The organism is Herbaspirillum sp. 3R11, assembly GCF_004563925.1.
In the GTDB taxonomy this organism is placed as follows: domain Bacteria; phylum Pseudomonadota; class Gammaproteobacteria; order Burkholderiales; family Burkholderiaceae_D; genus Herbaspirillum.
On sequence record NZ_SPNJ01000001.1, the window covers coordinates 56,025 to 113,559 of the forward strand.

Genomic DNA, 57,535 nt, shown 5'->3' on the forward strand with positions numbered 1-57,535 from the left:
TTGCAACCGGCTTGCCGCTTCATACAGCGGCGCCGGATGGGGTTTGGTGTGCGGTGTGGTGTCACCGGAGACCACGCATCCCGCATGGCCCAGGCCGATTTGCGGCACCAGCGGGTCGGTAAAGCGCGACGCCTTGTTGGTGACGATGCCCCAGGCGAGTCCGCGCGCTTCCAACTGCGTGAGCAGAGCGGCGACGCCGTCGAAGAGTTTGCTTTTGACGACCAGCTTTGCTTCGTAATTGTTGAGGAAGCGTACGCGCAGGTCCTCATATTCAGCGTCGTCCGGCTTGACGCCGAAGGCTGCGCCGATCAGGCCGCGCGCGCCGGCGGATGCCACCGGACGTAATTGTTCATACGGTGTCGGTTCCAGGCCGCGTTCGGCGCGCAACTGGTTGACGGCTTCGGCCAGGTCGGGTGCCGTGTCGGCGAGCGTGCCGTCGAGGTCGAACAGGATGGCGCGGGGTGTTTTCAATGGCATGGTCGTGACGGTGAAGACGGTTGGGGCAACAGCGGAAGCTGCTGCGATTTGCCGGCGATATCCGCTGCGGGACGTCGCCGGCTATTGCGTATTGAGTATGTGGTCTCAGGCCAGCGGCTTGCGGCACGCCACCATGTAATTGACGCTGGTGTCCTGGTTGATCGAGTACAGCTTGGTCAGCGGATTGTAGGACAGTCCCTTGAATCCATCGAGTTCCAGGCCGGCTTCGCGGATGAAGCGCGCCAGTTCGGCCGGCGTGATGAATTTCGCGTAATCGTGCGTGCCTCGGGGCAGCATACGCAATAAATACTCGGCGCCGATGATGGCGAACAGGTAAGCCTTGGGATTGCGATTCAGTGTGGAAAAGAACACGTGGCCGCCCGGTTTCACCATTGCCGTGCAGGCGCGCACGATGGAGGCGGGGTCAGGGACGTGCTCCAGCATTTCCATGCAGGTGACGACGTCGAATTGGCCTGGTTCACGCGCGGCCAGGTCTTCTGCGGCGATCTTTTCGTAGCGGACCTGGACACCGGACTCCATGCCGTGCAGGTCGGCGACCTTGAGCGCTTTTTCGGACAGATCGATGCCGGTTACTTTGGCGCCTTTGCGCGCCATCGATTCGGCCAGGATGCCGCCGCCGCAGCCGACATCGACCACGCTCTTGCCGGATAGCGCGGCGCGGGCGTTGATCCATTCCAGCCGGAGCGGATTGATTTCGTGCAAAGGACGAAATTCGGAAGTGGGGTCCCACCAACGATGGGCGAGATCGCTAAATTTTTGCAGTTCTTGAGGATCGGCATTCATAGGCTGAATGATAGCCGAAGCCACCTGATGCTGTCCGTCACAAAGCAAATTTCCATAAAAAAACCCCGCCGAAGCGGGGTTTTTCCTCGATTGAAAATCGCGTGTCGGTATTACTTGTTACGTGTACCAACGACTTCGATTTCAACGCGGCGGTTCTTGGCGCGGCCAGCTGCGGACTTGTTGTCAGCGACTGGTTGCGATTTGCCCTTGCCTTCAGTGTAGACGCGGTTAGCTTCGACACCCTTGGAAACCAAGTATGCCTTGACCGATTCAGCGCGGCGGACGGACAGTTTTTGGTTGTAGGCGACGGAGCCGACGGAGTCAGTATGGCCGACAGCGATGATGACTTCCAGGTTCAGACCGTTCAGGTTTGCAACCAGTTCGTCCAGTTTGGACTTGCCGGCTGGCTTCAGAACTGCCTTGTCAAAGTCAAAGAATGCGTCAGCAGCGTAAGTAACTTTTTCCGATGTCGGAGCGGCTGCTGCAGCGGCAGCTGGAGCAGCTGGGGCAGCGGCTGGAGCAGCAGCTTGAGCAGGAGCTTCTTCGCATGGGCCGTTGACAAACGCTGTTTGCCAGCACAGACCGAAGCCGCTGCGAGTAACGACGTCACGGCTGTCTTGCAGGTACAGGCTGTTTGGACGAACCTTAATGTCCTTGATTTCCTGTGCGGTCGCAGACAGAGCGATGGCTGCGGACGCAGCAGCGAAGACGAGTTTTGCTAATTTGTTCATGTTTCTCCTCTCGGGTGAGATATCCGCAGATAAACTGCGCTACAAAATTACGACATCAAAAAAACGAATAATATCATGTGTTCAGGTCGTTACATGCCCCACTTTGCAGGAGGGCGTGCAATGAACTTAGCCGCCATTCTGCCACAGGCTGGTGCAATCAGCGAACGTTGCCAAATAGTCCAATCAACGTTTTTAGTACTCTGTTGTTTTTTGGTAACAAGATGTTTAACTTCATAAAGTGCTGCAGTCTGTTGCCAAAAAAGCCAATTTTTAGCTAAAAAACCTTATTTTTCATGCCCTTGCACGTGAATAACCACACGCCGATTCGGTGATAGGCAGTCTGCCAATTTCCTGGCGGGAAGATTTTCCCGGCATTGCACAACGGGTTCATTATTGCCGGCCCCGACGATTTGAATCGGAGTAGCAACATTTTTGCTCTTCAGAAACTTTGCAACGGCTTCTGCTCGTTTGGTGGCGATTTCTTCATTATGTTTCCGGGAGCCAAGCCGGTCTGCGTGGCCGGTGGCAATAATTCCCTCAATTTCGTCGCAATTGGCCAGCCGATCCACGACTTGCTCCTGAATGCGCTGTTGCGCAGCCTTGTTCAGCGCCGTCTTGCCGAAGCCGAATGTCCGGCTTTCGGCGAGCGTGACCTCAAAGCTGCAGTTGGCACCTGCGGCCGGTGCGGCTGCGGCAGCGGCGATGGCTGCCGGATTATTCACCAGCGCCGGTGCGGTCGGGTTCGTGATGGGCGGGGCCAGTTCGCCATCGCAGCCGCTGAGGGAATCCGAGGGCGTCCAGTAACCGGTGCGCCAGCACAGACCGTACTGGCTGCGCGCGACACTACCCTGATTGTCCTGGCCGTAGGCGGTGGTGGTCGGCGTCGCGGCGACATTGGTGCTGCTCTGGGCACGAGCGGGAAGGGCAGCGCCCAGCAAGAGGCCGGGCAGGCCGAGGAGTTTATAAGACCTATTAATTAGAGAGTTGCGAGAGCATGAGCAGGATGGGCGGCGAAGAGCGGCTTGTCTGGCGGAAATGCTGCCGGCGCCGGGATTGCCGCAATGTGGTTTTCTTTTGAAGGCTCGCATTTTAATGATAATTACCGCTTTTGCCCGTATCTGTTTGTGCTCCCGGCTGCATATTGCCGGGGAGCTAAAACCGGTCCTGCAAAGGCTCGGCGTGCTAGAATGCTTCGTTTGTAGTCGCTGCCCGTAATGAACAGGTTCCGGGCCTGATTTAACCTCTCAAATCAATACCTCTCGACTCGCCAATGGATCAATTCGCTAAAGAAACCATCCCCATTTCCCTTGAAGAAGAGATGCGCAAGAGCTACCTCGATTACGCCATGAGCGTGATCGTCGGACGTGCTCTGCCGGACGTGCGTGACGGCCTCAAGCCGGTGCACCGCCGCGTGCTGTTTGCGATGCATGAAATGAACAACGTCTGGAATCGCCCGTTCGTCAAATGCGCGCGCGTGGTCGGTGAAGTCATGGGTAAGTATCACCCGCACGGCGACGCGTCGATTTACGACACGCTGGTGCGCATGGCGCAGGACTTTTCGCTGCGTTACATGCTGGTGGACGGACAAGGCAATTTCGGCTCGATCGACGGCGACGGCGCCGCGGCGATGCGTTATACCGAGTGCCGGCTGGACAAGATCGCCAACGAATTGCTGGCCGACATCGAGAAGGAAACCGTCGATTTCGATCCCAACTATGACGGCAAGGAACGGGAGCCGTCGGTGCTGCCGACCCGTATCCCCAACCTGCTGATCAACGGTTCGTCCGGCATCGCGGTGGGTATGGCGACCAACATTCCTCCGCACAACATCACCGAAGTCATCAACGGCGCGCTGCATGTATTGTCGAATGCGGATTGCACAATCGACGAACTGATCGAACTGATTCCGGCGCCGGACTTCCCGACCGGCGGGATCATTTACGGTGTGTCCGGCGTGCGCGATGGTTACCGCACCGGCCGCGGCCGCGTGGTGATGCGCGCCAAGACGCACTTCGAAGAATTCGGTCGCGAAGGCCGTACGGCGATCATCGTCGACGAGCTGCCGTACCAGGTCAACAAGAAGGCCTTGCTCGAGCGTATCGCCGAGCTGGTGCGCGACAAGAAGCTGGAAGGCATTTCCGACCTGCGCGACGAATCCGACAAGTCGGGCATGCGCGTCGTGATTGAACTCAAGCGCGGCGAAGTGCCTGAAGTGGTGCTCAACAACCTGTACAAGCAGACCCAGTTGCAAGACACCTTCGGCATGAACATGGTGGCGCTGGTGGACCGTCAGCCGAAGCTGCTGAACCTCAAGCAGATGCTGGAATGCTTCCTGTCGCATCGCCGCGAAGTGGTCACACGTCGCACGATCTTCGAACTGCGCAAGGCGCGCGAACGCGGCCACGTGCTGGAAGGTCTGGCGGTTGCGCTGGCCAATATCGACGACTTCATCGCCATCATCCGCGCGGCGCCGACGCCGCCGATCGCGAAGTCCGAACTGATGGCGCGCGCCTGGGATTCATCCATGGTGCGCGAAATGTTGTCCCGCACCGGTGCGGAAAACAGCAGCGGCATCGAAGCCTTCCGTCCGGAAAACCTGCCGTCGCATTACGGCATCCAGACCGATGGCCTGTACAAGCTGTCCGACGACCAGGCGCAGGAAATCCTGCAAATGCGTCTGCAACGCCTGACCGGTCTGGAACAAGACAAGATCGTCAATGAGTACAAGGAAGTGATGGAACAGATCGCCGACCTGTTGGACATCTTGTCCAAGCCGTCGCGCGTGACCACCATCATCACTGACGAACTGACGGCCGCGAAGAACGACTTCGGCATCGGCGTCAAGGACGAGCGTCGCTCGACCATCGAACACAACGCCACCGATCTCGGCACCGAAGACCTGATCACTCCGCAAGACCTGGTCGTGACGCTGTCGCACTCGGGCTACATGAAGTCGCAGCCGGTGTCCGAATACCGTGCACAAAAGCGCGGCGGCCGCGGCAAGCAAGCCATGGCGACCAAGGATGACGACTGGATCGATCAGCTGTTCATCGCCAACACGCACGATTACATCCTGTGCTTCTCCAACCGCGGTCGTCTGTACTGGTTGAAGGTATGGGAAGTGCCGCAAGGTTCACGCAATTCGCGCGGCAAGCCTATCGTCAACATGTTCCCGCTGCAGGACGGCGAAAAGATCACCGTGGTGTTGCCGCTGTCGGGCGAGAATCGCGTGTTCCCTGAGGACCGCTACGTCTTCATGTCGACCAGCCTTGGTACCGTCAAGAAGACGCCGTTGTCCGACTTCAGCAATCCGCGCAAGGCCGGCATCATCGCGGTCGACCTCGATGAGGGCGACTTCCTGATCGGTGCTGCGCTGACTGATGGCCAGCACGACGTCATGCTGTTCTCCGATTCAGGCAAGGCAGTGCGCTTCGACGAAAACGACGTGCGTCCGATGGGCCGCACCGCCCGCGGCGTGCGCGGCATGAACCTGGAAGAAGGTCAGCAGGTTATCGCACTGCTGGTCGCCGAAAACGAACAGCAGTCGGTCCTGACGGCTACCGAGAACGGCTTCGGCAAACGTACGCCGATCACCGAGTACACCCGCCACGGCCGCGGCACCAAGGGCATGATCGCGATCCAGACCAGCGAACGCAACGGCAAGGTGGTTGCGGCGACGCTGGTTGAAGCCAGCGACGAAATCATGCTGATCACCACCGGTGGCGTGCTGATCCGTACCCGCGTCGCGGAAATCCGCGAAATGGGTCGTGCAACGCAAGGCGTGACGCTGATCGCAGTGGAAGACGGCACCAAGCTGAGCGGTCTGCAACGTGTGGTTGAGTCTGATGCAGAAGAAGACAAGCTCGAAGGCGATGTCGAAGGTGCTGTTGGCTCCGAAGGCGGCGGTGATGCAGCCGCCGGTGAAAGCGACGCAACTGCGGAATAATTCGGGTTGAACACAAAATGACCGGCTGATGGCCGGTCATTTTCATCCTGTTGCGCTTGTTTGTTCGGTCGTCTGTTGCTGTCCTTCCTGGCCTTGTTCTTGTATCGTTGCCTTGTCTTTTCTTTATTTTTTACCTAGATCATGGTCTACAATTTTTCCGCCGGTCCGGCCGTATTACCGAAAGAAGTGTTGCAGCAAGCTGCCGACGAAATGCTGGACTGGCACGGCAGCGGCATGTCCGTGATGGAAATGAGTCATCGCGGCAAGGAATACATGTCGATCATCGAGACGGCCTTGCGCGACATGCGCGAGCTGTTCGCGGTGCCGGCCAATTACAAGATCCTGTTCCTGCAAGGCGGCGCCATCGCCGAGAACGCCATCATCCCGATGAACCTGGCCGGCTTGCGCGGCAAAGGCGCGGGCGTGGCGGACTACATCAACACCGGCTCATGGTCGACCAAGTCGATCAAGGAAGCGCGGCGCTATTGCGAAGTCAACGTTGCCGCCTCGTCCGAAGCTGAAAAATTCGCCCGCATCCCGGCGCGTGACACATGGAAGCTCTCCCGTAACGCCGCCTACGTGCATCTGTGCACCAATGAAACCATCGACGGCGTCGAATACCAGTTCACGCCTGACGTCGCAGCTGACACCGACAATGCGCCCATCGTGGCCGACATGTCGTCGCACATCCTGTCGCGCGCGGTGGATGTCTCCAAATACGGCGTCATCTACGGCGGCGCGCAAAAGAACATCGGCCCGGCCGGACTGACCATCGTCATCGTGCGTGAAGACCTGCTCGGCCACGCCTTGCCGATCTGCCCGTCGGCCTTCGACTGGAAGATCGTCGCCGATAACGACTCCATGTACAACACGCCGCCGACCTATGCGATCTACATCGCCGGCCTGGTGTTCCAGTGGCTCAAGCGCCAGGGCGGCGTGGCCGAAATGGAACGCCGCAATATCGCCAAGGCCGACTTGCTGTACGACTATCTCGACAGCACCGAATTTTATACAACACGGATTGCAAAGGACTGCCGTTCACGCATGAACGCGCCGTTTTTCCTGCATGACGAAACATTGAACGAGACATTCCTGGCCGGCGCCAAAGAGCGCGGCCTGCTGCAGCTGAAAGGCCACAAGTCGGTCGGCGGCATGCGCGCATCGATCTACAACGCGATGCCGATGGAAGGCGTAGAAGCATTGGTGGAGTACCTCCGCCACTTCGAACGCACACGCGGCTGAGAGCGACTGGAAAAACACCGCTGGCGGCGTTGCACCTCCTTGCCGTACTAGCGTACTGTCTGCGTCGGCGCGCCTTGCCACCGGCGTTTTGCCAGCCGCTCTCTGAGGGTTGGGCTGACCGCATTTATTTGCTGCCGGCCGGAACGGATTGAACAAGAAAGACCACAACAATGAGTGAAGACAAACTCTTGCCCTTGCGTCAGAAGATCGACGCCATCGATGCGCAAATCCTTGATTTGCTGAATCAGCGCGCGCGCGTCGCGCAGGAAGTCGGGCACGTCAAGGCCGAGACCAATGCGCCGGTGTTCCGTCCCGAGCGTGAAGCGCAAGTGCTGCGCAAGGCTGCCGAACGCAATCCGGGGCCGTTGCTGGGCACTGATATCCAGACCATTTTCCGTGAAGTCATGTCGGCCTGCCGCGCGCTGGAAAAGCGCGTGGTGGTGGCCTATCTCGGTCCCGAAGGCACCTTCAGCGAACAAGCCGTGTACCAGCAGTTTGGTCACGCCGTCGAAGGCTTGCCGTGCGCGTCGATCGATGAAGTATTCCGCGATGCCGAAGCCGGCACTGCTGATTTCGGCGTGGTGCCGATCGAGAATTCTTCCGAAGGCGTGATCAATCGCACGCTGGACCTGCTACTGCAAACCACGTTGCGCATCAGCGGCGAGATTTCGATCCCGGTGCACCACAGCCTGATGACCAAAGCGGGCGGCATGCAAGGCGTGACACGCATTTGCGCGCACTCGCAGGCGCTGGCGCAATGCAACGCCTGGCTCAACCAGAATTATCCCGGCGTCGAGCGCCAGGCCGTGGCGTCCAACGCCGAAGCCGCGCGCATGGCCGGCGAAGATACTACCGTGGCCGCCATCGCCGGTGAAATCGCCGGGCAGAAATACAACCTGCAAACCGTCAACGCGCACATCCAGGACGACCCGCACAACCGCACGCGCTTCGCCGTCATCGGCCGCCTGCAAACGGCGCCGTCCGGTCGCGACCAGACTTCCATCGTGCTGTCCGTGCCGAACAAGGCCGGCGCCGTCTACAACCTGCTGGCGCCGCTGGCCAAGCATGGCGTATCGATGACGCGCTTCGAGTCACGCCCGGCGCGCATGGGTGCGTGGGAATATTATTTCTACGTCGACCTCGAAGGTCACGAGCAGGACGAAAAAGTCGCCAAGGCGCTGGCCGAGCTCAAGGAGAACGCCGCGTTCTTCAAGCTGCTCGGCTCTTACCCCTTTACCGTATAAATCATTCGAAGGTTCATCATGTCCACACCATTTGGTCCGGAATACGTGCGCGCGCTGGCGCCTTACCAGGCAGGCAAACCTATCGCTGAAGTCGCCCGCGAATTCGGGCTCGACGAGAGCAAGATCATCAAGCTGGCGTCCAATGAAAACCCGTTGGGCATGCCGGAGTCGGCACGTCTGGCGATGCAACAGGCGATTGCCGACATCGGCCGTTATCCCGACGCCAACGGTTTTGACCTGAAGGCTGCCATCAGTGCCAAGTATGGCGTGCCGCAGGACTGGGTCACGCTGGGCAACGGCAGCAACGACATCCTCGAACTGGCGGCGCACGCCTTCGTGCAGCCGAAGCAGTCGGTGGTGTATGCGCAGTACGGCTTCCTGGTCTACGCACTGGCCACGCAAGCGGTCGGCGCGCGCGCCATCGAAGTCAAGGCCAAGGATTTCGGGCATGACCTGCAAGCCATGGCGGCGGCGATTGCCGACGACACGCGCCTGGTGTTCATCGCCAACCCGAACAACCCGACCGGCACCTTCCTGCCGGCGGCCGAGCTGGAGGCCTTCCTCAAGGCGGTGCCGCAGCACGTCGTCGTGGTCATCGACGAGGCGTACAACGAATACCTGTCGGCCGACCTGCAATACGAATCGACCGACTGGGTGCGCACTTTCCCGAATCTGATCGTCTCGCGCACCATGTCCAAGGCCTATGGCCTGGCCGGCCTGCGCGTCGGTTTCGCGATCGGGCAGCCGGGCGTGACCGATCTGCTCAATCGCATCCGTCAACCGTTCAACGTCAATTCGCTGGCGCAAGCCGCCGCGGTTGCCGCGTTGACCGACAAGGCTTTCCTGCAAAAAAGCGCCGAGGTCAATGCGCAAGGTTACAAGCAACTGATCCAGGCTTTCGACGAGCTCGGACTGACCTATGTGCCGTCCTACGGCAACTTCGTACTGGTCAAGGTGGGCGACGATGACGGCGCCGGTGCGCGCGTCAATCTCGCGCTGCTCAAGCAGGGCATCATCGTGCGTCCGGTCGGCAACTACGGCTTGCCGCAATGGTTGCGTATCACGGTCGGTCTGCCCGAAGAAAACGCCGCGTTCATCGCCGCCTTGAAAACCATCCTGGGTTGAGGCGGCACATAGTGAAGAAAATTGTTGTCTTCGGCGTCGGCCTGATCGGTGGTTCGTTTGCGCTGGCGCTGAAAAAAGCCGGTGCAGTCGCGCATGTGGTCGGCGTCGGCCGCAGCGAAACATCGCTGTTGCGTGCGAAAGAACTGGGCATCATCGACGAGGCAAGCACCTCGGTTGCCGATGCGGTGCAGGATGCGGATCTGATCTTGCTGGCGGCGCCGGTGGCGCAGACCGGCGCCATCCTCGCGAGCATCGAGCCGTATTTGCAGCCCGGCACCGTGGTAACCGATGCCGGCAGCACCAAGGCCGATGTGGTGGCCGCGGCGCGCGCTGCGCTGGGCGACAAGATCGGTCAATTCGTGCCGGGCCATCCGATTGCCGGGCGCGAGCAAAATGGGCCCGATGCGGCGCTGGTCGATTTGTACGTCGGCAAGAAAACCGTCATCACGTCGCTGGACGAGAACACGGAGCGGGACATCGAACGCGTGGCGCAAGCCTGGCAGGCCTGTGGCGCCAGCATCCATCGCCTCAGTCCGCAAGAACACGATGCGGTGTTCGCTTCGGTCAGCCATTTGCCGCACCTGCTGGCGTATGCGTTGGTCGACGATATCGCTTCCAAGCCGCATGCGCCCATCCTGTTTCAGTACGCTGCGAGCGGTTTCCGCGACTTCACGCGCATTGCCGGCTCGTCGCCTGAAATGTGGCGCGATATTTCGCTGGCCAATCGCGCCGCATTGCTGCATGAGCTGGACGCGTATCTGGTGCAGCTGATCCGCATGCGCAAGATGCTGGTCGAGCGCGACAGCGACGGCCTGGAAAAAATTTACGCCAATGCCCAGCAGGCGCGGCACAATTGGACTGCCGCAATCGAAACCGCCGAGCGGCAGAACAAAGAAGGCGGCGACTGAGCACGCCTGTCCGCCGGATTTTCAGAACTAGCCGTAGAACAACCCACAGAACCACCACAGACAACTATTCCCGATGAAGCCAGCTTCCTATCCCCGCCATATTGACCTCAATCCCGTGGCGCATGTCCAGGGCACGGTCAAACTGCCCGGCTCCAAAAGCATCTCGAACCGCATCCTGCTGCTGGCGGCGTTGTCGCGCGGCACCACCAAGATCATGGACCTGCTGGCCTCCGACGACACGCTGGTGATGCTGATGGCTTTGCAGCAACTCGGCGTCAAATGGGAGCAGGTCGAAGGCACCCAGGACTACATCGTGCACGGCGTCGACGGCGTGTTGCCGGTGCACCAGGCCGATCTGTTCATGGGCAACGCCGGCACCGCGATCCGTCCGTTGACGGCGGCTCTGGCGGTGATCGGTGGCGACTACACCTTGCACGGCGTGCCGCGCATGCACGAGCGGCCGATCGGCGATCTGGTCGACGCGCTCAACGACGTTGGCATGCGCATCGAGTACACCGGCAATCCCGGCTATCCGCCGCTGCATATCCGCCGCGGCATGCTCAATGCCCATCGCATGAAGGTGCGCGGTAATGTCTCCAGCCAGTTCCTGACGGCCTTGCTGATGGCGGCGCCGTTGATGGCCAGGGATGAGCCGATGACGATCGAGGTGATCGGCGAACTGATTTCCAAGCCCTACATCGAAATCACGCTGAACCTGATGCGGCGCTTCGGTGTAGATGTCCAGCGCGACGGCTGGCAGTCTTTCACGGTGACAGCCGGGCAGCACTATCAGAGCCCGGGCACCATTCACGTCGAAGGCGATGCCTCGTCGGCTTCGTATTTCCTGGCGGCGGGCGCCATCGCCGGCGGTCCGATCCGGGTGGAAGGCGTCGGCAAGGACAGCATCCAGGGTGACGTCCGTTTCGTCGAAGCGTTGCGCCAGATGGGGGTGACCATCACGATGGGCGACAACTGGATCGAAGCATCGTCGAATGGCGTGCTCAAGGCCATTGACACCGATTTCAACCATATTCCCGATGCCGCCATGACCATCGCGGTAGCGGCGTTGTATGCCGACGGCACCAGCGTGCTGCGCAATATTGCCAGTTGGCGCGTCAAGGAAACCGACCGCCTGGCCGCGATGGCGACCGAACTGCGCAAGCTCGGTGCGACCGTGGAAGAAGGCGCCGATTACCTGAGCGTGACGCCGCCGCAACAGCTGACGCCCGCCACCATCGACACCTATGACGATCATCGCATGGCGATGTGTTTCTCGCTGGCATCACTCGACGGCGCCGCACGCCGCGGTACGCAGGTGCGCATCAATGATCCGAAATGCGTGGCCAAGACTTTCCCGGATTATTTCCGGGTGTTTCAGCATATTGCCGAACAGACACTGATTTGACTCATCCAGAATTAATCAACAAGCGGGGATCCCCATGAACACGGCAAATATTCCCGTCATCGCCATTGACGGCCCGACTGCATCGGGCAAAGGTACGGTTGCGCAACGCGTCGCTCAGCAACTGGGCTTCCACTATCTCGATTCGGGCGCCTTGTACCGTCTGACGGCGCTGTCGGCGATTCGCCGCGGCGTCGAAATGAATGACGAACACGGCCTGGCCAAGAGCGCCGAGCACCTCAACTGCCATTTCGACGGCGGCCATATCTTCCTGGCCAATGAAGACGTTTCCCAGGCCATCCGCGCCGAAGAAGTGGGCAACACTGCCTCGAAAATTGCCGTTCTGGCAACGGTTCGCCATGCCCTGTACGGCTTGCAACTCGGTTTTCGCAAGGCGCCGGGTCTGGTCGCGGACGGTCGGGACATGGGCACGGTGATCTTCCCGCATGCCCCCCTGAAGGTCTTTTTGACCGCCAGCGTCGAGGCGAGGGCGCAAAGACGCTATAAGCAATTGATTGACAAGGGTTTTCCTGCTAATATGGAAGACCTCTCCAAGGACCTGCGGGAACGCGATGCGCGCGATATGAATCGTGCGTCGGCGCCGCTCAAGCCGGCGGAGGGTGCATATCTACTGGATACTTCCGACATGACGGCCGATGAGGCGGTCAGGCAGGTGCTCAGCTGGTACGCAGCTTTATAAGTGCTTTATAAGTTTTTGTTGCAGCTTTATCTGTTGTTTCTGTAACGCCATTGGTGCTCGCCTGATGCAAAGTCCGGCGGGTGTTGATAAACCTAAACCCATTATTCATCGCCTTTTGCATGCATCTCCAGCAGTCTGATTTATGCAAGTTGCGACCGGATACTGGCCAACACCTTTCTTAAACTCTATGTCTACCACTACTGTCCTGGCTCCTGGAGCCGCTGGCGCTGATGCATTTGCAGCGCTGTTTGAAGAATCGCTGTCACGTCAAGACATGCGTTCTGGTGAAGTCATTTCGGCTGAAGTCGTCCGCCTCGACCATAACTTCGTTATCGTCAACGCCGGCCTGAAGTCCGAAGCCTTCATTCCTATCGAAGAATTCAAAAATGACAACGGCGAACTCGAAGTCAACGTCGGTGATTTCATCTCCGTCGCAATCGAATCGCTGGAAAACGGTTTCGGCGACACTATCCTGTCGCGTGACAAGGCCAAGCGTCTGGCATCGTGGCTCTCGCTCGAAAAAGCGATGGAGTCCGGCGAGATCGTTGTTGGTACTGTCAATGGCAAGGTCAAGGGCGGTCTGACTGTTCTGACCAACGGCATCCGTGCCTTCCTGCCAGGTTCGCTGGTGGATACACGTCCGGTCAAGGATACAACGCCTTTCGAAGGCAAGACCCTGGAATTCAAGGTCATCAAGCTGGATCGCAAGCGCAACAACGTCGTGTTGTCGCGTCGCGCCGTCATCGAAGCGTCGATGGGCGAAGAGCGTCAAAAGCTGATGGAAACCCTGAAAGAAGGCACCGTGGTTACCGGCGTCGTCAAGAACATCACCGACTACGGCGCGTTCGTGGATCTGGGCGGTATCGACGGCCTGTTGCACATCACCGATCTGGCATGGCGTCGTGTGCGTCACCCATCGGAAGTGCTCACAGTCGGTCAAGAGATCACTGCCAAGGTCCTCAAGTACGATCAAGAGAAGAACCGTGTTTCGCTGGGCGTCAAGCAACTGGGCGACGATCCATGGACCGGTTTGTCCCGTCGTTACCCACAAGGCACACGTCTGTTCGGCAAGGTCACCAACCTGACCGACTACGGCGCATTCGTCGAAGTCGAGCAAGGTATCGAAGGCCTGGTGCACGTTTCCGAAATGGATTGGACCAACAAGAACGTCGCGCCTAACAAGGTTGTTCAGCTGGGCGATGAAGTTGAAGTCATGGTTCTGGAAATCGACGAAGAGCGTCGCCGTATCAGCCTGGGCATGAAGCAATGCAAGGCGAACCCATGGGACGACTTCGCTGTTACCCACAAGAAGGGCGACAAGGTCAAGGGCGCAATCAAGTCGATTACTGACTTCGGCGTGTTCATCGGCCTGACCGGCAACATCGACGGTCTGGTTCACCTGTCCGACCTGTCCTGGACTGAAACCGGCGAAGAAGCCGTGCGCAAGTTCAAGAAGGGCGACGAACTGGAAGCAGTTGTTCTGGCAATCGACGTCGAGCGCGAGCGCGTTTCCCTGGGCGTCAAGCAGCTGGAAGGCGATCCGTTCAACAACTTCGCTGCAATGAACGACAAGGGTGCACTGGTCAACGGTACAGTCAAGTCGGTCGAGCCTAAGGGCGCAGTGATCCAGTTGTCGGAAGAAGTCGAAGGCTACCTGCGTGCATCCGAAATCTCGCGCGACCGCGTTGAAGATGCCGGTACACACCTGAAGGTCGGCGACAGCGTTGAAGCGCTGGTCATCAACATCGACCGCAAGGCACGCAGCATCCAATTGTCCATCAAGGCAAAGGACAACGCTGAGACTCAGGAAGCAATGCAAAAGATGTCTACGGACTCCAGCGCAGCTTCCGGTACCACCAGCCTGGGTGCACTGCTGAAGGCAAAGCTCGACAACAAGAACTGATCAGTCGAGCACAATGACCAAGTCTGAGCTGATCGCTCGCCTGGCTGAGCGTTATCCGCAACTTGTCGCCAAGGATGCGGATTACGCGGTCAAAACCATTCTCGATGCCATGGTTGATGCATTAGCAACCGGCCAGCGCATCGAGATCCGTGGTTTTGGTAGCTTTGCGTTAAATCGCAGGCCGCCTCGCATCGGTCGCAATCCCAAGTCGGGCGATAAAGTGATGGTGCCGGAAAAGCGCGTGCCTCACTTCAAGCCTGGCAAGGAATTGCGGGAGCGTGTCGACGCCATGGTGGGGCAACCCATCAAGGAAGACTAGTTGACGCTTCGCCGCTGTAGCGGTGAAGCAGTTGGGCGCTACGAGTGCAATAGTGTAAATAGCGCTTAACAAAATGAACGGCATCTTTGGATGCCGTTTTTTTTCACGTACAATTTCACATCTGCCGCGCCTTCTGCGCGAGCGGTCAAGCAGTACCATGTCGCCGTACCTGCGGGTCCGGTCAATACATCGAAAAAGGATTTGCGCCATGAAGATAATTTCAAGACTGATTGCGGCCATCCTCTTTATCCTTTTCTTTTTCTTCGCGTTGAAAAATACGCAGGAAATCACGCTGCATTTCTTCCTCGGCTATGAACGCACCGATCCGCTGGTGCTGGTGCTGCTCGTATGCTTCGTCGGCGGCGCCATCCTCGGCGTGCTGGCGATGACCCCGCTGGTGTTCCGCCATCGCCGCGAAGCGTCGAAGCAAAAGAAGAGTCTTGCCGTGCTGCAGAAGGAGCGCGAGGCCCAGTTGCTGGCCCAGACTCAGCCGCCGCAGCCGGACAGCGTGGTTCCACCTCAGCATCTCATCTGATCGCGGTTTTATATGGAATTTGAATTCTGGTGGCTGTTGGGCATTCCTGTCTTTTTCGGACTGGGATGGATCGCGGCGCGGGTCGACATCAATCAATTGTTGTCCGAGTCACGGACGCTGCCGCGCGGCTATTTCAAAGGCTTGAATTTCCTGCTCAACGAGCAACCCGACAAGGCCATTGACGCTTTCATCGAAATCGTCAAGCTGGATCCTGAAACGGTGGAATTGCATTTCGCCCTCGGCAACCTGTTTCGCCGGCGCGGCGAAACCGAGCGCGCCATCCGGGTTCACCAGAACCTGCTGGCGCGTCCCGATTTGCCGGCCGAGCACAAGGCGCACGCCCAGTACGAGCTCGGTCAGGATTATCTCAAGGCCGGTCTGCTGGATCGCGCCGAAGAGACCTTCCATCTGCTCAATGACACCCAATACGGTGCCCAGGCCGGGCGCGCGCTGCTGGAAATCTACCAGCGTGAAAAAGAATGGGCGCGCGCCATCAAGGCCGCGGAAACCCTGCAATCTGCAGGCGCCGGTGGCCGGCAAAAAGAGATCGCCCAGTTCTATTGTGAATTGGCTGAAGACGAGTTGGTGCACACGCATCCCGACGCCGCCATGAGCCTGTTGGAAAAAGCGCTGGCGACCGATCGCAAGAGCGTGCGCGCGACCATGCTGCTGGGCGACGTTTACCGCGCCAAGGGCGATATCGAAGCCGCCTTGCTGGCCTGGCGCCGGGTCGAACACCAAAGCGTTCCGCATGCCGCGCTGGTGGCGCAGCGACTGCTCGACGGCTACCAGGCGGTGGGGCGCATGCAAGAAGGCCTGAATCTGCTGCGCTCGTATCTGGCCGAAGCACCCTCGATCGATTTGCTGGAAGTGGTGTTCAAGGCAGTGCTGGAACTGGAAGGCGTGGAAGCCGCCAACCAACTGGTCAGCGACGAGTTGCGCCGCACGCCGACCTTGCTCGGCCTCGACAAATTCCTCGAGGCGCGCATGCTGAACGCGCCTGCTGAAATACGTCCGGAACTCGCGGTGGTGAAAACGCTGGTGCACAGCTACACGCAAAAGCTGGCGCGTTACCAATGTACTCATTGCGGCTTCAAGGCGCGCCAGTTCTATTGGCATTGCCCCGGCTGCAACCATTGGGAAACTTACCCGCCGCGCCGCACTGAAGAATTGAACGTAATGAACTAGAGTGCCGACGCACTCGCATCTGTAGGAATATTATGAAAATCACCATCATTGGCACCGGCTACGTCGGTCTCGTTACAGGCGCCTGCCTGGCTGAACTGGGCAACGATGTATTTTGCCTCGATGTCGACCAGAGCAAGGTCGACATCCTCAACAACGGCGGCATTCCCATTCACGAGCCGGGTCTGGAAGACGTGGTGGCCCGCAATCGCGCCGCCGGACGCCTGACGTTCTCTACCGACGTTGCCGCCAGCGTGGCGCACGGCGACGTGCAATTCATCGCTGTCGGCACGCCGCCCGACGAAGACGGTTCGGCCGACCTGCAATACGTGCTGGCCGCTGCCCGCAACATCGGCAAGCACATGACCGGCTTCAAGGTCGTCGTCGACAAGTCGACCGTGCCGGTCGGCACCGCCGGCAAGGTCAGCACCGCGATTGCAGGGGAGTTGCAGCAACGCGGCAATGCCGAAGCCAAATTCTCGGTAGTGTCGAATCCGGAATTCCTCAAGGAAGGCGCCGCCGTTGAAGACTTCATGCGTCCCGACCGCATTGTGATCGGCCATGACAATACGCCCGAGGGCATGCAGGCTTACGCCGCCATGAAGAAGCTCTACGCGCCGTTCAACCGCAACCACGAACGTACCTATTGGATGGACGTGCGTTCCGCCGAATTCACGAAATACGCCGCCAACGCCATGCTGGCGACACGCATCTCGTTCATGAATGAGCTGGCCAATCTGGCGGATCAGGTCGGCGCCGACATTGAGGCCGTGCGCCACGGCATCGGTTCCGATCCGCGTATCGGCCACAGTTTCTTGTATGCCGGTTGCGGCTATGGCGGCTCCTGTTTCCCCAAGGATGTGCAGGCGCTGGAACGCACGGCGCGCGCGTACGGCCAGGAACTGCATATCCTGCGCGCCGTCGAGCAGGTCAACAACAATCAGAAGCATGTGCTCGGCAAGAAGATCGTGGCGCGCTTCGGCGAGAATTTGCAAGGTCGCCATTTCGCGGTCTGGGGGCTGGCGTTCAAGCCCAATACCGATGACATGCGCGAAGCTTCCTCGCGCGTGCTGTTGGGCGAACTGATCGCGCGCGGCGCCACGGTAGCCGTGTTCGATCCGGTCGCCATGAAGGAGGCCAAACGCGTGCTGGCGCTGGACTTCAATGACGACGAAAGTGTTCTGAGCCGCATCCGCTTCGCCGAAAACCCGATGGATGCGCTGCAAGACGCGGATGCCCTGGCCATCGTGACCGAGTGGAAGGCATTCCGCAGCCCGGATTTCGACCAACTCAAGAGCAAACTCAAGGCGCCGGTGATTTTCGACGGTCGCAACCTGTTTGAGCCGCAAGTGATGGCGGACGCCGGTATTGAATACCATGGCATCGGCCGTTCCATCCTGACCAAGAGTTGAACCGATGACAATTCCGAATTCCAGCAAATCCCTGAATTCCCTGAATTCCCTGAATTCGCTAAGTAATGCGCGCATCCTGATCGTCGGCGACGTCATGCTGGATCGTTACTGGTTCGGTGAAGTCAATCGCATTTCGCCGGAAGCACCGGTGCCTGTGGTGCGCGTTGAGCGCCGCGAAGAACGTTTGGGCGGCGCCGCCAACGTCGCCCGTAATGCCGCCACGCTGGGCGCACAAACCGGCTTACTGGGCGTGATCGGGCAAGATGAAGCCGGCGCGGTGGTCGAAGGTCTGTTGACCGACCTCGGCATCAGCAGCTATCTCAATCGCGACCCGGCCATTTCGACCATCATCAAGCTGCGCGTCATTGGCCGTCAGCAGCAACTGGTGCGTGTGGATTTTGAAGATGCACCGACCGACACCGTGCTGCGCGACAAGCTCACGCAATTCAATGCGCTGATCGACAACTACGACGTCATCATCTTGTCCGATTACGCCAAGGGCAGCCTGGTGAACGTCGCTGACATGATCAGCGTCGGCAAGAAGCTTGGCAAGCGCATTCTGGTCGATCCCAAGGGCGATGATTTTGCGCGTTACAAGGGGGCGTCCATCCTGACGCCGAATCGTTCCGAGCTGATCCGCATCATCGGCAATTGGAAGTCGGAAGAAGAACTCACGACGAAGGCGCAAAACCTGCGCCGTTCGCTCGATCTGGAAGCGCTGCTGCTGACGCGTTCGGAAGAGGGCATGACGCTGTATCAGGACAACGAGGTCGTGAACTTCCCCGCAGTGGCGCGCGAAGTGTTCGATGTTTCCGGTGCGGGCGACACCGTGATTGCCACGCTGGCGGTCATGCTCGGCAATGGCGTCGAGTTGAAGGAAGCGGTCCGCATCGCCAATCTGGCCGGCGGCATCGTGGTCGGCAAGCTCGGCACGGCCACCGTCACGCGCGAAGAACTGGCGCTCTGAGTCGGTTTCCCTGCATCGCCCAAAATTTCGAAAATTGGGTGGTTGCAGAGGAAATTAATACGACTGTATTTTCGTTTTCATTTCGTCAACTGTTGTTCCGGGGAATCGTTAAATTTCTCAGCCCGCCGACATTCGCCAGCTGAGATTGCCCTTCCATGATTTAACGATGACTTTTTAAAGGAACAATACCCATGTTGAAAAAACTCACTGTCGCCTTTTTCGCTTTTATCCTCAGCACCGGCCTGGCATTTGCTCAGGCTGACGTCAACAAGGCCGACCAGGCCGCGCTGGATGGCATCAAGGGCATTGGACCGGCCATGTCCAAGCGCATCCTCGATGAGCGTAAGAAGGGCGAATTCAAGGACTGGTCCGACTTCGAAACGCGCGTCAAGGGTGTCGGCGAGAAGAGCGCCGTCAAGCTGTCGGATGCAGGCCTGACCGTCAACGGCCAGGCGCGCGGCAAGTCTGCTGTAGCACCCGTCAAGTCCACGGGCAAGCCGTTTGGCAAGAAGAGCAAGGATGGCAAGGAAGAAGCGGCAATGGATAAATCCGGTGCTGCCAAAGGCTGACGTCACACGTCTTTTTCATGTCCCGATGAACCCCGCTTTGGCGGGGTTTTTTGTTGTATGCGACATCCGGATAAGGCGGATGCTTGCGAAGACGACTGATCGGCATTACAGTCATAGATAGAAAAATAACGAACAAAAGAACCACAAACTATCTCGCCAGCAATATCAATATGATTGCCGGACGAAGGCGCAACGGCGGCGACAGGACGTCAGCGGCTTGCGCGACCAAGGTTTTTGGCAGACAAGGACCCGGCTGGCACCGCACGAGTCTGCGGATTGGATTTCAATCAACAACTGGGCACAGAGACCGATGAAAATTGCTGATATTCCCGTCGATGAGCAGGCGCGCGTCGCCGACCTGCATGGGTTGCAGATTCTCGATACGCCGCCGGAAGAACGCTTCGACAGGGTGACCAGGCTGGCGCGCCGGCTTTTTTCGGTGCCCATGGCCGTGGTCAGCCTGGTCGACACCAAACGCCAGTGGTTCAAGGCGCGTGTCGGGATTGATGCCTGCGAAACCGGGCGTGACGTTTCCTTTTGCGCGCATGCCATTTTGCGCGACGACGTGATGGTGGTGCCCAATGCGTTGGAGGACGAACGTTTCAAGGACAATCCGCTGGTAACCGAGGATCCGTTCATCCGCTTCTACGCCGGTTGCCCGATTCGCAGCCCGCATGGCCACAAGCTGGGCACGCTGTGTTTGCTCGACACCATTCCGCGTCGGTTTGACGCCGACGACCAGGCTTTGCTGAGCGATCTGGCGCGCATGGTCGAGCAGGAAATGGCGGCGGTGCATCTGGCCACCATGGACGAGCTGACCAAGCTGTCCAACCGGCGCGGTTTCGAATCGCTGTCCCAGCATGCTCTGAGCATGTGCAAACGGCTGGCCAAACCAGCCTCTCTGTTGTATTTCGATCTCGACCTGTTCAAGCAGATCAATGACCGCTTCGGGCATGCCGAAGGTGATCGCGCGTTGGTGGCGTTCAGCAATAGCCTGGCCGCCAATTTTCGCGAGTCGGATGTGATCGGAAGGCTGGGTGGCGACGAATTTGCGGTATTTCTCACCAACACCAGTGCACAGGAATGCGCTACGGTGCTGGGGCATTTCGAACAGGCGATAGATCGCCACAATCAGACCAGCAAACGCGGTTACGACTTGTTGTACAGTGTCGGCGCGATTGAATATGATGCTGCTGCGCATGATACGATTGGCGACCTGATGAGCAGCGCCGACGCCCTGATGTATCAGCAGAAAAAGCGTCGCCGCGAAGCGCCCTAGCCTGTGAGGACAGGCCCGGAGGCTACGGCATGCTCGTACTCCAATAACATAAAGACAGAGTTGATGATCCATTTGCAGCCAGTAATTCTCTCGGGCGGCTCAGGCACACGTTTGTGGCCGTTTTCCCGAGAACAGTATCCCAAGCAATTGCTACCTCTGGTAGGTGCGGAAACCATGCTGCAGGCCACTGCGTTGCGGGTACAAGCCACCGATACCTATAAACTGGTCGACGCGCCCATTGTCGTATGCAATGAAGAATACCGATTCATCACTGCTGAGCAATTGCGCGCCGTCGGCAAGGAGAGCAATCACATCGTGCTCGAACCGGTCGGCCGCAATACGGCGCCGGCGCTGACTCTTGCCGCCTTGCTGGCGGCAGCGAACGGTGAAGATCCGGTTCTGCTGATCATGCCGGCCGATCATGTCATTCGCGATGTGGACGCCTTCCAGGCCGCGATCGAACGCGCCGTGCCGCATGCGGCTGCCGGCGCCATGGTGACCTTCGGCATCGTCGCCGATCGCCCGGAAACCGGCTACGGCTACATCCAGCGCGGTGCGCAAAGCGACGATGCCTACGCGATCGCCCGTTTTGTCGAGAAACCCGATGTCGCCACGGCGCAGGGGTATATCGACTCCGGCGACTACCTGTGGAACAGCGGTCTGTTCATGATGCGCGCCAGCGTCTGGCTGCGCGCCATCGAGCGGTTCCAGCCGGCCATGGGTAAGGCCTGCCGCGCCGCTTTCGACGGCGGCAAGCAGGACAACGATTTCTATCGCATCGACAAGGCGGCATTCGAGGCGTGCCCGTCCGATTCAATCGATTACGCCGTGATGGAAAAGCTGGCCGACACGCCTGATCTGGGCATCGAAGGCCGCATCATTCCGCTCGCGGCCGGCTGGTCCGACGTCGGCGCTTGGGACGCCCTGTGGCAAGTATCCGAAAAAGACGGCGCCGGCAACGTCACCCGCGGCGACGTCATGCTGGAGCAGGCCTCGGACAATCTGGTGTTCGCCGAGGGACGGCTGGTCGCCTGCGTCGGTATCGACAACATGGTCATCGTCGAAACCCCGGACGCGGTGCTGGTCGCCGACAAAGACAAGATGCAGGACATCAAGAGCATCGTTTCCCGTCTCAAGGGACAGCGACGCGCCGAGGCGCTCACGCATCGCAAGATCCATCGTCCGTGGGGCTGGTACGACTCCATCGATGCCGGTGAACGCTTCCAGGTCAAACGCATCGTCGTCAATCCCGGTTGCTCGCTGAGCCTGCAGATGCACCATCATCGCGCCGAACATTGGATCATCGTCAAGGGCACGGCGCGCATCACGCGCGGCGAGGAAGTGTTCCTGCTGTCCGAAAACCAGTCCACTTACATCCCGCTGGGTGTCACACACCGGCTGGAAAACCCCGGGAAATTCCCGCTGGAAATGATAGAAGTGCAATCCGGCAGCTACCTCGGCGAAGACGACATCGTGCGTTTCGACGATACCTATGGGCGCAAGTGAGCCGGCCTCTTCCTGCACGCGCAGGGTGAATCCGGGCAATTCCGCGATACTCGGCAAAGACGGGCGCGAAATAGAATAAAATGCCCGTCTGAACCAACGCAGGTAATCTCACGTTTATGTCCTACCAAGTCCTCGCCCGTAAATACCGCCCCCGCAGCTTCGACACGCTGGTCGGGCAGGAGCACGTCGTGCGGGCGCTGACGCATGCGCTGGAACAGCAAAGGTTGCACCACGCTTACCTGTTCACCGGCACCCGCGGCGTCGGCAAGACGACCTTGTCGCGCATCCTGGCCAAGTCGCTGAACTGCCAGGGGCCGGACGGCAACGGCGGCATCACCGCGCAGCCGTGCGGCGTTTGCGATGCCTGTGTGGCCATCGACGCCGGCCGCTTTGTCGACTACATCGAGATGGATGCCGCGTCCAATCGCGGCGTCGACGAGATGGCGCAGTTGCTGGAGCAAGCGGTCTATGCGCCGTCCAATGCGCGCTTCAAGGTCTACATGATCGACGAAGTCCACATGCTCACCAACCACGCCTTCAACTCCATGCTGAAGACGCTGGAGGAGCCGCCGGAGCACGTCAAGTTCATCCTGGCGACGACCGACCCGCAAAAGATTCCCGTGACCGTGCTGTCGCGCTGCCTGCAGTTCAACCTGAAGCAGATGCCGCCGGGCCACATCATCAGCCACCTGGACAATATCCTCGGGCAGGAAAACATTGAATTCGAAGCCCCGGCGCTGCGCTTGCTGGCGCAAGGCGCGCACGGCTCGATGCGCGACGCGCTGTCGCTGACCGACCAGGCGATCGCCTACGCCGCCGGCAAGGTCACGCTGGAAGCAGTCCAGGGCATGCTCGGCGCGCTCGATCAGTCGTATTTGATTCGTGTCCTCGATGCGCTGGCCGCTCAAGACGGCAGCGGCTTGCTCGCCGTGGCCGATGAGATGGCCACGCGCAGCCTGTCTTACAACGCCGCCTTGCAGGATTTGGCGACGCTGCTGCACCAGATTGCACTGGCGCAGACCGTTCCGGCGGCACTGGCCGAAGACTTGCCGCAGCGCGAAGACATCGTGCGTCTGGCGTCGCAATTCAGCGCCGAAGAAGCACAATTGTTCTACCAGATCGTCGTGCACGGCCGCAACGAACTCGGCCTGGCGCCGGATGAATATGCCGGCTTCAGCATGACCTTGCTGCGCATGCTGGCGTTCCGCCCGGTGGCTGCCAATGCGGCAGCTGCGGGCAGCGCGCCTGCACCAACAGCGTCAGCCCGGCCCCAGGCCGCTGCGCCGTTGCGTCCGAATCCCGCGGTCGCGCCTTTGAGCGCGGCGCCGCAAGTCGCTACAGCCAGCACGCCGGTTGCACGTCCTGTCGCACCGTCCGCTCCCGCAGCCCCGGCCAATTCCGCGCGCGCCGCTGCGCTGGAGGCCGCCCGCGCAGCCTCCGGCAAGAGTTCGCCGCGTCCCACGGCGCAACCTACTGCTACTCCGGCGCCAGCCGTGGCTGCGCCGACACCTGCGCCGTCTGCGGTTCCGGCGGCACTGGACGAGCGGGCGCCGCCGCCGTGGGATGAAGAGCCGGCAACAGCCGCTGCTCAAAAAAAAACTGAACAATATTCAGCCAGCAACGCTGTAGCCGATATTGCGCCGGCCGCACCGAACGTCATTGCTGCGGAAGACGCCATCGTCGTTGCCGCAGCGCCGGCCAGCACGGTGACGCCCGAGATGGCGGCGCAGACCGCCAAGATCGCCGCCGAACTTGGCTGGGACGGCAACTGGCCGCAACTGGCCGCCGATCTGTCGTTGCGCGGCATGGTTGCGCAGATGGCGCAGCAGAGCGAACTGGTGCGCTGCGAACAAAGCGGCAACAGCGTGGTTTTCCATTTGCGGATCCCGGTGGAAACCCTGCGCGCTTCAGGCAATATTGAAAAACTGACCGCCGTGCTCGGCGAGCGTTTCAACAAGAGCGTGCGTGTCGAAACCGAAATCGGCGCCGTGGCGCTCACGGCGAATGCGAGGGCGCAAGCCGATCGCGCCGAGCGGCAACGCGAAGCCGAACAGACCATGCGCAACGATCCGTTCGTACAGGTGATGATGCGCGAATTCGATGCCTCCATCGTGCCGGGGTCGATCCGGCCGTTGTAATAAACTGATTGCCGGGAAGAAGCCTTGAATGTTCCGAATGTTCTGAATGTTCCATTTCCGCCACGGCTGAACCAAGATGAACCAACTTAGTTACCAAGGAGTATGACCATGATGAAAGGCCAACTGGCAGGCTTGATGAAGCAGGCTCAAGCGATGCAGGACAACATGAAGAAGATGCAGGATCAGCTCGCATTGATCGAAGTCGAAGGACAGTCCGGCGCAGGGCTGGTCAAAGTCGTGATGACCTGTAAGAATGACGTCAAGCGTGTCTCCATTGATCCGTCGCTGCTGGCCGACGACAAGGACATGCTGGAAGACCTGGTTGCCGCCGCCTTCAATGACGCCGTACGCAAGGCTGAAGCAACCTCGCAGGAAAAGATGGCGGGCATGACCTCCGGCATGCCTTTGCCGCCGGGCTTCAAGATGCCGTTCTGACGCGACGAGGTGACAAGGCGACGACGTATCAACGTAACGACGCCGCGATGCCACGCATGCTATTGCGATGATTTTGCAGGCTGCTTTCATGAGGAGGCATCATGTTCGTGATCTCGATTACCTATACCAAGTCGGCCAGCGAAATCGATGCGCTGCTGACCGCGCATAAGCAATTCCTGAACGAGCAGTATGCTGACGGTGTATTCCTGATGTCCGGCCGCAAAGTCCCGCGCAGCGGTGGCATCATCATCGCCGATGCTGCCGACCGTGCTGAAGTCGAAGCGATCATCGAGACCGATCCGTTCTACATCGGCGGCGTCGCCGAATATGAAATCACCGAATTTGTTCCATCCATGACGGCCGAAGCGCTGTCCGTCTTCCGGCATACCTCAGACCGAAATTGAAAACCCCGTCCAGTCTCACCCAGCTCACGGAATCCCTGCGCACCCTTCCAGGCATCGGTCCCAAATCGGCGCAGCGCATGGCCTATCATCTGCTGCAGCACGACCGCGACGGCGCGCTGCAACTGAGCCGCGCGCTGGCGCAGGCGGCCGAGACGATCCGGCACTGCGCGCTGTGCAACACCTTCACCGAGCAAGTCATCTGCGATACCTGCCAGGACGGCGACCGCGACACCACGACCCTGTGCGTGGTCGAGACGCCGAGCGACCAGTTGATGATTGAGCAGACGCTGACCTTCAAGGGCTTGTACTTCGTGCTGATGGGACGCCTGTCGCCGCTGGACGGCGTCGGTCCCAAGGATATCCACATTGAAAAGCTGATCACGCGCGCCACCGACGGCGTCGTCGCCGAAGTCGTGCTGGCCACCAATTTCACCAATGAAGGCGAAGCCACCGCGCATTACATCAGCGAGACGCTCAAGGCGCGCGGCCTCAAGGTCAGCCGTCTGGCGCGCGGCGTGCCGGTCGGCGGAGAGCTGGAATACGTGGACGCCGGCACTATCGCGCGCGCCATGCTGGACCGACGCACTACCTGATCATCTGACCATCTGACGCTGCGGTGATCAGCGCACCATGACGGACGATCTGCCACAGAGCAGACGCCGGGGATGATCAAATCCGCAGGAGACAAACATGCAATTTCTTCCACGTCGAACCACCCGCTTGAGCTTGCTGGCGGCCATGCTGATGGCGGCGTCGATCCTGGCCGGCTGCGGCTCCTCGCCGACACAGCACAGCTACGAGGTCGCGGAAGTCGGCAGCTTCCATGTCGGAGGCAAGCAGGTGACGCTGGCGGGATTGCCGTTGCGCGAGATCGTGTTTACCGAAGGCGCTGCGCCGCGCAAGGTCGATCCCAACGGCGATTTTGAAACCGGCCAGATGTACGCCCAATACGTCAAACTGAAAAACCCGCGCGCCCGTTATCCGTTGCTCATGTGGCACGGCGGCGGTCTCGCGGGCACGACCTGGGAAACCAAACCTGACGGCGCTCCCGGCTGGCAGCAGTTCTTCCTGACGCAGGGACACACCGTCTACGTGACCGACGCCGTGGAGCGCGGTCGCGCCTCCTGGTCGCGCTATCCCGAAGTCTACAAAACCGAGCCATTCTTCCGCACCAAGCAGGAGGGCTGGGAGCTGTTTCGCATCGGCGCTGCGGGATCCTACAACAGCGATCCGGCCAAACGCGTCGCCTACGCCGGCACGCAGTTTCCGGTCGCCGCCTACGACCAGTTTTCCAAGCAGGTCATCCCGCGCTGGGCCACCAACGACACCGCCACGCAGGCCGCTTACGATGCACTGGTGCAAAAAATCTGCCCCTGCGTGATCGTGGTGCACAGCCAGGGCGGCAACTTTGCCATCAACGCTGCGCTGCGTGCGCCCGACAAGATCAAGGCCATCGTGGCGGTCGAAGGATCCGGCGCGCCCGATCCTGACAAGGTCGATATCTCGGCGCTGAAAAATATTCCCTTCCTGTTTGTGTGGGGCGATTTCATCGATCAGAATACGTCCTGGAAGCAATACATCGTTGCGCCCGATAAATTCCAGCGGGCGTTGCGCGCGCAAGGCGGCGTGGCCGACCGGCTCGACCTGCCGCAACACGGCATCAAGGGCAACTCCCACATGCTGATGATGGACCGCAACTCCGATCAGGTCGCTGCGCTGGTGCAGGCCTGGATGGACAAGAACGGATTGATGAAATAACCCTGCAACTCCTCATTCATGACAACCAAGACACCGACACCATCCCCCGGCCCGCTGGCCGGCATCAAAGTACTCGAACTCGGCACCCTGATCGCCGGGCCGTTCTGCTCGCGCATGCTGGCCGAATTTGGCGCCGACGTGATCAAGGTCGAAGCGCCCGGCGTCGGCGACCCGCTGCGCCAGTGGCGCGTGCTCAAGGACGGCACCTCGCTGTGGTGGTCGGTGCAGGCGCGCAACAAGAAAAGCCTGACCCTCAACATGAAGGATCCGCAGGCCCAGGACATCGCCCGCAAGCTGGCGCTGGAAGCCGACATCATCATCGAGAACTACCGCCCCGGCGTGCTGGAGAAGTGGAACCTCGGCTATGAAGACCTGAAGAAACTCAATCCCGCCACCATCATGGTGCGGCTGTCCGGCTACGGCCAGACCGGGCCGCTGAAGGATTTGCCGGGCTTCGGCGCGATCGGTGAATCGATGGGCGGCATCCGCTATGTATCCGGCCATCAGGACCGCCCGCCGGTGCGCATCGGCATTTCCATCGGCGACTCGGTCGCCGCCTTGCATGGCGTCATCGGCGCGATGATGGCGCTGCGCCACCGCGACGTTACCGGCGGTCGCTGGAACGGCAAGGATGGTGAATTGCGGGTGGCAGGGCAGGGCCAGATGGTCGACGTCGCGCTGTACGAATCGGTGTTCAACCTGATGGAGTCCCTGGTGCCCGAATTCGACCAGGCCGGCGTGGTGCGCGAGCGCACCGGCGGCGCCTTGCCCGGCATCGTGCCTTCCAATACCTACACCACTGCCGACGGCAAGAACGTCGTGATCGCCGGCAACGGCGACGCCATCTTCAAGCGCCTGATGCTGGCCATCGACCGTGCGGACATGGCCAACGACCCGCAACTGGAGCGCAACGACGGCCGCGTGCCGCGTACGGAAGAAATCGACCGCGCCATCCAGGCCTGGTGCAGCGGCAAGACCATCGACGAGGCGCTGGCCATCCTGCAGGCCGCCGACGTGCCGGTAGGCAAGATTTATTCGGTGCGCGACATGATGAGCGATCCGCAATTCCTGGCGCGCAACATGTTCGAACAGCATGCGTTTGCCGACGGTACGCCGATCAAATTGCCTGCGGTGACCCCGAAGTTGTCGGAGACGCCGGGCGGCACCAAATGGATTGGTCCCGAGCTCGGGCAGCATAACGCTGAAATCTTGCGTTCGCTGGGGTATGATGACGCACAAATTGCGCAGTTGCGCCAAGACAAGGTCATTTGAAGGCAGTGAAAAACTGCCGCATGACGCGGCAAGACATAAGCAAATATTGCAAAGTTCATAGGAGGAGACCACATGAAATTCAACCTGAAGCAATTCGCCATTGCGCTGGCGCTGTTCCTGGCCGGCTACCTGACATTCAACACCAACCTGTTCGCCCAGGCGCTGGAAAAGCCGAAGGTATCCATCGCCGTCGGCGGCAAGAACCTGTTCTACTACCTGCCTCTGACGGTCGCCGAGCAACTCGGCTACTTCAAGGATGAAGGCCTGCAAGTCGAGATCTCCGACTTCGCCGGCGGCGCCAAGGCCCTGCAGGCAATGGTCGGCGGCAGCGCGGACGTGGTGTCCGGCGCCTACGAGCACACCATCAACATGCAGGCCAAGAACCAGCCCATCGTCGCCTTCGTGCTGCAAGGCCGCGCGCCGCAGATCGTGCTGGCCGTCAGCAACAAGACCATGCCGAACTACAAGAGCGTGGCCGATCTGAAGGGCAAGAAGATCGGCGTCACCGCGCCGGGCTCCTCGACCAGCATCATGGCCAGCTTCGTCTTGGCCAAGGCCGGCCTGAAGCCGACCGACGTGTCCTTCATCGGCGTTGGCGCGGCAGCAGGCGCGTTGTCGGCATTGCGTTCGGGTCAGATCGATGCGATCGCCAACCTGGATCCGGTCATCTCCATGCTGGAACAAAAGAATGAGATCAAGACCGTTGCCGACACGCGTACACTGAAGGACACCGAAGCCGTATTCGGCGGCCCGATGCCGGCTGCCACGCTGTACGCGCCGGAAGCGTTCATCAAGAAGTATCCCAACACTACCCAGGCGCTGACCAACGCCATGGTGCGCGCGCTCAAGTGGATCCAGCAAGCCGGTCCTTCCGACATCATCAAGGCGGTGCCGGAGAGCTATCTGCTGGGCGACCGCGCGTTGTACATCTCGGCCTTCCTGAAAGTGCGTGAAGCGATGTCGCCGGACGGTATCTTCCCGGACGCCGGTCCTGCCACTGCGCTGCGCACGCTGCAAGCGTTCGAGCCTGACCTGGCCAGCAAGAAGATCGACCTGTCCAAGACTTACACCAACGAGTTCGCCAAGAAGGCCAACGCCAAGCACAAGTAAGCGTTGAACATAAGGCAAAACACACGGGCGCCTTCGGGTGCCCGTCTGCAATTTTCAGTGCCGTATTCTTTGCCATGACGATGTACAAACCGATGCACCATCCGACGTCCCTCCCGATGTCTTTTTTCAACATACAAGAATTCGGCCTGGCCGGAGACTCCTCGCTATGACGCCAGCACTTTTCCTCGACGACATTACCTGCACCTTCGTTTCCAAGGACGATCGCAACCAGCGTTACACCGCGGTCGCCAACACCACGCTGGCGATCGCGCCGGGCGAGTTTGTCTCGGTGGTCGGTCCGACCGGCTGCGGCAAGTCAACCCTGCTCAACGTCGGCGCCGGCCTGCTGCAACCATCCTCGGGCAGCATCAAGGTGTTCGGCGAAGAACTGGTCGGCATCAACCAGCGCGCCGGCTACATGTTCCAGGCCGAAGCGTTGATGCCGTGGCGCAGCGCGCTGCAAAACGTCATCGCCGGCCTGCAATACCGCGGCCTCGAAGACGGTGAAGCCAAGGCGCTTGGCGAGCAATGGCTGGCGCGCGTCGGCCTCAAGGGCTTCGGCGACCGTTATCCGCATCAATTATCCGGCGGCATGCGCAAGCGCGTGGCGCTGGCGCAGACGCTGATCATGGATCCGGACATCATCCTGATGGATGAACCGTTCTCGGCGCTCGACATCCAGACTCGCCAGCTCATGGAAAACGAAGTGCTCGACCTGTGGAACGCCAAGAAGAAGGCCGTGTTGTTCATCACCCACGACCTCGACGAAGCGATCGCCATGTCGGACCGCGTCGTCGTGCTGTCGGCCGGTCCGGCTACGCACCCCATCGGCGAATTCACGATCGACCTGCCGCGTCCGCGCGACGTCGCCGAGATCCGCACGCATCCGCGCTTCGTTGAACTGCACCAGCAGATCTGGTCGGTCCTGCGCGATGAAGTGCTCAAGGGATATCAACAACAGAAGACCGCGGCTTAGATTTAAGCCAACTTAAGCCAACGGCGGCCGGCACCTATAAAAATTCGGGCAAAGAAACATCATGTGGAAACTCCTCAAACCTAGTCATAAAAACCTGCGCTTCTGGCAATTACTGGTGCTGGTCGTGGTCCTGGCGGTATGGCACATCGCCACGCGCAACGAACAGACCGCATTCTTCTTCGGCGAGCCGCTCAAGGTCGCCGTGCGCATCTGGCAGTGGTTCACCGTCGGCAGCGGCTCGCTCGAAGTCGGTTTCGGCGACACCACTTTCTTCACGCTGAACTTCCCGGCGGAAATCTATTCGCACCTGCTGGTCACGCTGACAGAAACCGTGCTGGCCTTCGGCATCGGCACCGTGCTGGGCCTGGGCATCGGTCTGTGGCTGGCGCTCTCGCCGCTGGCCTCGGCGATCCTCGATCCTTACGTCAAGGCTGCCAACTCGATGCCGCGCGTCATCCTTGCGCCGATCTTCGCGATGTGGTTCGGTCTCGGCATCTGGTCCAAGGTGGCGCTGGCGGTGACGCTGGTGTTCTTCATCGTGTTCTTCAACGTCTACCAGGGCGTGAAGGAAGTCAGCCCGGTGGTGCTGGCCAACGCCCGCATGCTCGGCGCCAACGCGCGTCAATTGCTGCGTACGGTGTACCTGCCGTCGGCGACCTCGTGGGTGTTTTCCAGTCTGCACACGTCCATCGGCCTGGCCTTCGTCGGCGCCGTGGTGGGTGAATATCTGGGCTCGGCACGCGGCGTCGGCTATCTGATCCTGCAGGCCGAAGGCAGCTTCGACATCAACACGGTGTTTGCCGGCATCGTTGTACTGACGGCGTTCGCGCTGGTGCTCGACGTTGCCGTTGGTGTGATCGAGAAGCGCCTGATGAAGTGGCAGCCGAAATCGGGCGAGACTGAAAAAATGTAATCAACGCAGCATCATCAGCCTAGGCTGATGTCAGAGAAAAAGAGGCGGAGATTCCGCCTCTTTTTTATTTTCCGATCGTAGTAAATCGTTTTGCTTCTAGAATGTTTTTTGAAGACCGGACACTTGTAGGGGTGTCGCGGGTCGTTCAGGAACTTCACCCGGCGAGGCTTCTCAGAACTGGCCGTTGCTTGCATTGCATCATCGTGAAGGCAACGTTCCTTCAACCCATTTCAGGAGAACAGCATGGGTATTCTGAGCAACATTTTCAGCAAGATTTTTCCTTCTTCCCATCCCGCGCAGAACGATGCTCCAAACACCACAGCACCCGAGGCCGGAGCACTCCCCGACCAAGCGAAGCCGCTGGTGGATGTCGCCGCGATCCTCGACGGGATGGCAGCAAAGAACCCGCAAAAGCTCGACTGGAGCAGTTCGATCGTCGACCTGATGAAATTGCTCGATCTCGACAGCAGCCTCACCGCACGCAAGGAGCTGGCTACCGAACTTGCCTATCAAGGTGATGTCGGCGATTCGGCTGCGATGAACATCTGGTTGCACAAACAGGTCATGACCAGGTTCGCCGAGAACGGCGGCAAGGTGCCGGCCGAACTGCAGGGCTGAGATGGAAGCCGGCCGGCTGCAACCGGCCGCAGCCAATAAAAAAGGGACGCCGATGCGTCCCTTTTTTCGTTTGCAATAGCGAGATCAGCGCAAACCATCCACGATCTTGTCCAGCTTGACTGCATCGGCGCAGAACTGGCGGATGCCTTCGGAGAGCTTTTCGGACGCCATGGCGTCGTCGTTGAGCGCCAGGCGGAAGCTCTTTTCGTCCAGCGAGATTTTCTTGAGGTCGGCCGATTGTGCGGCTTCCTTGCTCAGCTTGCGCTCCACCGGCGCATCGCTTTCTGCCAGCTTTTGCAGCAAGTCCGGGCTGATGGTCAGCAGATCGCAGCCGGCCAGTTCGACGATCTGCGAGGTGTTGCGGAAGCTCGCACCCATGACTTCGGTCGCATAGTCGAACTTGCGGTAGTAGGTGTAGATGCTGCGCACCGATTGCACGCCCGGATCGTCGGCGCCGGTGTATTCCTGGCCGGACGATTTCTTGAACCAGTCATAGATGCGGCCGACGAACGGCGAGATCAGCTGGACCTTGGCTTCGGCGCAGGCGATCGCTTGCGGCAGTGAGAACAGCAGCGTCAGATTGCAGCGGATGCCTTCCTTTTCCAGCACTTCGGCCGCGCGAATGCCTTCCCAGGTCGAGGCGATCTTGATCAGGATGCGCTCGCGCTTGATGCCGGCAGCTTCGTACAGCTTGATCAGCGCGCGGCCCTTGGCGATGGTGCCTTCAGTGTCGAACGACAGGCGCGCATCGGTTTCGGTCGAGACGCGGCCGGGGATGAGTTTCAGGATCTCCAGGCCAAACGCCACCAGCAACTGATCGATGATGCCGTCCGTGCTCAGCTTGGAGTGCTCGCGCACGATCTTTTCCAGCAGCGGCTTGTACTCGTCCTTCTGCACGGCCTTGAGGATCAGCGAGGGATTTGTCGTCGCGTCTTGCGGCGCGAATGCCTTCATCGCCTGAAAGTCGCCGGTGTCGGCCACGATGGTGGTGTATTGCTTGAGTTGGTCTAGCTGAGTCATGGCAATCAATCTCGATGTAATGAACTAAACGACATTCTAACGTGGGACGTTGGCCTCACCGTTTTTTCGGTAGCGGCGCACCGACAGCATTGAGCGACTCCAGATACGCGCCCAGCGGATGGTAGAAGTCGGTCTTGCCGTGCGGCGGTTTCTCCGGGCCGTAGCGTGTGTTGTCGCGCTGCAGGATGCGATACCAGCCGCCGCGTTCCTGATCGATCAGGTGCTGCATGCTGTACTGCCAGAGCTGGTCGTAGACTTCCCAATAAATATCTTCACCGGTGCGCTGCGCCAGCAGGGCGGCGGTTGCCAGCGACTCGGCCTGCACCCAGAAATACTTGTCGCCGTCGCAGACGCTGTTGTCGGGCGCGATGCCGTAGAACAGACCGCCGTGTTCTTCGTCCCAGGCCACCGGAATGGTGGCGTCGAACAGCGCGCGGGCGCGCGGCGCCAGCCAGCTGGCGTCGTCCTGCAAGTGCTCGGCGTGGCGCTCGAGGATCAGCAGCAGCTTGGACCATTCGGTCATGTGACCCGGCTGGTAACCCCATGGGCGGAACATGTTGGTGTTGTCGTGCTTGTTGTATTCCCAGTCGATCTTCCAGTCGGCGCTGTAGTGTTCCCAGATCCAGCCGTTGGCCAGCGCCGCCTGGCGCACCGTGATGTTGCGCGCGAGGCGTTCGGCGCGATGCAGGAAGCGCGGTTCGCCGGTCGCTTCGAAGGCGGCCAGCAAGGCTTCGCAGCTGTGCATGTTGGCGTTCTGGCCGCGGTAGTCCGAGACCACGCCTTCGGGCGTCGCTTCGTCGGCGTAGAGGCCGTGCTGTTCGGACCAGAACAGCTTTTCCATATGGTTGAAGGTGGCGTCGATGTGTGCACGCGCTTCTTCAACGCCGATCTCCAGTGCATGGGCATACGCCAGCAGCACGAAGGCCAGGCCGTAGCAATGTTGGGTGCGGTCCACCGGCACGCCGTCCTTGAGCACCCAGGCATAACCGCCGTAGCTCGGTTGCCAGTGCTGTTCTTGCAAAAATTTGAGGCCGTGGCGTACGGCGTCGCGGTGTTCTTCCTTGCTGTTGAAACGGTAGGCCAGCGCATGGCAAAACACCATGCGCGTGCTGTTGACCAGATGACGGCTGGTGTCGTACACGCTGCCGTCGTCGTTGAGGTAATGGAAGAAACCGCCGGCCGGGTCGAAGGCATGCTGCGTGAAGAAACCGATGTCGCGTTGCAGGCGTTCGTGCAGGAAGGCGGGGGTGCGGAAAGGAGTGGTCGGTGTCGTTGTCGAATTCATGGAAAAGCTCGGCGTAAAAATCAACGTAGGAGTTAGCCTAAAAGTCAGCTAAAAAATCAGCGAAAGAACGAATCGAATTGCATGTCGAATTTTTGCAGCGACTTCTGGGCATTCTGCATCTTCTTGCGGAATTCCGGACCGCGGCGCAGCGCCAGGCCGACGGCGAGAATATCGATCACCACCAGATGCGCCAGACGCGCTGAAATCGGCGTGTAAGGGTCAATGTTGAAGCTCAGGTCAATCGGCACCAGCACGGTCGCCAGTTCCGCCAGCGGCGTACCGCTCGGCCCCAGCACGATGATGTCGGCGCCGCCCTTGCGTGCCAGCTGCACGCTGCGCAGCAGCGCCGCGTTGCCGCCGCGCTGCGATATCGCCACGACGGCGTCGCCGGGTTTGAGCAGCGAGGCGGCGATGCTGTGGATGTGCGGATCGGAGTAGGCCACGGTCGGCACGCCCGACCGGAAGAATTTGTGTTGCGCGTCGTTGGCCACGATGCCTGAGGTGCCCTGGCCGTAGAACTCGATCTTGCTGGCGCGCGCCAGCACATCCAGCGCTAGCTGGATGGCGTCAGGATTGAGATGATTGCGCAGGTCCAGCAGAGTGTTGATCGAGCGGCTGCAGATCTTGTTGACCAGGTCCACCGCGAGGTCGTCCTGCGCCAGCGACTCGTCCGCGCCGGGCAAGGCCAGCGCCAGGCTTTGCGCCAGCTTCAGCTTGAAGTCGTGCCAGCCTTCATAGCCGATGGCGCGGCAGAAGCGAATCACGGTCGGCTCCGACACTTCGGCGTTCTTGGCCAGCGCGGTCAGGTTTTCCTGCAGCGCCAGTTGCGGATTGGCGAGGATCGCGGCCGCTACCTTCTTCTCGGACTTGGAGAGCGAGTTGATGTGCGTGCGGATGGAGTCGAGTAGCATGGACGTGGTCGGGCCTCTGATGTGGAATGCGGCGGGACGATGTTGTCGCCCCGCCGCATGGTCAAAACTTAAACTTCCGGCAGCGCTTCTTCACGCCATTGCAGGCCGTCGCGACCGATCAGGGCGCTGGCGGCAGCCGGGCCCCAGGTGCCGGCGCTGTACGGAATCGGGTCGCTTTCTTCCTGGTCCCAGTGTTCCAGGATCGGCTCGACCCATTCCCACGCCGCTTCCAGTTCGTCGCTGCGCATGAACAGCGTGAGCTGGCCGCGCAGCACATCGAGCAGCAGGCGCTCGTAGGCTTCCATGCGCGGCGTCTTGAATTTTTCGCGGAAATCCAGTTCCAGCTCCACCGGTTTCAGGCGCATGCCGTCGCCCGGCGTCTTGGCCATCAGATTCATGTGCAGGCCTTCGTCCGGCTGCAGGCGGATCACCAGACAATTGGGCGTGCTGCGGCTGTTTTGCGCGAAGATCGAATGCGGCACGCTCTTGAAGCGCACCACGATTTCGGCCAGGCTGTCGGCCATGCGTTTTCCGGTGCGCAGGTAGAACGGCACGCCGGCCCAGCGCCAGGTGTCGATCTCGGCCTTGACCGCGACGAAGGTTTCGGTGCGCGAATCGGGATTGGCGTCTTCTTCCTTGCGATAGCCCGGCACGGCGACGCCGTTGACGTGGCCGGCGCGATACTGGCCGCGCACCACGTTCATGGCCAGCGTGCTTGGCGTGAAACGCTTGAGCGAACGCAGCACCTTGAGTTTTTCATCGCGCACCGAGTCGGCCGAATTCGATACCGGCGGCTCCATCGCGACGATACAGAGCAGCTGCAACAGATGGTTCTGCAGCATGTCGCGCAGCGCGCCCGAGGTGTCGTAGTAGTCGAAACGGCCGCCCACGCCAAGTTCTTCGGCGATGGTGATCTGCACGTCGGAAATCCATTCGCGGCGCCACAGCGGCTCGAACAGCACGTTGCCGAAGCGCAGCGCCAGCAGATTCTGCACCGCTTCTTTACCGAGGTAGTGATCGATGCGGAAAATCTGCGATTCGCTGAAATAGCGGCCGACCTGCTTGTTGATGTCCTTGGCGCTTTCGAGATCGTGGCCGAGCGGTTTTTCCAGCACCACGCGCGCGTTCGATGTCGCCAGTCCGGCTTGTGACAGGTTGTCGCAGATCATCGAGAACAGCGTCGGCGGCGTCGCCAGGTAAAACACGCGCGAGATGGCGGGATCGTCGCGCATGGCGGCGACCAGATTCTGGTAGGTCGCCGGTTCCTTGGCGTTCAGAGAGACGTACTGGATGCGGCCGCAGAAGCGCTGCCAGACCTCGGCTTCGAGCGTGGCGCTGCTGACGTGCGGTTTGGAGTTCTTCTCGACGATCTGCAGGAAATCTTCATTGCTCTTGTTGTCGCGGCCGATACAGATGATGCGCGCGCTCGGCACCAGGTCGCGGGCGCGGTCGCGGGCGTACAGCGCGGGCAGCAGCTTGCGCATCGCCAGGTCGCCGGTGCCGCCGAATAGAACCAGGTCAAAATCGGAAATAGCCATAGCAGTCTTCTTGTGGGTTTGTTGTTCGGGCAAACGTAACGTATCAGTGCGTAATCAATTCCGGGGATCGGACAAGGCCTTCTTCGCCAGTGCAATCAGCGCATTGGTGGAGCAGTCGTGGCGCGCCGGCACCGCTTCGCCGGACAGTTCGGACTGGATGGTCTTGGCCAGCACCTTGCCCAGTTCCACGCCCCATTGATCGAAGCTGTTGATGCCCCAGATCGTGCCTTGCACGAAGGTCTTGTGTTCGTACAGCGCGATCAGCGCGCCCAGCGTGGCCGGTGTCAGCACGTCCAGCAGCAGCGTGTTGCTCGGGCGGTTGCCGTTGAAGGTCTTGTGCGGCAGCAGGAAATTGACTTCATCATCATCGACGCCCAGCTTCTTGAGGTCTTCGCGCACCTCGTCGGCTTGCTTGCCGCGCATGAAGGCTTCCGACTGCGCGAAGCAGTTGGCCAGCAGCACCGCATGATGACCGGGCAGGTCGTGCGTCGCGTGCAGCACCGCGATGAAGTCGATCGGCGTGATGTCGGTACCCTGGTGCAGCAGCTGGAAGAACGCGTGCTGACCGTTGGTGCCGACGTCGCCCCAGATGAATGGACAGGTCGCCACACCGACGGCGCTGCCGTCGCGCGTGATGCGCTTGCCGTTGCTTTCCATTTCCAGCTGTTGCAGGTAAGCGGGGAAGTGGCGCAGGTCGTGATGGTAAGGCGCGATCGACAGCGATTCGCTGTTGAAGCAGTTGCGGTTCCAGATGCCGATCAGCGCCTGGATGATCGGCATGTTCTGCTCCAGCGGCGCTTCGCAGAAATGCTTGTCCATCGCGTGGGCGCCGGCCAGCAGCTCGCTGAAATTCTTGAAGCCGATCGCCAGCGCGATCGACAGGCCGATTGACGACCACATCGAATAGCGTCCGCCGACCCAATCCCAGAACGGGAACATGTTGTCGGTGTCGATGCCGAAGGCGCGGACGGCTTCCGTATTGGTCGAGACCGCGACAAAGTGTTTCGCCAGATCGGCTGCGCCGGCGCGCTGCAGGAACCAGTCGCGCGCCGAACCGGCGTTCATCATGGTTTCCTGCGTGGTGAAGGTCTTGGAGGCGACGATGAACAATGTTGTCTCGACGTCAACGCGTTGCAGCACATCGTGCAGATCATGGCCGTCGACGTTGGAGACGAAGTGCATCGTCAGACGCGGATGGGCGAAAGTGCGCAGCGCGGTGCAGGCCATTTGCGGACCCAGATGCGAGCCGCCGATGCCGATGTTGACGATGTCGGTGATGGGCTTGCCGCTCAGGCCCAGCCATTGGCCTTCGCGCACGCGCTCGGTGAAGCCGTGGATGCGATCCAATACGGCATGAACGTCCTCGCCGATGTGCTGTCCATCAACTTGCAGGGCTTGGCCGCGCGGTGCGCGCAGGGCAGTGTGCAGGACCGCGCGGTGTTCGGTGAAATTGATCTTCTCGCCGCTGAACATGGCGGCGCGTTGCCGCTCCACGCCGCGTTCGCGCGCCAGCTCGAACAGCAACTTGAGCGTAGTATGGTCGACACGGTTTTTGGAGTAGTCGAACAGGATGCCGGCGGCCTTGACGGTCATGTGGTCGAAGCGCTCGGGATCGGCGGCGAACAGGTCGCGCATGTGCCGGTCGCGGACCTCGGCGTGGTGAGACAAAAGTGCTTGGAAGGCTGCGGTCGCGGTAAGTGCTGTATGCGGCATGTTCTGCAATCTTGGCTGAAGTGAGGGGTCTGGAAGAATCTTTACTATACAGGATTTACTACTTTTATGGTAATTTCACTACAATATTAATTGTCGTGCAATGTCGGCAGTATCTCGTACAGCGCCTGTTTACAGTCGTTAGTGGTTGGAAATGCAAAATGGTTTCAATTAAATGTAGTCAGGTAAAACAAGCGAAAGAAGAAGTTTTATTTAAAATTTTGTAGTAAAATTACATTTGTTAACGCTATCAGGAACCCAACATGTCTCTCAACGCTACCTTAGCCAGCGTCACGCGACGCATCGCCGAACGTAGTCGGCCCTATCGCACCGCCTATCTCGCCCGCCTCGACGCCGCGCGTCATGAAGGCGTGCAACGCGGGGCGCTGTCGTGTACCAACCTGGCGCACGGCTTTGCTGCTTTTCCCGCCAACGACAAGCTCAAACTGAAACAGGACCGCGCGCCTTCCATCGCGATTGTTTCGTCGTACAACGACATGTTGTCGGCGCATCAACCTTTCGAGCGTTATCCGCAAATCATCCGCGATGCGGTCCGCGAAGACGGCGGCGTGGCGCAATTCGCCGGCGGCGTGCCCGCCATGTGCGACGGCATCACGCAAGGCCAGACCGGCATGGAGCTGTCGCTGTTCTCGCGCGACGCCATCGCCATGGGCACCGCGGTCGCGCTGTCGCACAATATGTTCGACGCGGCACTGTATCTGGGCGTATGCGACAAGATCGTGCCGGGCCTGCTGATTGGTGCACTGCACTTCGGCCACATCCCGGCGGTATTTGTTCCCGCCGGTCCGATGACCAGCGGCATGACCAATAGCGAAAAGGTCAAGATCCGCCAGTTGTATACCGAAGGCAAGATCGGCCGTGCCGAATTGCTCGAAGCCGAATCGAAGTCGTACCACGATGCCGGCACCTGCACTTTCTACGGCACCGCCAACAGCAACCAGATGCTGATGGAAGCGATGGGCCTGCATCTGCCGGGTTCCGCCTTCATCACGCCGAATACGCCGATGCGCGACGCGCTGACTGCCGCCGCCGCCAAACAGGCGCTGAAGATCACCGCGCAAGGCCAGCAATACACGCCGGTCGGCCGCCTGGTCGACGAGAAGTCCATCGTCAACGCCATCGTCGCGCTGCTGGCGACGGGAGGCTCCACCAACCATACGCTGCATCTGGTCGCCATCGCCAAGGCGGCCGGGCTGGTAATCGACTGGGACGATTTCTCGAAGCTGTCCTCGGTCGTGCCGCTGGTTACGCGCATCTACCCGAACGGCACTGCCGACGTGAATCATTTCCACGCCGCCGGCGGCACTGGTTTCGTGTTGCGCGAATTGATCGACGCCGGGCTGATGCACGACGACGTCATGACCATTCTCGGCCAGGGCCTGCGCGCCCACGCCACCGAACCGCTGTTCGATGACGCCGGCAAGGTCACCTGGAAAGCGACGCCGAAGGATAGCGGCGACGACACCGTCCTGCGTCCCGCGACCAACCCATTCTCCGCAGACGGCGGCCTCAAGCTGTTGCAAGGCAATCTGGGCCGCTCGGTCATCAAGGTCTCGGCGGTCAAGCATGAACACCGCGCCGTGCAGGCGCCGGCCATCGTGTTCCATTCGCAGGAAGCCTTCATGAAGGCCTTCAAGGCCGGTGAACTCGACAAGGATTTCGTTGCCGTCCTGACGTTCCAGGGTCCGCGCGCCAACGGCATGCCGGAACTGCATGCGCTGACGCCGGCGCTGGGCATCCTGCAGGATAAGGGCCGCCACGTGGCGTTGGTCACCGACGGCCGCATGTCGGGCGCATCGGGCAAAGTGCCGGCGGCGATCCACGTGACGCCGGAAGTATTGGCCGGCGGACCGTTGGGTTTTGTGCGGACTGGCGATATGATTCGTCTGGACGCCGAAGCCGGCATCCTGGAAGCGCTGGTGTCGGAAACCGAATGGGCCTCGCGCACTTCGGAAACCGCCAACCTGGCAGGCAACCAGACCGGCATGGGCCGTGAATTGTTCAGCGTCTTCCGCGCCAACGTCAGCGCGGCAGAAGAGGGCGGTACCAGCTTTGGTCTGCCCCCAATCCTCGAAAATGAGAAAGCGACAGTATGAATATCCTGGAAATCATGCGTACCTCGGCGGTCATCCCTGTGATCGCCATCGACAAACTGGAACACGCCGTGCCGCTGGCCAAGGCCTTGGTGGCAGGCGGCATCCGCGTGCTCGAAGTGACCCTGCGCACCGAGCACGGCCTGCCGGCGATCCGCGCCATCGCGGAACAAGTGCCTGAGGCCATCGTCGGCGTCGGCACCCTGACCAGCCCGGAAGAATTCGCCGCCTCGCGCGATGCCGGCGCCGTGTTCGGCGTCTCGCCAGGCCTGACGGCAGCGCTGATCGCCGCCGCCAAGTCCAGCGGCCTGCCTTTGCTGCCGGGCGTGATGACGCCGTCGGAAGTGATGGCGGCGCGCGAAGCCGGTTTCCGTCAGTTGAAACTGTTCCCGGCGATGCAGGCAGGCGGTATCGGCATGCTCAACGCGATTGCCGGTCCGCTGGGCGACGTCACCTTCTGCCCGACCGGCGGCATCTCGCAAGAGACCGCGTCGCAATTCCTGGCCTTGAAGAACGTGGCCTGCGTCGGCGGCTCCTGGCTGACGCCGAAGAATGCCATCGAAATCGGCGACTGGCACAAGATCACCGCACTGGCCAAGGCGGCCAGCGCATTGCGTCCTTAAGCCTGAACCGGCAAGTCGCATTGCTTCTTATCGGAAGCAGTGCCGACAGCATCAACGTGAAAGCACGTGCATCGACTCTCCGATGCACGTGCTTTTTGTTTTTGTGCAGGGTTAAACACGGTCGGCAAACAAACTGTAAGATTTCCCGGAGCCGAACGACCAAAGGGCAGGCTGCATTCTGCAAGCTTCGCACCATGTTCGTCAGGAAACCAAGGAAACATCATGAAAATCCTCAAAACGCTAGTCGTCTTTTTACTCCTGCAGGCCGGCGTCGCCGTTTCTGCGTTTGCCGCCGGCCAGCATTTCACGCAGGCGCAGTTCGATGCGCTCAACAAGAGCGGCAAGCCGGTCGTCGTTCACATCCACGCCGACTGGTGTCCGACCTGCCGGGCGCAGGACCCCATCGTCTCCGGGCTGATCAGGGATCCGGCATTCAAGAACGTCAGCTTTCTTGAAGTCGACTTCGATGCGCAGAAAGATATCGTCAAGGCCTTCAACGTCACACAGCAAAGCACGCTGATCGTCTTCAAAGGCGGCAAGGAGCAGGGACGTTCCACCGGTGACACCCGCAAGGCGTCCATCGACACCCTGATCAACAAGGCGCTCTGATCGCGGGCTGAAGTCAGACATCGTGGAATTCGGCATCACCTCTTACTTCATTGCCTTGGCGGCAGGCGTACTCTCGACCTTGTCGCCGTGCGTACTGCCGCTGCTGCCGGTGATTATCGGCTCGGCAATGCATGAGCACCGCTACGGGCCGTTCGCTGTCGCGATCGGCATGTCAGCTTCGTTTGCCGTGATCGGCACCATACTGGCAAGTGCCGGTGCGCGCCTTGGGGTAGGGCAGGGCGACTTCCAAGTGGTGGCAGCGATCGTCCTGGTCCTGATCGGCGTCGTGCTGTTGTCAAAGAAATTGCAGGAGCGCTTTGCCGTCGCCACATCAGGGGCAAGCGGCGCCGGCAGCAAGATATTGTCGACACTGAATATCAGTGGATTGCGTGGACAGTTTTTGGTGGGCTTGCTGCTCGGCCTGATCTGGAGTCCTTGCGTCGGCCCGACTTTGGGTGCCGCAATTACCCTGGCCAGCCAGGGGCGAGACCTGCCGCAAATTGTGACAATGATGGCGGTGTTCGGATTGGGCGCGGGTTTGCCGATTGCCTTGCTGGGCATGTTGTCGCGTCAGGCGATGCTGAAGATGCGCGGTAAGCTGCAAGGCGTCGGTTCATGGGGGAAGAGCATGCTCGGCGTGTTGTTCATCGCCGTCGGCCTGCTGATCCTGACGGGATGGGACAAGTCGGTGGAAGTTTTCCTGCTGGACCATTCACCCGACTGGCTGACGACGCTGACGACCTCGTTGTAGCGAATTTCGAGATTGGACGGCGACAGCATCGTCGCCGCTCTACAGCATGTTCAGGCGGCCGCCGCCGCCGCACTCTTCTTTTTATACGCCACCACCAGCAGCACGATACCCAGCACGATCATCGGCACCGACAGCATCTGTCCTGCCGAAATTGTGATGCCGCCAAAGCTGACGTTGTAGTCCGGGGTGCGGAAGTATTCGGTGAAGAAGCGCGCGCAGCCATACAGCAGCGAGAACATGCCGGCCACCGCCATGCGCGGGCGCGGCTTGCGCGAGAACAACCAAAGCACAATGAACAGCAGGATGCCGTCCACCAGCATCTGGTAAATCGGCGAAGGATGGCGCGGCAGGTTGTCGACGTTGGGCCAGATCATGGCCCACGGCAGTGACGCATCGGCGACGCGGCCAGGCAGTTCTGCGTTGATGAAGTTGCCCAGGCGGCCGGCGGCGTAGCCTAGCGGCACCATCGGTGCGATGAAGTCCATGATGTCCATCAGATGGCGACCGCGCTTGCGACCCCAGATGTACATCGCGATCATCACGCCGAGGAAGCCGCCGTGGAAGGACATGCCGCCTTTCCATACCGCGATGATGTCGGCCGGATTGGCGAAGTAGTAGCTCGGGTTGTAGAACAGGACTTCGCCGAGACGCCCGCCGATGACCACGCCCAGGACGCCGTAGAACAGCATGTCGTCGAGGTCTTCCTTCTTCCAGCCGACTGCGGCGATGTGCGGTTGCTTGATGCGCAGGCGGCCCAGCGCGATGAACTGGGCGAACGCCAGCAGGTACATCAGGCCGTACCAGTGCACCTGCAGCGGGCCGATGGAAAAGGCGATGGGGTCGGGCATCGGGTGGATCAGCATGGAAACTCTTTCAGAACAATTGGGGTGATGATGTCGGGACAGACCGGTCTATGCCGGCGGTGTCGCCACCATGTCAAGAAACGCGCGCAGCACCGGCGACGCACTGTCGCGCCGCCAGGCCAGTCCGGTTTCGATCAACGGCGTCTTGCCGCTGAGCGGGCGGTAGTCCACGCCGGGACGCTGCAGGTTAGACACGGATTGTGGCACAAGTGCCATGCCCATGCCAGCCGACACCAGGCCGACGATGGTCTGCATCTGGATCGCCTCCTGGCCGATGTGCGGCGTCACGCCGGCGTCGCGGAAGCAGCTCAGGATCGTGTCATGGAAGGCCGGCGAAATACGGCGCGGGAAAATGATCAGCGGCAGCTCGCGCAGGCTTTTGAGCGTCACGGCGTTCTTGCCGCGCACCACGCCGCTCGGGACGGCCGCCACGAGCGGCTCCGACAGCAGCGGCAGGTAATCGAGTGCCGCCTGGGATTTTTCCGGCAGCGGCGGCAACAGCAGGCCGGCGTCGATCTTGCCCTGCATCAGGTCTTCCAGCTGGATGTCGGTGGTGGCTTCGCGTAGATCGATCTGCACCTGCGGATAGCGCGCGCGGAAGCGTTGCAGCAGCGGCGGCAAAATACTGTAGTCGGCCGTCGAAATGAACGACAGCGACAACAGTCCGGAAGCGCCGCTGGCAGCCCGCCGCGCCAGGTCGGGCAGGGCGCTCGCCTGCTGCAGGATGCGCTGCGCTTCGGGCAGCAGCGCCAGCCCGGCCGGTGTCAGTGCGACGCTGCGCTTGGTGCGGGCGAATAGCGGCGTGCCCAGCATTTCTTCCAGCGCCTGGATGGTTTGCGACAATGGCGGTTGGGTCATGTGCAGGCGCACGGCGGCGCGGCCGAAGTGTTTTTCTTCGGCAACGGCGACGAAATAGCGCAGTTGGCGCAGTTCCAGGCGGGACTCGGTGTTCATGCGGTTGGTGATATGCAATTCATATTTATCGGTAGTGAATCATATATTTGACAGCAGGCATTGCGCAAGGCACTCTATCCGGCAGCCAGAACCGCGTCAGCACCTTGACGGACGGATTCGCGCCAGTGTCGCTCCTGGTGTGGACCGCAAGCGTTCCGTCGGCAATTCGTATCAACCAGGAGACCAGCATGTCATTCAACCGCCGCTCAAAGAACATTACGCAAGGTGTTTCGCGCAGCCCCAATCGCTCGATGTATTACGCCTTGGGCTACGAAAAAGAAGACTTCGACAAGCCGATGATCGGCATCGCCAACGGTCATTCCACCATCACGCCGTGCAACTCCGGTCTGCAAAAATTGGCCGACGTGGCGATTTCCGCGATCAAGCAGGCCGGCGCCAATCCGCAGGTGTTCGGTACGCCGACCATTTCCGACGGCATGTCGATGGGCACCGAGGGCATGAAGTATTCGCTGATTTCGCGCGAAGTCATCGCCGACTGCATCGAAACCGCCGTCAACGGCCAGTGGATGGACGGCGTCGTCGTCATCGGCGGCTGCGACAAGAACATGCCGGGCGGCATGATCGCGCTGGCGCGTACCAACGTGCCGGGCATTTACGTCTACGGCGGCACCATCAAGCCGGGCAACTGGAAGGGCAAGGACCTGACCATCGTCTCGGCCTTCGAAGCCGTCGGCGAATTCTCCGCCGGCCGCATGTCGCAGGAAGACTTCGACGGCATCGAGCGCAACGCCTGTCCGTCATCCGGTTCCTGCGGCGGCATGTACACCGCCAACACCATGTCGTCGGCATTCGAAGCGCTGGGCATGGGCCTGTTCTACTCCTCGACCATGGCCAATCCTGACGACGAAAAGACCGGTTCCGCCGCCGAGTCGGCGCGCGTGCTGGTCGAAGCCGTCAAGAAGGACATCAAGCCGCGCGACATCATCACGCGCAAGTCGATCGAGAACGCCGTCAGCCTGATCATGGCCACCGGCGGTTCCACCAATGCGGTGCTGCATTTCCTGGCCATTGCTCACGCGGCGGAAGTCGAATGGACCATCGACGACTTCGAGCGCGTGCGCCAGAAAGTCCCGGTCATCTGCGACCTCAAGCCGTCCGGCAAATATGTCGCGACCGATCTGCACAAGGCTGGCGGCATTCCTGCGGTGCTGAAGGTGCTGCACGAAGCCGGCATGCTGCACGGCGATTGCCTGACCATCACCGGCAAGACGCTGGCCGAAGAGCTGGCGAATATCCCTGCGCTGCGCGCCGACCAGGACGTCATCCGTCCGATCGACAAGGCGCTATACAAGCAAGGCCACCTGGCTATCCTCAAGGGCAACCTGGCGCCGGAAGGCTGCGTGGCCAAGATCACCGGCCTCAAGAATCCGGTCATTACCGGCCCGGCGCGCGTGTTCGACGATGAATACAGCGCCATGGACGCCATCCTGGCCGACAAGATCAAGCCGGGCGACGTGCTCGTGATGCGCTACCTGGGTCCGAAGGGCGGCCCCGGCATGCCGGAAATGCTGGCGCCGACTTCCGCGCTGATCGGCAAGGGCCTGGGCGAATCGGTCGGATTGATTACCGACGGGCGTTTCTCCGGCGGCACCTGGGGCATGGTGGTCGGTCACGTGGCGCCGGAAGCGTTTGTCGGCGGCATCATCGGCCTGGTGGAAGAGGGCGACTCGGTCACAATCGATGCGCGTCAGTTGCTGATCCAGCTCAACGTCGACGACGCTGAAATCGAGCGCCGCCGCAGCCACTGGAAGCAACCGGCGCCGCGTTATACGCGCGGCGTGCTGGCAAAGTATGCGATGCTGGCGTCGACTGCCAGCAAGGGCGCCGTTACAGGCTGATTGCGTTCTTTGACGAGGACTGCAAGCAATTAAAAAAGCCGGAGCGATCCGGCTTTTTTAATGCGATCCTCATAGGTAAATGCATCTCGTTTTTATCTGTCACATGCGTGTCAAAAAACATGATGTTTATATGCGCCGGCGCATACAGCTGCCATTCCAATCAGTTGTAGAATACGCAGAACTTCTTGGAGGGTAATAATGAAAAAGCTTCTATTCATCGCATCAGCCGTGCTGGCATTTGGTGTCTCCGCCCAGGCTTCTGCCAATGCAGACTTGGCCAAGGCAAAGAATTGCATGGCCTGTCATTCGATCCAGACCAAAATCGTCGGTCCGGCCTTCAAGGATGTGGCGAAGAAGTACGCCGGTCAGAAGGATGCCGAAGACAAGCTGACGCAAAAAGTATTGAAGGGCGGTTCCGGCGTGTGGGGCGCAATCCCGATGCCGGCCAACGCGCAAGTGTCGGAAGCCGAAGCGCGCACGCTGGTGAAATGGGTGCTGAGCCTGAAGTAAGCACGAAGCAAGCACCGAAGCAAGCACCGAAGCAAGCCGCATCGAAAGCGTCCGCAAGGGCGCTTTTTTTATGGCCGCAGCATAGGGATCAATCGTACCGCCAATAAAAAACGCGCCTGACTTTCATCAGGCGCGTTCTTCATGCAAAAAATTGCAGAAGCGGAAGCTTACTTGACCACAGCCAGCAGGGTGCGTTCACCCTTCTTGTATGTGTACAGCGTCAGCGAACCGTTCTTGATGTCGCCCTTGGCGTCGAAGGCGATAGTGCCTGTCACGCCCTTGTGGCTGATCTTTGCCAGTTCAGGCAGGTACTTGGCTGGTTCAGCCGAGTTTGCCTTCTTCATTGCGTCGGCGACAGTCAGCGTTGCATCGTAAGCGTATGCAGCGTTGTAGACCACGTCGATGCCGAACTTCTTCTTGTAAGCTGCGCGGAAGTCGTCCATGCCCTTCTTGCCGGCTTCGTCCACACCGCCTGCTTCAGCGCAGACGACCTGGTCGTCGATCAGGCCATCGCCGGCCAGACCTGGCAGGGAACCGGTACAGATACCGTCACCACCCATGAACTTGGCAGTGATGCCCAATTGCTTCATCTGACGCAGCATCGGGCCGCCGACAGCGTCCATGCCGCCGAAGAACACGACTTCAGGCTTCTTGGCCTTGATCGAAGTCAGGATCGCGTTGAAGTCAGTTGCCTTGTCGTTGGTGAATTGCTTGCCGACGATAGTTGCGCCCGCGCCTTGTGCACCCTTGGCGAATTCTTCAGCAACGCCTTGACCGTACGCAGTACGGTCATCGATGACCGCGACGTTCTTGGTCTTCAGTGCGGTGACAGCGTATTTACCCAGCACGGCGCCCAGTTGCGCATCGTTGGCGACCACGCGGAAGGCGGTCTTGAAGCCTTGTTGCGTGTACTTAGGATTGGTAGCCGATGGCGACACTTGCGGGATGCCTGCGTCGTTGTAGATCTTCGATGCCGGGATGGTGGTGCCGGAATTCAAGTGACCGATAACTGCGGCGACCTTCTGGTCGACCAGCTTGGTGGCGACGGCAGTCGCTTGCTTTGGATCCGATGCGTCGTCTTCACCGACCAGTTCGAATTTGACTTTCTTGCCGCCGATGGTGAAACCCTTGGCGTTCAGTTCGTCAATCGCCATACGGGCGCCGTTTTCATTGTCCTTGCCCATGTGGGCGTTCGGGCCGGAGAGTGGACCGACGTGAGCGATCTTGATGACTTCCTGTGAATAAGCTGCGCCGGCAAAAGCGAGTGCAATGGCGCCGGTCAATGGAATAATTGTGCTCTTGAGTTTCATAAATTCCCTCTGTAGATTGAAATAAACTACGCTTGCTCAGGACTGCTGAAAATCTCTTCCGGCTCGCATCCTTCGATGTCTTCCTCCGAAGCGGCCGATGTTCCTGATTTTGCAACAGCCTCTTTTTTGCTTATTCAGAGACGTTTCGCAGATACAAAACACCCTGTACTATTCAACGTCGGTTTCCGAATAATGCAGACGGTACAACATAAGAAACGGCTTGCAAAGGTTTTTTGAGTGCCGAATTGAAAAAAATTGAACTTTCGTTTTTATGCCCAAATACCATACGCTTGACAAGGTTGATCGCAAGCTCCTGAACCTGCTGCAAAAGGACAATCAGATTCCGACTCGTATCTTGGCGGAGAAATTGCATATATCGCAACCGACCTGCCTGCGGCGCATTCGCGAGCTGCGCGAAGCCGGCATCATCAATGCCGAAGTGGCGATGGTGGACCCGTTTGCGCTGGGCTACGGCATGCTGGCTTTCCTTGAGATTTCGCTCAATAACCAGTCCGACGAGCATATGCAGGAGTTCGAGCAGCGCATGGCCAAGGAGGCCGAAGTGATGCAGTGCTATTTCGTGTCGGGCGAATATGACTATTTTCTGGCGGTGCATGTGATCGATATGGACGCGTACTATCAGTTCGTGCGCCGCGTCATTTCCGGCTCCGGAAATGTCCGTCACTTCCAGTCGCGTTTCCCGATGAAGCGAGCCAAGTTCGCCACACGGATCGCGTTTGACGAAAAAGCTGCCGAAATTCAGGTGCGTGTGCCGGAGTAGGGCGCAGCAGCAAAGCCAACTTCTTAGCACTTTCCGTGCCTGCGCCGGTTTTTCAGGGCCGCATCGCGACAGGAAACGTGACGAGCCTCGCGGATATTGATGATCCGCATCTCGATAAAATTTGCAGAGCGCTCCTCGTCTGTGCTAACTTTGCGCCTGTCAGCGACGATACGGTGCAGCAACTTTGTTCAATGCACCAAATCCAATCGTCGTATCCATATCGGCTGCAGGTAGTCTGACTAAGCCGAAACAAGCCGCACCTCCGCTGCCACCAGCGAACCATACAAGCGAACCCGAGCGAGATTGAGTTTGAGCTTGGCTGGCTCGGTCACGGCGCTTATCCATTTCACGCATCACCGTATTGCCGCACAGACGGCGAACATGACGCGTCCAATCCGAAAACTGGCCAGGCGAGTGTGCAATTGCCATAAGCCAGTCACACATCATCCACCATGCCGCCTGGCGGCAGACCTGAAGGGGAATCCTACGCATGCATGCTGTTGAACTGTTTATCCAGGACCTTGCCGTGATCATGCTGATCGCCGGCGTGGTCACCGTCGTGTTCAACCGTTTCAAGCAGCCGGTGGTGCTCGGCTATATCGTGGCCGGCGTCATCATCGGCCCGCACACGCCGCCGTTCAACCTGATCCAGGACGACAAGACCGTCCACATCCTGTCCGAGCTGGGCGTGATCTTCCTGCTGTTTTCGCTGGGCCTGGAGTTCAGCCTCAAGAAGCTGGCCAAGGTCGGCGCCACTGCCGTGGTCGCCGCGGTCGCCGAGATCATGCTGATGATCTGGATCGGCTACGAGATCGGCATCTATTTCGGCTGGAAGACCATGGACGCGGTCTTCCTCGGCGCCATGCTGGCGGTGTCGTCAACCACCATCATCGTCAAGGCGCTCAACGAGCTGGGCATGAAGAACGAGAAGTTCGCCCAGATCATCTTCGGCATCCTGATCGTCGAAGACATCCTCGCCATCGGCATGATTGCGCTGCTGTCGGGCATCGCCACCAGCGGCTCGGTCGATTCCGGCGAAGTGGTCAACACGGTCGGCAAGCTGCTGCTGTTCATGGTGGTGTCGCTGGTGGTCGGCATCCTGATCGTGCCGCGCCTGCTCAACTACGTCGCCCGCTTCAAGAGCAACGAGATGCTGCTGGTGACGGTGCTGGGCATCCTGTTCGGCTTCTGCCTGCTGGTCATGAAGCTTCAGTACAGCGTCGCGCTGGGCGCCTTCCTGGTCGGCGCGGTGATGGCCGAATCGCGCCAGATCCATCGCATAGAACGCATCATCGAGTCGATCCGCGACATGTTCAGCGCCATCTTCTTCGTCGCCATCGGCCTGCTGTTCGATCCCAACGTGCTGGCCAAATACTGGCTGCCGATCACGGTCATCACCTTCGCGGTGGTGTTCGGCAAACTGTTCAGCTGCGGCATCGGCACCTTCCTGGCCGGCCATGGCGGCCGCACGCCAATGCGCGTGGGCATGGGACTGGCGCAGATCGGCGAGTTCTCCTTCATCATCGCCGCCCTCGGCGTCAGCCTCAAGGTCACCAGCGATTTCCTCTACCCGATCGTGGTGGCGGTGTCGGCCGTGACCGCGCTGCTCACGCCTTACCTGATCAAGGCCGCCGATCCGCTGTCGGCCAAGGCGGTGGAGCTGGTGCCGAAAAAGATTTCCGGCATCTTCGGCATGTACGCGAGCTGGCTGGAAAGCCTGCAGCCGCAAGGCGAGAAAGCTGAGATCAGCAAGATCATCCGGCGCATCCTGGTGCAGGTGCTGGTCAACATCGCGCTGGTGGTGGCGATCTTCCTGTGCGGCGCCTTCTTCGTGGATGGCATCGGCGGCTGGCTGTCGACCTGGATAGGCGATGAGCAAGTGCGCAAGGCCGTGATCTGGGGTGGCGCTCTGGTATTATCGCTGCCGTTCCTGATCGCCACCTACCGCAAGCTGCAGGCCCTGGCCATGCTGCTGGCCGAAGTCGGGGTCAAGCCGGAATTCGCGGGCGCCTACACGACCGGTGTGCGGCGTGTGATTTCCGAAGTGATACCGGTGATGTCGATTCTCGGTATCATGTTGCTGATCTTTGTCCTGAGCGCCAGCATCTTGCCGCCGCTCAACCTGCTGGCCTTCGTGCTGCTGGGCGTGGCCGGGCTGCTGTGGTTGTTGTGGAGCAAGCTGGTCAAGCTGCATTCCCGCCTGCAAATCGCGCTGTTCGAAACGCTGGACGAGAAGCCTGAAGATTCCCACTAAGTTGTTTTAACCATTCATAGTCCATTGTCATGACTCAAGACGAACTCAAACAAGCGGTAGCCCGCGCCGCCATCGACTACGTGGTCGACGGCGAAATCATCGGCGTCGGCACCGGCTCCACCGCCAACTTCTTCATCGATGAACTGGCCAAGATCAAGGACCGCATCAAGGGCGCCGTGGCGTCCTCGGAAGCCACCGCCGAGCGCCTGCGCGGTCACGGCATCAAGGTGTTCGACCTCAACGACGTCGAAACCATGCCGGTCTACATTGATGGCGCCGACGAGATCGATGCCAAGGGCGCGATGATCAAGGGCGGCGGTGCGGCATTGACGCGTGAAAAGATCGTGGCCTCCGTGGCGCAGAAATTCGTCTGCATCGCCGACGGCTCCAAGCTGGTCGACGTGCTCGGCAAGTTCCCGCTGCCGGTGGAAGTGATCCCGATGGCGAGCAGCGTGGCCGCGCGCAAATTGTCCGCGCTCGGTTGCGAGGCGAAGTTGCGCCTGAAGGAAGGCAAGCCGCTGGTGACCGACAACGGTTGCTACATCCTCGACGCCGTCGGTCTGAGCATCACCGAGCCGGCCGAGATTGAAGCGGCGATCAACAACATCGTCGGCGTCGTGACGGTGGGCTTGTTCGCACGCCAGGGCGCCAACGTTTGCCTGCTGGGTACGCCGGACGGCGTGAAAAAACTGGAGTTCTGATCAGCCTTTGATTGGAACGCCGACAAAAAAAGCCGCCTTCATCGGGCGGCTTTTTCTTTGGGCGTTGTTACGTTCTCAAGGCTAAGGCTGTTTCGCCTTCCCCTCATCCCGCGCAATTGCCACGCTCATGTTCGCCGGAACTATTCTCTTGCGCAACGTGCTGTTGAGCTGGTCCAGCGTCAGCGCTGCGATGCGCTCATCCAGTTGCGCCGCCCAGGCATAGGTGCGATCAAGGTCGAGCAGGTTGACCCAGCCGTTGCTGATGGTGTCGTCCTGCGCGCGCGACTGTTCGCGTTGCTGGCGGATGCCGGATTTGGCGCGTTCCAGTTCTTCCGCTGTGAAGCCTTCGGTGATCAGGCGCTGCAATTCTTCGCGAATGGCGGCGTCGACCTTGTCCAGGTTTTGCGGCGCGGCGATGGCGCCGATGCCGAACTGGCCGGCGTTGCTGAGCGCGCCGACCGACAGCGACGTGCCGATGCTGTACGACAAGCCTTCACGCTGACGCACGCGGTCGGCCAGGCGCGACTTCATGCTGGCGCCGCCGATCAGGTAATTCGCTACCACCAGCGCCGGATAGTCGGCGTCTTCGTCACGGATATCCAGGCCGAGTTTGGCGAGGTAAGTGCCGTTTTCCTTGTCGGGCGTGTTGATGAACTGGCGCGTCGGGGCGACTTCGGAATAATCTTGCAGCACGCGTTGATAAGGCGTGGCGCTCTTCCAGCCGGCCAGGCTTTGCTGGATCACGCGTGCGGCTGCATCGGGGTCGAAGTCGCCGACGATAGCGATCTGTCCGGAGGAGGCGCCGTAGAAATCGCGATGGAAGGCTTTGACATCATCCAGCGTCAACGCCTGTACCGCCGCGATACGCTGGTCCAGCGTGCGCGCCGCGCGCCAGTCGCCGGCGGGGTAGTGGTCGAAGTGCAGCGACAGGGCTTCGGAGGCGCGCTCGGTCGGATCATTGCGCGAGGACTCCAGGCTGACGAGAATCTGCTTGCGCAATTGCTCGAACTCGGCCGGGTCGAAACGCGGATGCTGCAGGATGTCGGCCATCAGCTTCAACGCCGCATCGAGATTGTCGCGCGTGGTCTGGAAATTGTTCACACCGCCGGCGATCTTGAGGCGCGCAAATTCATCCGCCAGTTGTTCGCGCGTCATGGACATGCTGCCGCGCGACAGCATCTCGCCAGTCATGGCGGCGATGGTTTTCTTGCCGAACAAGGTTTTTTCATCGCCCCAGTCCAGCTTGATGCGCACCGACACGGTCTGGCCGCGCGTCTTCTTGGGCAGCAAGGCCAGCTTGAGTCCGCCCACGCGCAATTGCGTGGTGCGCAAGTCCAGGTTGGCGGGCGAAGTATCGAAGGCCTCGCCGGTCGCGACCGCAGCGCGTGGCCGGTACGATTGCAGCGCGCTTTCCAGGCTAGGTGCGACCGGGATTTCGCTGCGTTGCGGCTGGTCTTCCGGAATGAACAGTCCCACCGTACGATTGTCTCGGCGGAAGTACTTCGCGGCGGCGTCGGCGACTTGCTGCGCGCTCATCGCGTCGACCTGGTCGCGTCCGGCAAACAGCAGACGCCAGTCGCCCAGCGCCAGTACGTTCGAGAGGGAAATGCCGATGCGCTGATGGTCGCTCAGCAGGCGTTCATAGCCGTTGGCGTTGGACACGCGCACGCGCGCCATCTCGGCTTCAGTGGGCGGCGTGGTCGCGAACGATTCGATGGCGTCGGTCAGCGCTTTGCGCACCGGCTCCAGCGGTTCGCCTTTCTTGACGACCGCGCCGATGATCTGCAGCCCCGGCGCATAGCCGCTCAACTGGAATTGCACGATCGCGCTGGCCTTGCCGGTTTCCACCAGCAGCTTGTGCAGACGGCCGTTAGGCGTGTCGGCCAGGATGTCGGCGGCTACGCCGGCGGCATCGGAATCGATGTGGATGCCGGACGGGATCTTGTAGCCGACGTAGACCAGTTGCACGTCGCCGCTGCGGCGGATGGTGAACTGGCGCTCGCCGTCCTGGGTCGGTTCCACCGTCCAGAACGTCGGCAGCGCGCGCGCCGGTTTCGGCATCTTGCCGAAGCTGCGATCGACCCAGGCCAGCACCTTGGCCGGATCGAACTTGCCGGCCACCAGCAGCACCGCATTGTCGGGCTGGTAATAGGTGCGATAGAAGGCCTGCAGGTTCTCGATCTTCACGTGCTCGATGTCGCTGCGATTACCGATGGTCGAGTTGCCGTAGTTGTGCCAGTCGAAGGCGACGCTTTGCATGCGCTTGACCATGACCGAGCTCGGCGAATTTTCGCCGCTCTCGAACTCATTGCGCACCACCGTCATTTCGCTGTCGAGATCCCTCTGCGCGATGAAGGAATTGAGCATGCGGTCGGCTTCCATGGCGATGGCCCATTGCAGGTTCTCATCGCCGGCCGGGAAGAATTCGTAATAGTTGGTGCGGTCCAGCGAGGTGGTGCCGTTGAAGCTCATGCCGCGCTTGCTGAACTCTTGCGGGATCGCACCGTGCTGCGGCGTGCCCTTGAACATCAGGTGTTCCAGCAGATGCGCCATGCCGGTTTCGCCGTAGTTCTCCTGGCGCGAGCCGACCAGATAAGTCATGTTGACGGTCACGGTCGGCTTGCTGGCGTCAGGCATCAGCAGCAGCTTGAAGCCGTTGCTGAAGCGGTATTCAGTGATGCCTTCGGCGGAAGGACCCTGGCTGACGCCGGCGGGCAAGGATAGCGGCGGCGGGGTTTGGGCCTGCGCATGGGCGCCGCCGACGGTCAGGAACAAGGGGAGCAGGCAGCGGGCCAGTGAAGCGGGGCGGAGCAGGGACATGTTTTCCTGATGGATGATCGAAGGGGAGGCGTGACGGCTATTCTACGGAATGCGCGACAAAGCCGTTGAGACCGGGATAAGACCGGGCTGGCGCGAGAAATATCCGCAGCGGAGAATAAAGCAGGGGAGGTCAGACTGGGGAGAGAGAGGCGGTCCAGGCGGCGTGATGCACCTGAACCGCGGCAGTACGATTCAGCGTGCAGCTCAGTCGCCCGGTGGCGGGACGTAGCCTTGCGCTGCGTCGGCGCCTTCGCCGAAGAAATGCTTTTCCATCTGCACGGCCAGGTATTTGCGTGCGCGCGCATCGGCCAGCATCAGGCGGTTTTCATTGACCAGCATGGTCTGGTGCTTGAGCCAGCCGGCCCAGGCTTCCTTCGACACGCTTTCATAAATGCGCTTGCCCAGTTCGCCCGGGTACGGCGGGAAGTCGAGGCCTTCGGCTTCCTTGTTCAGTTTGATGCAGTGGATGGTGCGTGCCATGTTGATTCCTTGGTTAAAACATTGATGACGTATTCAGGGAAGACATGAGACTCGCTTGGGCGAACTTCAGCGGTTGAGAGCATCGAAGATGCAGTCTCACGTCCTGATTTCTGCATTATAGATTCTTGATCAGCACCAGTGACTTGCGTTGCCAGTTGTACATGTGCTGGCGGTCCTTCGGCAGGTCGTCCACGGTGGCCGGCACGAAGCCGCGCCGCAGGAACCAGTGCGAAGTGCGGGTGGTCAGCACGAACAGCTTGGTCAGTCCCGATTCGCGCGCGCGCGTTTCGATGTGCTTGAGGATACGCTCGCCGTCGCCCTGCGCCTGGACTTCCGGATTGACGGTCAGGCAGGCCATTTCGCCCATTCTTTCCTTCGGGAAAGGATAGAGCGCTGCGCAGCCGAAGATCACGTTGTCATGCTCGATCACCGAGAAGTAATGGATCTCGCGCTCGATCAGCTCACGGCCGCGCTTGACCAGCGTGCCGTCGGCTTCCAGCGGTTCGATCAGCTTGATGATGCCGCCGACGTCTTCGATGGTGGCTTCGCGCAGGCTTTCCAGGTTTTCGTACGTGATCATGGTGCCGATGCCGTCATGCGTGAACAGCTCCAGCAACACCGAGCCATCGGTGGAGAACGGCACGATGTGGGCGCGGGAGACGCCCGCGTTACAGGCCTTGACCGCGCTCTTCAGATAGAAGGCGGCGTCGGGCGGCAGGAAATTGGCCTGCAGCACGGCCTCGGCCTGATGCGACGACAGCTCGCGGATGTCGGTGCCGCCGGCGTCATGCATCAGCGGTGTTTCGCTCAGGAAAATCAGTTTCTCGGCGCGCAGCGCGATGGCGGCGGTGACCGCCACGTCTTCCATCGCCAGGTTGAAGGCCTCGCCGGTCGGCGAAAAGCCCAGCGGCGACAGCAGCACGATGCCGCCGGCGTTGAGGATGGGATGGATGGTGTCGGCCGCAACTTTACGCACGATGCCGGTCAGCTGCAGGTCGGCGCCGTCGATCACGCCCATCGGACGCGCCGTGACGAAGTTGCCGGAAATGACGCGGATCGCGGCATGCGCCATCGGTGTGTTGGGCAAGCCCTGGCTGAATGCTGCTTCGATGTCCAGACGCAACTCGCCGGCGGCTTCCTTGGCGCATTCCAGCGCAGCCGAATCGGTGATGCGCAGGCCGTTGTGGAAGCGCGCCTCGACGTTACGCAGCGCCAGCTGTTCTTCAACCTGCGGTCGTGAGCCGTGCACCACCACAATACGGATGCCCAGCGCATGCAACAGCGACAGATCCTGGGCCAGCACGGCCAGCCCGCCGGCCGTGACCAGCTCGCCCGGGAAGGCGATCACGAAGGTCTTGCCGCGGAAGGCGTGAACGTAAGGCGCTACGGAGCGCAGCCAGGCCACGAAGCTGGCGAAATCGGTGTCATTTTCCATGTTGCGCATTATAACCAGTCGCACCGCAGATGTTTGGCGAGGAGCCGTTTTTTGCACCGCAATGTTGCAGTGCGGTTTCACATGCGCGAAAAAAGCCGTTATTGGTCCGCCGGGCAGGCCAAGCGCAGGGAGTAGGTATAATGCCAGCCGTTATGTCCGCTCCCAATTCCCCAAAGCCTCCCCAAGCTCCCCAGCCCAAAAACAAGTCCGCCCAGCAGTCGCCGCGCGTTGCCGCGCCGCCGCGTGTGCAGGTGCGCAACCCTCTGCCCGAGATCACCTTCCCCGAAGAGCTGCCGGTCTCCGGCCGCCGCCAGGAAATCGCCGAGGCGCTGCAGGCCAACCAGGTCATCATCGTCAGCGGCGAGACCGGTTCCGGCAAGACCACCCAGCTGCCCAAGATCTGCCTGCAACTCGGTCGCGGTGAAAAAGGTCTGATCGGCCACACCCAGCCGCGCCGCATCGCCGCGTCGTCGACCGCCAAGCGCATCGCGCAGGAACTCGGCACGCCGCCGGGCGAGCACGTCGGCTTCAAGGTGCGCTTCAACGACACGCTCACCAAAGGCGCCTGGGTCAAGCTGATGACCGACGGCATCCTGCTGGCGGAGACGCAAACCGATCCGCTGCTGCGCCAGTACGACACCATCATCATCGACGAGGCGCACGAACGCAGCCTCAACATCGACTTTCTGCTCGGCTACCTGAAGCAGTTGCTGCCGAAGCGGCCTGACCTGAAGGTCATCATCACCTCGGCGACCATCGACGCCGATCGTTTTTCGCGCCACTTCGGCACCGAGGTCAACGGCGAGCTCAAACCGGCGCCGGTGATCGAAGTATCGGGCCGGCTGTATCCGGTCGAGATCCGCTATCGCCCGGTCGACAATGCCGACCGCAGCAACCTCGCGCCGGAAGTGGCCAACGCCCGCGCACGCGCCGAAGGCCGTGCGACGCAGGCGCAGAAGGACCGCGACCAGCGCGACCTGATGGACGCCGTGGTCGACGCCGTCGACGAACTGGCGCGCATCGGTTCCGGCGACGTGCTGGTGTTTTTGCCCGGTGAACGCGAAATCCGCGACGCTGCCGAAGCGCTGCGCAAGCACCATCCGCCGCACGTCGAAATCCTGCCGCTGTT

The 57,535-nt window shown here is 60.4% G+C and carries 52 protein-coding genes (2 of these 52 only partly in view); 36 read left to right on the forward strand and 16 right to left on the reverse strand.

The features are described 5' to 3' along the window. The 4 genes from gph to E4P32_RS00315 all read right to left on the reverse strand — a co-directional run. Positions 1–477, reverse strand: the 5' portion of a protein-coding gene (gene gph, locus E4P32_RS00300) for a phosphoglycolate phosphatase (protein WP_116433780.1). It extends 186 nt beyond the left edge of the window; 477 of the gene's 663 nt are visible here — the first part of the coding sequence; its start codon is at positions 475–477; its stop codon lies off the left edge, out of view. A 105-nt stretch (positions 478–582) separates the two neighbouring features. Further along, on the reverse strand, positions 583–1,281 hold the full coding sequence (ubiG, locus tag E4P32_RS00305) for a bifunctional 2-polyprenyl-6-hydroxyphenol methylase/3-demethylubiquinol 3-O-methyltransferase UbiG (protein WP_116433779.1): 699 nt from the start codon (positions 1,279–1,281) through the stop codon (positions 583–585). Between the two features lie 110 nt (positions 1,282–1,391). Further along, positions 1,392–2,012, reverse strand: coding sequence for an outer membrane protein OmpA (ompA, locus tag E4P32_RS00310; RefSeq protein WP_116433778.1), 621 nt, complete (start codon positions 2,010–2,012; stop codon positions 1,392–1,394). A gap of 284 nt (positions 2,013–2,296) precedes the next feature. Further along, complete coding sequence (locus E4P32_RS00315) at positions 2,297–3,100, reverse strand: OmpA family protein (RefSeq protein ID WP_116433777.1); 804 nt, start codon at positions 3,098–3,100, stop codon at positions 2,297–2,299. 182 nt (positions 3,101–3,282) lie between these two features. On the opposite strand from E4P32_RS00315, the gene gyrA reads away from it, so the two are divergent. The 26 genes from gyrA (at position 3,283) to E4P32_RS00445 (ending at position 31,878) form a co-directional block, all read left to right on the forward strand. Continuing rightward, the gene (gyrA, locus tag E4P32_RS00320; protein WP_116433776.1) at positions 3,283–5,958 is read left to right on the forward strand and encodes a DNA gyrase subunit A; all 2,676 of its coding nucleotides are present in this window, start codon (positions 3,283–3,285) and stop codon (positions 5,956–5,958) included. 141 nt (positions 5,959–6,099) lie between these two features. After that, positions 6,100–7,200: a 3-phosphoserine/phosphohydroxythreonine transaminase gene (gene serC / locus E4P32_RS00325; RefSeq protein ID WP_116433775.1), complete on the forward strand. Its 1,101-nt coding sequence runs from the start codon at positions 6,100–6,102 to the stop codon at positions 7,198–7,200. Positions 7,201–7,370: 170 nt separating this feature from the next. Continuing rightward, entirely contained in the window at positions 7,371–8,444 is a 1,074-nt protein-coding gene (gene pheA, locus E4P32_RS00330) for a prephenate dehydratase (RefSeq protein ID WP_116433774.1), read from the forward strand. Between the two features lie 18 nt (positions 8,445–8,462). Then, positions 8,463–9,569 carry a histidinol-phosphate transaminase gene (gene hisC, locus E4P32_RS00335; protein WP_116433773.1) on the forward strand — a complete coding sequence of 369 codons (1,107 nt, stop codon included), beginning with the start codon at positions 8,463–8,465 and terminating at the stop codon, positions 9,567–9,569. Between the two features lie 11 nt (positions 9,570–9,580). Continuing rightward, positions 9,581–10,477, forward strand: a complete 897-nt coding sequence (locus E4P32_RS00340) for a prephenate dehydrogenase/arogenate dehydrogenase family protein (RefSeq protein ID WP_116433772.1) — start codon at positions 9,581–9,583, stop codon at positions 10,475–10,477. Positions 10,478–10,550: 73 nt separating this feature from the next. Beyond that, on the forward strand, positions 10,551–11,882 hold the full coding sequence (gene aroA / locus E4P32_RS00345) for a 3-phosphoshikimate 1-carboxyvinyltransferase (RefSeq protein ID WP_116433771.1): 1,332 nt from the start codon (positions 10,551–10,553) through the stop codon (positions 11,880–11,882). 34 nt (positions 11,883–11,916) lie between these two features. After that, positions 11,917–12,579: a (d)CMP kinase gene (gene cmk, locus E4P32_RS00350; protein WP_116433770.1), complete on the forward strand. Its 663-nt coding sequence runs from the start codon at positions 11,917–11,919 to the stop codon at positions 12,577–12,579. Positions 12,580–12,766: 187 nt separating this feature from the next. Next, complete coding sequence (gene rpsA, locus E4P32_RS00355) at positions 12,767–14,482, forward strand: 30S ribosomal protein S1 (RefSeq protein ID WP_116433769.1); 1,716 nt, start codon at positions 12,767–12,769, stop codon at positions 14,480–14,482. A gap of 13 nt (positions 14,483–14,495) precedes the next feature. Next, positions 14,496–14,801 carry an integration host factor subunit beta gene (locus tag E4P32_RS00360; RefSeq protein WP_007876341.1) on the forward strand — a complete coding sequence of 102 codons (306 nt, stop codon included), beginning with the start codon at positions 14,496–14,498 and terminating at the stop codon, positions 14,799–14,801. Positions 14,802–15,009: 208 nt separating this feature from the next. After that, positions 15,010–15,336 (forward strand): LapA family protein, encoded by a 327-nt coding sequence (locus tag E4P32_RS00365; RefSeq protein WP_116433768.1) that lies wholly within the window; start codon positions 15,010–15,012, stop codon positions 15,334–15,336. A 12-nt stretch (positions 15,337–15,348) separates the two neighbouring features. Continuing rightward, positions 15,349–16,524: a lipopolysaccharide assembly protein LapB gene (gene lapB, locus E4P32_RS00370; RefSeq protein WP_116433767.1), complete on the forward strand. Its 1,176-nt coding sequence runs from the start codon at positions 15,349–15,351 to the stop codon at positions 16,522–16,524. Between the two features lie 32 nt (positions 16,525–16,556). Further along, positions 16,557–17,933: a UDP-glucose/GDP-mannose dehydrogenase family protein gene (locus tag E4P32_RS00375; protein ID WP_116433766.1), complete on the forward strand. Its 1,377-nt coding sequence runs from the start codon at positions 16,557–16,559 to the stop codon at positions 17,931–17,933. Positions 17,934–17,937: 4 nt separating this feature from the next. Beyond that, entirely contained in the window at positions 17,938–18,900 is a 963-nt protein-coding gene (rfaE1, locus tag E4P32_RS00380; RefSeq protein WP_116433765.1) for a D-glycero-beta-D-manno-heptose-7-phosphate kinase, read from the forward strand. A gap of 191 nt (positions 18,901–19,091) precedes the next feature. Continuing rightward, complete coding sequence (locus E4P32_RS00385) at positions 19,092–19,469, forward strand: helix-hairpin-helix domain-containing protein (protein ID WP_116433764.1); 378 nt, start codon at positions 19,092–19,094, stop codon at positions 19,467–19,469. 310 nt (positions 19,470–19,779) lie between these two features. Next, complete coding sequence (locus tag E4P32_RS00390; protein WP_116433763.1) at positions 19,780–20,748, forward strand: sensor domain-containing diguanylate cyclase; 969 nt, start codon at positions 19,780–19,782, stop codon at positions 20,746–20,748. 63 nt (positions 20,749–20,811) lie between these two features. Next, the gene (locus tag E4P32_RS00395; RefSeq protein ID WP_199525596.1) at positions 20,812–22,254 is read left to right on the forward strand and encodes a mannose-1-phosphate guanylyltransferase/mannose-6-phosphate isomerase; all 1,443 of its coding nucleotides are present in this window, start codon (positions 20,812–20,814) and stop codon (positions 22,252–22,254) included. A gap of 116 nt (positions 22,255–22,370) precedes the next feature. After that, positions 22,371–24,392, forward strand: coding sequence for a DNA polymerase III subunit gamma/tau (locus E4P32_RS00400; protein WP_116433762.1), 2,022 nt, complete (start codon positions 22,371–22,373; stop codon positions 24,390–24,392). 108 nt (positions 24,393–24,500) lie between these two features. Further along, positions 24,501–24,827 carry a YbaB/EbfC family nucleoid-associated protein gene (locus tag E4P32_RS00405; RefSeq protein WP_116433761.1) on the forward strand — a complete coding sequence of 109 codons (327 nt, stop codon included), beginning with the start codon at positions 24,501–24,503 and terminating at the stop codon, positions 24,825–24,827. A gap of 101 nt (positions 24,828–24,928) precedes the next feature. Next, positions 24,929–25,231: a YciI family protein gene (locus E4P32_RS00410; protein WP_116433760.1), complete on the forward strand. Its 303-nt coding sequence runs from the start codon at positions 24,929–24,931 to the stop codon at positions 25,229–25,231. Then, a complete protein-coding gene (recR, locus tag E4P32_RS00415) occupies positions 25,228–25,824 on the forward strand; it encodes a recombination mediator RecR (protein WP_116433759.1) in 597 nt (198 codons plus the stop codon). The genes E4P32_RS00410 and recR overlap by 4 nt, the downstream gene beginning before the upstream one ends. Before the next feature lie 97 nt (positions 25,825–25,921). Further along, complete coding sequence (locus E4P32_RS00420) at positions 25,922–26,989, forward strand: esterase (protein WP_167735718.1); 1,068 nt, start codon at positions 25,922–25,924, stop codon at positions 26,987–26,989. Positions 26,990–27,007: 18 nt separating this feature from the next. Beyond that, positions 27,008–28,261 carry a CaiB/BaiF CoA-transferase family protein gene (locus E4P32_RS00425; protein WP_116433758.1) on the forward strand — a complete coding sequence of 418 codons (1,254 nt, stop codon included), beginning with the start codon at positions 27,008–27,010 and terminating at the stop codon, positions 28,259–28,261. A 72-nt stretch (positions 28,262–28,333) separates the two neighbouring features. Beyond that, a complete protein-coding gene (locus tag E4P32_RS00430) occupies positions 28,334–29,371 on the forward strand; it encodes an ABC transporter substrate-binding protein (RefSeq protein WP_116433757.1) in 1,038 nt (345 codons plus the stop codon). 166 nt (positions 29,372–29,537) lie between these two features. Then, complete coding sequence (locus tag E4P32_RS00435) at positions 29,538–30,347, forward strand: ABC transporter ATP-binding protein (protein WP_016833060.1); 810 nt, start codon at positions 29,538–29,540, stop codon at positions 30,345–30,347. A 61-nt stretch (positions 30,348–30,408) separates the two neighbouring features. Continuing rightward, positions 30,409–31,260, forward strand: a complete 852-nt coding sequence (locus E4P32_RS00440) for an ABC transporter permease (protein WP_116433756.1) — start codon at positions 30,409–30,411, stop codon at positions 31,258–31,260. A 243-nt stretch (positions 31,261–31,503) separates the two neighbouring features. Then, complete coding sequence (locus E4P32_RS00445) at positions 31,504–31,878, forward strand: DUF3597 domain-containing protein (RefSeq protein ID WP_116433755.1); 375 nt, start codon at positions 31,504–31,506, stop codon at positions 31,876–31,878. A gap of 84 nt (positions 31,879–31,962) precedes the next feature. On the opposite strand, the gene tal is transcribed toward E4P32_RS00445, so the two are convergent. The 5 genes from tal to pgi all read right to left on the reverse strand — a co-directional run bounded on the left by tal (position 31,963) and on the right by pgi (position 38,345). Beyond that, a complete protein-coding gene (tal, locus tag E4P32_RS00450; RefSeq protein WP_116433754.1) occupies positions 31,963–32,898 on the reverse strand; it encodes a transaldolase in 936 nt (311 codons plus the stop codon). A 55-nt stretch (positions 32,899–32,953) separates the two neighbouring features. Beyond that, entirely contained in the window at positions 32,954–34,183 is a 1,230-nt protein-coding gene (locus tag E4P32_RS00455; protein WP_116433753.1) for an AGE family epimerase/isomerase, read from the reverse strand. 56 nt (positions 34,184–34,239) lie between these two features. Further along, entirely contained in the window at positions 34,240–35,094 is an 855-nt protein-coding gene (locus E4P32_RS00460) for an SIS domain-containing protein (RefSeq protein ID WP_116433752.1), read from the reverse strand. A gap of 68 nt (positions 35,095–35,162) precedes the next feature. Further along, on the reverse strand, positions 35,163–36,632 hold the full coding sequence (gene zwf, locus E4P32_RS00465; protein WP_116433751.1) for a glucose-6-phosphate dehydrogenase: 1,470 nt from the start codon (positions 36,630–36,632) through the stop codon (positions 35,163–35,165). 54 nt (positions 36,633–36,686) lie between these two features. Then, complete coding sequence (pgi, locus tag E4P32_RS00470) at positions 36,687–38,345, reverse strand: glucose-6-phosphate isomerase (protein ID WP_116433750.1); 1,659 nt, start codon at positions 38,343–38,345, stop codon at positions 36,687–36,689. Positions 38,346–38,605: 260 nt separating this feature from the next. Between pgi and edd the strand changes: the two genes are divergently transcribed. The 4 genes from edd (at position 38,606) to E4P32_RS00490 (ending at position 42,439) form a co-directional block, all read left to right on the forward strand. Continuing rightward, a complete protein-coding gene (edd, locus tag E4P32_RS00475; protein ID WP_116433749.1) occupies positions 38,606–40,459 on the forward strand; it encodes a phosphogluconate dehydratase in 1,854 nt (617 codons plus the stop codon). Then, positions 40,456–41,079 (forward strand): bifunctional 4-hydroxy-2-oxoglutarate aldolase/2-dehydro-3-deoxy-phosphogluconate aldolase, encoded by a 624-nt coding sequence (locus E4P32_RS00480; protein ID WP_116433748.1) that lies wholly within the window; start codon positions 40,456–40,458, stop codon positions 41,077–41,079. Before edd ends, E4P32_RS00480 begins: the two co-directional genes overlap by 4 nt. A gap of 222 nt (positions 41,080–41,301) precedes the next feature. Further along, the gene (locus tag E4P32_RS00485; RefSeq protein ID WP_116433747.1) at positions 41,302–41,688 is read left to right on the forward strand and encodes a thioredoxin family protein; all 387 of its coding nucleotides are present in this window, start codon (positions 41,302–41,304) and stop codon (positions 41,686–41,688) included. A gap of 22 nt (positions 41,689–41,710) precedes the next feature. After that, on the forward strand, positions 41,711–42,439 hold the full coding sequence (locus E4P32_RS00490) for a cytochrome c biogenesis CcdA family protein (RefSeq protein ID WP_199525595.1): 729 nt from the start codon (positions 41,711–41,713) through the stop codon (positions 42,437–42,439). Positions 42,440–42,489: 50 nt separating this feature from the next. Here E4P32_RS00490 and lgt read toward each other — a convergent pair whose 3' ends face one another. Next, on the reverse strand, positions 42,490–43,302 hold the full coding sequence (gene lgt / locus E4P32_RS00495) for a prolipoprotein diacylglyceryl transferase (protein WP_116433746.1): 813 nt from the start codon (positions 43,300–43,302) through the stop codon (positions 42,490–42,492). Positions 43,303–43,350: 48 nt separating this feature from the next. Beyond that, positions 43,351–44,256 carry a LysR substrate-binding domain-containing protein gene (locus tag E4P32_RS00500; RefSeq protein ID WP_116433969.1) on the reverse strand — a complete coding sequence of 302 codons (906 nt, stop codon included), beginning with the start codon at positions 44,254–44,256 and terminating at the stop codon, positions 43,351–43,353. A 188-nt stretch (positions 44,257–44,444) separates the two neighbouring features. On the opposite strand from E4P32_RS00500, the gene ilvD reads away from it, so the two are divergent. Further along, complete coding sequence (gene ilvD / locus E4P32_RS00505; RefSeq protein WP_116433968.1) at positions 44,445–46,115, forward strand: dihydroxy-acid dehydratase; 1,671 nt, start codon at positions 44,445–44,447, stop codon at positions 46,113–46,115. A gap of 110 nt (positions 46,116–46,225) precedes the next feature. Here ilvD and E4P32_RS24235 read toward each other — a convergent pair whose 3' ends face one another. Beyond that, on the reverse strand, positions 46,226–46,411 hold the full coding sequence (locus E4P32_RS24235) for a hypothetical protein (RefSeq protein WP_233526623.1): 186 nt from the start codon (positions 46,409–46,411) through the stop codon (positions 46,226–46,228). On the opposite strand from E4P32_RS24235, the gene E4P32_RS00510 reads away from it, so the two are divergent. Beyond that, complete coding sequence (locus E4P32_RS00510) at positions 46,344–46,625, forward strand: c-type cytochrome (protein WP_233526620.1); 282 nt, start codon at positions 46,344–46,346, stop codon at positions 46,623–46,625. The two genes, E4P32_RS24235 and E4P32_RS00510, sit on opposite strands and share 68 nt — an antisense overlap. Positions 46,626–46,792: 167 nt before the next feature. On the opposite strand, the gene E4P32_RS00515 is transcribed toward E4P32_RS00510, so the two are convergent. Next, positions 46,793–47,935 carry a branched-chain amino acid ABC transporter substrate-binding protein gene (locus E4P32_RS00515; RefSeq protein ID WP_116433744.1) on the reverse strand — a complete coding sequence of 381 codons (1,143 nt, stop codon included), beginning with the start codon at positions 47,933–47,935 and terminating at the stop codon, positions 46,793–46,795. Between the two features lie 271 nt (positions 47,936–48,206). On the opposite strand from E4P32_RS00515, the gene E4P32_RS00520 reads away from it, so the two are divergent. The 3 genes from E4P32_RS00520 (at position 48,207) to rpiA (ending at position 51,671) form a co-directional block, all read left to right on the forward strand. Then, entirely contained in the window at positions 48,207–48,716 is a 510-nt protein-coding gene (locus E4P32_RS00520; protein ID WP_016833047.1) for an Lrp/AsnC family transcriptional regulator, read from the forward strand. Positions 48,717–49,206: 490 nt separating this feature from the next. Next, positions 49,207–50,970 (forward strand): cation:proton antiporter, encoded by a 1,764-nt coding sequence (locus E4P32_RS00525; protein WP_116433743.1) that lies wholly within the window; start codon positions 49,207–49,209, stop codon positions 50,968–50,970. A 29-nt stretch (positions 50,971–50,999) separates the two neighbouring features. Further along, complete coding sequence (gene rpiA, locus E4P32_RS00530; RefSeq protein WP_116433742.1) at positions 51,000–51,671, forward strand: ribose-5-phosphate isomerase RpiA; 672 nt, start codon at positions 51,000–51,002, stop codon at positions 51,669–51,671. Between the two features lie 81 nt (positions 51,672–51,752). Here rpiA and E4P32_RS00535 read toward each other — a convergent pair whose 3' ends face one another. The 3 genes from E4P32_RS00535 to argA all read right to left on the reverse strand — a co-directional run bounded on the left by E4P32_RS00535 (position 51,753) and on the right by argA (position 56,406). Then, a complete protein-coding gene (locus E4P32_RS00535) occupies positions 51,753–54,491 on the reverse strand; it encodes a pitrilysin family protein (RefSeq protein ID WP_116433741.1) in 2,739 nt (912 codons plus the stop codon). A 204-nt stretch (positions 54,492–54,695) separates the two neighbouring features. Continuing rightward, positions 54,696–54,971 carry an oxidative damage protection protein gene (locus E4P32_RS00540; protein ID WP_116433740.1) on the reverse strand — a complete coding sequence of 92 codons (276 nt, stop codon included), beginning with the start codon at positions 54,969–54,971 and terminating at the stop codon, positions 54,696–54,698. A gap of 115 nt (positions 54,972–55,086) precedes the next feature. Then, a complete protein-coding gene (gene argA, locus E4P32_RS00545; RefSeq protein ID WP_199525594.1) occupies positions 55,087–56,406 on the reverse strand; it encodes an amino-acid N-acetyltransferase in 1,320 nt (439 codons plus the stop codon). A gap of 140 nt (positions 56,407–56,546) precedes the next feature. Between argA and hrpA the strand changes: the two genes are divergently transcribed. Then, positions 56,547–57,535 carry the start of an ATP-dependent RNA helicase HrpA gene (gene hrpA, locus E4P32_RS00550; RefSeq protein ID WP_116433738.1) on the forward strand. Its footprint extends 3,046 nt past the window's final position, so 989 of the gene's 4,035 nt are visible here — the first part of the coding sequence; the start codon lies at positions 56,547–56,549; its stop codon lies beyond the right edge, outside the window.

What these genes read in the sequence shown, in the direction of transcription:
- ubiG (WP_116433779.1), bottom strand. Translation starts at nt 1,281, where the DNA reads ATGAATGCCGATCCTCAAGAACTGCAAAAATTTAGCGATCTCGCCCAT.
- ompA (WP_116433778.1), bottom strand. Translation starts at nt 2,012, where the DNA reads ATGAACAAATTAGCAAAACTCGTCTTCGCTGCTGCGTCCGCAGCCATC.
- E4P32_RS00315 (WP_116433777.1), bottom strand. Translation starts at nt 3,100, where the DNA reads ATGCGAGCCTTCAAAAGAAAACCACATTGCGGCAATCCCGGCGCCGGC.
- gyrA (WP_116433776.1), top strand. Translation starts at nt 3,283, where the DNA reads ATGGATCAATTCGCTAAAGAAACCATCCCCATTTCCCTTGAAGAAGAG.
- serC (WP_116433775.1), top strand. Translation starts at nt 6,100, where the DNA reads ATGGTCTACAATTTTTCCGCCGGTCCGGCCGTATTACCGAAAGAAGTG.
- pheA (WP_116433774.1), top strand. Translation starts at nt 7,371, where the DNA reads ATGAGTGAAGACAAACTCTTGCCCTTGCGTCAGAAGATCGACGCCATC.
- hisC (WP_116433773.1), top strand. Translation starts at nt 8,463, where the DNA reads ATGTCCACACCATTTGGTCCGGAATACGTGCGCGCGCTGGCGCCTTAC.
- aroA (WP_116433771.1), top strand. Translation starts at nt 10,551, where the DNA reads ATGAAGCCAGCTTCCTATCCCCGCCATATTGACCTCAATCCCGTGGCG.
- cmk (WP_116433770.1), top strand. Translation starts at nt 11,917, where the DNA reads ATGAACACGGCAAATATTCCCGTCATCGCCATTGACGGCCCGACTGCA.
- rpsA (WP_116433769.1), top strand. Translation starts at nt 12,767, where the DNA reads ATGTCTACCACTACTGTCCTGGCTCCTGGAGCCGCTGGCGCTGATGCA.
- E4P32_RS00360 (WP_007876341.1), top strand. Translation starts at nt 14,496, where the DNA reads ATGACCAAGTCTGAGCTGATCGCTCGCCTGGCTGAGCGTTATCCGCAA.
- E4P32_RS00365 (WP_116433768.1), top strand. Translation starts at nt 15,010, where the DNA reads ATGAAGATAATTTCAAGACTGATTGCGGCCATCCTCTTTATCCTTTTC.
- lapB (WP_116433767.1), top strand. Translation starts at nt 15,349, where the DNA reads ATGGAATTTGAATTCTGGTGGCTGTTGGGCATTCCTGTCTTTTTCGGA.
- E4P32_RS00375 (WP_116433766.1), top strand. Translation starts at nt 16,557, where the DNA reads ATGAAAATCACCATCATTGGCACCGGCTACGTCGGTCTCGTTACAGGC.
- rfaE1 (WP_116433765.1), top strand. Translation starts at nt 17,938, where the DNA reads ATGACAATTCCGAATTCCAGCAAATCCCTGAATTCCCTGAATTCCCTG.
- E4P32_RS00385 (WP_116433764.1), top strand. Translation starts at nt 19,092, where the DNA reads ATGTTGAAAAAACTCACTGTCGCCTTTTTCGCTTTTATCCTCAGCACC.
- E4P32_RS00390 (WP_116433763.1), top strand. Translation starts at nt 19,780, where the DNA reads ATGAAAATTGCTGATATTCCCGTCGATGAGCAGGCGCGCGTCGCCGAC.
- E4P32_RS00395 (WP_199525596.1), top strand. Translation starts at nt 20,812, where the DNA reads ATGATCCATTTGCAGCCAGTAATTCTCTCGGGCGGCTCAGGCACACGT.
- E4P32_RS00400 (WP_116433762.1), top strand. Translation starts at nt 22,371, where the DNA reads ATGTCCTACCAAGTCCTCGCCCGTAAATACCGCCCCCGCAGCTTCGAC.
- E4P32_RS00405 (WP_116433761.1), top strand. Translation starts at nt 24,501, where the DNA reads ATGATGAAAGGCCAACTGGCAGGCTTGATGAAGCAGGCTCAAGCGATG.
- E4P32_RS00410 (WP_116433760.1), top strand. Translation starts at nt 24,929, where the DNA reads ATGTTCGTGATCTCGATTACCTATACCAAGTCGGCCAGCGAAATCGAT.
- E4P32_RS00420 (WP_167735718.1), top strand. Translation starts at nt 25,922, where the DNA reads ATGCAATTTCTTCCACGTCGAACCACCCGCTTGAGCTTGCTGGCGGCC.
- E4P32_RS00425 (WP_116433758.1), top strand. Translation starts at nt 27,008, where the DNA reads ATGACAACCAAGACACCGACACCATCCCCCGGCCCGCTGGCCGGCATC.
- E4P32_RS00430 (WP_116433757.1), top strand. Translation starts at nt 28,334, where the DNA reads ATGAAATTCAACCTGAAGCAATTCGCCATTGCGCTGGCGCTGTTCCTG.
- E4P32_RS00435 (WP_016833060.1), top strand. Translation starts at nt 29,538, where the DNA reads ATGACGCCAGCACTTTTCCTCGACGACATTACCTGCACCTTCGTTTCC.
- E4P32_RS00440 (WP_116433756.1), top strand. Translation starts at nt 30,409, where the DNA reads ATGTGGAAACTCCTCAAACCTAGTCATAAAAACCTGCGCTTCTGGCAA.
- E4P32_RS00445 (WP_116433755.1), top strand. Translation starts at nt 31,504, where the DNA reads ATGGGTATTCTGAGCAACATTTTCAGCAAGATTTTTCCTTCTTCCCAT.
- tal (WP_116433754.1), bottom strand. Translation starts at nt 32,898, where the DNA reads ATGACTCAGCTAGACCAACTCAAGCAATACACCACCATCGTGGCCGAC.
- E4P32_RS00455 (WP_116433753.1), bottom strand. Translation starts at nt 34,183, where the DNA reads ATGAATTCGACAACGACACCGACCACTCCTTTCCGCACCCCCGCCTTC.
- E4P32_RS00460 (WP_116433752.1), bottom strand. Translation starts at nt 35,094, where the DNA reads ATGCTACTCGACTCCATCCGCACGCACATCAACTCGCTCTCCAAGTCC.
- zwf (WP_116433751.1), bottom strand. Translation starts at nt 36,632, where the DNA reads ATGGCTATTTCCGATTTTGACCTGGTTCTATTCGGCGGCACCGGCGAC.
- pgi (WP_116433750.1), bottom strand. Translation starts at nt 38,345, where the DNA reads ATGCCGCATACAGCACTTACCGCGACCGCAGCCTTCCAAGCACTTTTG.
- edd (WP_116433749.1), top strand. Translation starts at nt 38,606, where the DNA reads ATGTCTCTCAACGCTACCTTAGCCAGCGTCACGCGACGCATCGCCGAA.
- E4P32_RS00480 (WP_116433748.1), top strand. Translation starts at nt 40,456, where the DNA reads ATGAATATCCTGGAAATCATGCGTACCTCGGCGGTCATCCCTGTGATC.
- E4P32_RS00485 (WP_116433747.1), top strand. Translation starts at nt 41,302, where the DNA reads ATGAAAATCCTCAAAACGCTAGTCGTCTTTTTACTCCTGCAGGCCGGC.
- lgt (WP_116433746.1), bottom strand. Translation starts at nt 43,302, where the DNA reads ATGCTGATCCACCCGATGCCCGACCCCATCGCCTTTTCCATCGGCCCG.
- E4P32_RS00500 (WP_116433969.1), bottom strand. Translation starts at nt 44,256, where the DNA reads ATGAACACCGAGTCCCGCCTGGAACTGCGCCAACTGCGCTATTTCGTC.
- ilvD (WP_116433968.1), top strand. Translation starts at nt 44,445, where the DNA reads ATGTCATTCAACCGCCGCTCAAAGAACATTACGCAAGGTGTTTCGCGC.
- E4P32_RS24235 (WP_233526623.1), bottom strand. Translation starts at nt 46,411, where the DNA reads ATGCAATTCTTTGCCTTGGCCAAGTCTGCATTGGCAGAAGCCTGGGCG.
- E4P32_RS00515 (WP_116433744.1), bottom strand. Translation starts at nt 47,935, where the DNA reads ATGAAACTCAAGAGCACAATTATTCCATTGACCGGCGCCATTGCACTC.
- E4P32_RS00520 (WP_016833047.1), top strand. Translation starts at nt 48,207, where the DNA reads ATGCCCAAATACCATACGCTTGACAAGGTTGATCGCAAGCTCCTGAAC.
- E4P32_RS00525 (WP_116433743.1), top strand. Translation starts at nt 49,207, where the DNA reads ATGCATGCTGTTGAACTGTTTATCCAGGACCTTGCCGTGATCATGCTG.
- rpiA (WP_116433742.1), top strand. Translation starts at nt 51,000, where the DNA reads ATGACTCAAGACGAACTCAAACAAGCGGTAGCCCGCGCCGCCATCGAC.
- E4P32_RS00535 (WP_116433741.1), bottom strand. Translation starts at nt 54,491, where the DNA reads ATGTCCCTGCTCCGCCCCGCTTCACTGGCCCGCTGCCTGCTCCCCTTG.
- E4P32_RS00540 (WP_116433740.1), bottom strand. Translation starts at nt 54,971, where the DNA reads ATGGCACGCACCATCCACTGCATCAAACTGAACAAGGAAGCCGAAGGC.
- argA (WP_199525594.1), bottom strand. Translation starts at nt 56,406, where the DNA reads ATGGAAAATGACACCGATTTCGCCAGCTTCGTGGCCTGGCTGCGCTCC.